The 41,361-nt window shown below is 69.1% G+C and carries 38 protein-coding genes and 2 pseudogenes; 16 read left to right on the forward strand and 24 right to left on the reverse strand.

The genetic code is table 11. From position 1 onward, the window contains the following. Together AC6LJ5_RS18035 and AC6LJ5_RS18040 are read left to right on the forward strand one after the other, a co-directional pair. Positions 1–338 (forward strand): annotated as a pseudogene (locus AC6LJ5_RS18035) (hypothetical protein); the annotation flags it as partial. A 14-nt stretch (positions 339–352) separates the two neighbouring features. Continuing rightward, entirely contained in the window at positions 353–1,045 is a 693-nt protein-coding gene (locus tag AC6LJ5_RS18040; RefSeq protein WP_392409821.1) for a winged helix-turn-helix domain-containing protein, read from the forward strand. Positions 1,046–1,055: 10 nt separating this feature from the next. Here AC6LJ5_RS18040 and AC6LJ5_RS18045 read toward each other — a convergent pair whose 3' ends face one another. Beyond that, the gene (locus AC6LJ5_RS18045; RefSeq protein WP_103275641.1) at positions 1,056–3,254 is read right to left on the reverse strand and encodes a mechanosensitive ion channel family protein; all 2,199 of its coding nucleotides are present in this window, start codon (positions 3,252–3,254) and stop codon (positions 1,056–1,058) included. A 279-nt stretch (positions 3,255–3,533) separates the two neighbouring features. On the opposite strand from AC6LJ5_RS18045, the gene AC6LJ5_RS18050 reads away from it, so the two are divergent. Beyond that, a complete protein-coding gene (locus tag AC6LJ5_RS18050) occupies positions 3,534–3,839 on the forward strand; it encodes a hypothetical protein (RefSeq protein ID WP_498141196.1) in 306 nt (101 codons plus the stop codon). A gap of 6 nt (positions 3,840–3,845) precedes the next feature. Here the strand turns inward: AC6LJ5_RS18050 and yfaE are convergent, their stop codons facing one another. The 13 genes from yfaE to AC6LJ5_RS18115 form a co-directional block, all read right to left on the reverse strand. Beyond that, complete coding sequence (yfaE, locus tag AC6LJ5_RS18055; RefSeq protein WP_498141197.1) at positions 3,846–4,127, reverse strand: class I ribonucleotide reductase maintenance protein YfaE; 282 nt, start codon at positions 4,125–4,127, stop codon at positions 3,846–3,848. Beyond that, complete coding sequence (nrdB, locus tag AC6LJ5_RS18060; RefSeq protein ID WP_103275629.1) at positions 4,124–5,257, reverse strand: class Ia ribonucleoside-diphosphate reductase subunit beta; 1,134 nt, start codon at positions 5,255–5,257, stop codon at positions 4,124–4,126. Before nrdB ends, yfaE begins: the two co-directional genes overlap by 4 nt. Before the next feature lie 16 nt (positions 5,258–5,273). Then, positions 5,274–7,553, reverse strand: coding sequence for a class 1a ribonucleoside-diphosphate reductase subunit alpha (gene nrdA / locus AC6LJ5_RS18065; protein ID WP_498141198.1), 2,280 nt, complete (start codon positions 7,551–7,553; stop codon positions 5,274–5,276). A gap of 290 nt (positions 7,554–7,843) precedes the next feature. Beyond that, a complete protein-coding gene (locus AC6LJ5_RS18070; protein WP_498141199.1) occupies positions 7,844–8,554 on the reverse strand; it encodes an ABC transporter ATP-binding protein in 711 nt (236 codons plus the stop codon). After that, positions 8,551–9,330: an ABC transporter ATP-binding protein gene (locus AC6LJ5_RS18075; RefSeq protein ID WP_498141200.1), complete on the reverse strand. Its 780-nt coding sequence runs from the start codon at positions 9,328–9,330 to the stop codon at positions 8,551–8,553. Before AC6LJ5_RS18075 ends, AC6LJ5_RS18070 begins: the two co-directional genes overlap by 4 nt. After that, entirely contained in the window at positions 9,327–10,313 is a 987-nt protein-coding gene (locus AC6LJ5_RS18080; RefSeq protein ID WP_392409806.1) for a branched-chain amino acid ABC transporter permease, read from the reverse strand. The genes AC6LJ5_RS18075 and AC6LJ5_RS18080 overlap by 4 nt, the downstream gene beginning before the upstream one ends. A gap of 11 nt (positions 10,314–10,324) precedes the next feature. Beyond that, a complete protein-coding gene (locus AC6LJ5_RS18085; RefSeq protein WP_392409805.1) occupies positions 10,325–11,245 on the reverse strand; it encodes a branched-chain amino acid ABC transporter permease in 921 nt (306 codons plus the stop codon). 34 nt (positions 11,246–11,279) lie between these two features. Further along, the gene (locus AC6LJ5_RS18090; RefSeq protein ID WP_498141201.1) at positions 11,280–12,455 is read right to left on the reverse strand and encodes an ABC transporter substrate-binding protein; all 1,176 of its coding nucleotides are present in this window, start codon (positions 12,453–12,455) and stop codon (positions 11,280–11,282) included. 51 nt (positions 12,456–12,506) lie between these two features. Beyond that, positions 12,507–13,508: an amidohydrolase family protein gene (locus AC6LJ5_RS18095; protein WP_498141202.1), complete on the reverse strand. Its 1,002-nt coding sequence runs from the start codon at positions 13,506–13,508 to the stop codon at positions 12,507–12,509. A gap of 24 nt (positions 13,509–13,532) precedes the next feature. Continuing rightward, entirely contained in the window at positions 13,533–14,084 is a 552-nt protein-coding gene (locus AC6LJ5_RS18100; protein WP_212312851.1) for a 3-hydroxyanthranilate 3,4-dioxygenase, read from the reverse strand. A 150-nt stretch (positions 14,085–14,234) separates the two neighbouring features. Continuing rightward, positions 14,235–15,209 (reverse strand): LysR substrate-binding domain-containing protein, encoded by a 975-nt coding sequence (locus tag AC6LJ5_RS18105; RefSeq protein ID WP_498141203.1) that lies wholly within the window; start codon positions 15,207–15,209, stop codon positions 14,235–14,237. Between the two features lie 93 nt (positions 15,210–15,302). Continuing rightward, positions 15,303–15,734 (reverse strand): RidA family protein, encoded by a 432-nt coding sequence (locus AC6LJ5_RS18110; RefSeq protein ID WP_498141204.1) that lies wholly within the window; start codon positions 15,732–15,734, stop codon positions 15,303–15,305. Positions 15,735–15,759: 25 nt separating this feature from the next. Beyond that, entirely contained in the window at positions 15,760–17,217 is a 1,458-nt protein-coding gene (locus AC6LJ5_RS18115) for a 2-hydroxymuconic semialdehyde dehydrogenase (protein WP_498141205.1), read from the reverse strand. A 251-nt stretch (positions 17,218–17,468) separates the two neighbouring features. On the opposite strand from AC6LJ5_RS18115, the gene AC6LJ5_RS18120 reads away from it, so the two are divergent. Further along, on the forward strand, positions 17,469–17,957 hold the full coding sequence (locus AC6LJ5_RS18120; protein WP_103275616.1) for a MarR family winged helix-turn-helix transcriptional regulator: 489 nt from the start codon (positions 17,469–17,471) through the stop codon (positions 17,955–17,957). A 124-nt stretch (positions 17,958–18,081) separates the two neighbouring features. Continuing rightward, complete coding sequence (locus AC6LJ5_RS18125) at positions 18,082–18,738, forward strand: hypothetical protein (RefSeq protein WP_498141206.1); 657 nt, start codon at positions 18,082–18,084, stop codon at positions 18,736–18,738. Positions 18,739–18,771: 33 nt separating this feature from the next. On the opposite strand, the pseudogene AC6LJ5_RS18130 reads toward AC6LJ5_RS18125, so the two are convergent. The 3 genes and pseudogenes from AC6LJ5_RS18130 to AC6LJ5_RS18140 form a co-directional block, all read right to left on the reverse strand. Continuing rightward, a pseudogene (locus AC6LJ5_RS18130) lies at positions 18,772–21,867 on the reverse strand (efflux RND transporter permease subunit). Further along, on the reverse strand, positions 21,864–23,072 hold the full coding sequence (locus AC6LJ5_RS18135) for an efflux RND transporter periplasmic adaptor subunit (RefSeq protein WP_498141207.1): 1,209 nt from the start codon (positions 23,070–23,072) through the stop codon (positions 21,864–21,866). Before AC6LJ5_RS18135 ends, AC6LJ5_RS18130 begins: the two are co-directional and overlap by 4 nt. Continuing rightward, entirely contained in the window at positions 23,069–24,316 is a 1,248-nt protein-coding gene (locus AC6LJ5_RS18140; RefSeq protein ID WP_498141208.1) for an MFS transporter, read from the reverse strand. Before AC6LJ5_RS18140 ends, AC6LJ5_RS18135 begins: the two co-directional genes overlap by 4 nt. Positions 24,317–24,439: 123 nt before the next feature. On the opposite strand from AC6LJ5_RS18140, the gene AC6LJ5_RS18145 reads away from it, so the two are divergent. Both AC6LJ5_RS18145 and AC6LJ5_RS18150 read left to right on the forward strand, forming a co-directional pair. After that, positions 24,440–25,885, forward strand: a complete 1,446-nt coding sequence (locus AC6LJ5_RS18145) for an efflux transporter outer membrane subunit (RefSeq protein WP_498141209.1) — start codon at positions 24,440–24,442, stop codon at positions 25,883–25,885. A gap of 295 nt (positions 25,886–26,180) precedes the next feature. Then, entirely contained in the window at positions 26,181–27,839 is a 1,659-nt protein-coding gene (locus tag AC6LJ5_RS18150) for a GMC family oxidoreductase (protein WP_498141210.1), read from the forward strand. 18 nt (positions 27,840–27,857) lie between these two features. Here AC6LJ5_RS18150 and AC6LJ5_RS18155 read toward each other — a convergent pair whose 3' ends face one another. From AC6LJ5_RS18155 to AC6LJ5_RS18180, 6 genes are all read right to left on the reverse strand, one after another. Next, positions 27,858–28,592: a hypothetical protein gene (locus AC6LJ5_RS18155; protein ID WP_498141211.1), complete on the reverse strand. Its 735-nt coding sequence runs from the start codon at positions 28,590–28,592 to the stop codon at positions 27,858–27,860. Between the two features lie 5 nt (positions 28,593–28,597). Further along, the gene (locus AC6LJ5_RS18160) at positions 28,598–30,121 is read right to left on the reverse strand and encodes an alkaline phosphatase (RefSeq protein ID WP_498141212.1); all 1,524 of its coding nucleotides are present in this window, start codon (positions 30,119–30,121) and stop codon (positions 28,598–28,600) included. 47 nt (positions 30,122–30,168) lie between these two features. Then, entirely contained in the window at positions 30,169–31,611 is a 1,443-nt protein-coding gene (locus AC6LJ5_RS18165; protein WP_199770905.1) for an alkaline phosphatase, read from the reverse strand. A gap of 222 nt (positions 31,612–31,833) precedes the next feature. Continuing rightward, on the reverse strand, positions 31,834–32,412 hold the full coding sequence (locus AC6LJ5_RS18170) for a TetR/AcrR family transcriptional regulator (protein WP_158658478.1): 579 nt from the start codon (positions 32,410–32,412) through the stop codon (positions 31,834–31,836). A gap of 400 nt (positions 32,413–32,812) precedes the next feature. Next, entirely contained in the window at positions 32,813–33,415 is a 603-nt protein-coding gene (locus AC6LJ5_RS18175) for a GNAT family N-acetyltransferase (RefSeq protein WP_498141213.1), read from the reverse strand. A gap of 69 nt (positions 33,416–33,484) precedes the next feature. After that, entirely contained in the window at positions 33,485–34,261 is a 777-nt protein-coding gene (locus AC6LJ5_RS18180) for an AraC family transcriptional regulator (protein ID WP_498141214.1), read from the reverse strand. 223 nt (positions 34,262–34,484) lie between these two features. On the opposite strand from AC6LJ5_RS18180, the gene AC6LJ5_RS18185 reads away from it, so the two are divergent. The 5 genes from AC6LJ5_RS18185 to AC6LJ5_RS18205 all read left to right on the forward strand — a co-directional run bounded on the left by AC6LJ5_RS18185 (position 34,485) and on the right by AC6LJ5_RS18205 (position 38,208). Continuing rightward, positions 34,485–35,447, forward strand: coding sequence for a Bug family tripartite tricarboxylate transporter substrate binding protein (locus AC6LJ5_RS18185; RefSeq protein ID WP_498141215.1), 963 nt, complete (start codon positions 34,485–34,487; stop codon positions 35,445–35,447). A 176-nt stretch (positions 35,448–35,623) separates the two neighbouring features. Next, positions 35,624–36,259 carry a glutathione S-transferase family protein gene (locus tag AC6LJ5_RS18190; RefSeq protein WP_498141220.1) on the forward strand — a complete coding sequence of 212 codons (636 nt, stop codon included), beginning with the start codon at positions 35,624–35,626 and terminating at the stop codon, positions 36,257–36,259. Positions 36,260–36,271: 12 nt separating this feature from the next. Further along, the gene (locus AC6LJ5_RS18195) at positions 36,272–37,054 is read left to right on the forward strand and encodes an aldolase (protein WP_392409787.1); all 783 of its coding nucleotides are present in this window, start codon (positions 36,272–36,274) and stop codon (positions 37,052–37,054) included. Between the two features lie 154 nt (positions 37,055–37,208). Beyond that, positions 37,209–37,763 (forward strand): helix-turn-helix domain-containing protein, encoded by a 555-nt coding sequence (locus tag AC6LJ5_RS18200; RefSeq protein WP_392409786.1) that lies wholly within the window; start codon positions 37,209–37,211, stop codon positions 37,761–37,763. A gap of 79 nt (positions 37,764–37,842) precedes the next feature. Beyond that, on the forward strand, positions 37,843–38,208 hold the full coding sequence (locus tag AC6LJ5_RS18205; RefSeq protein WP_103275602.1) for a cupin domain-containing protein: 366 nt from the start codon (positions 37,843–37,845) through the stop codon (positions 38,206–38,208). An 18-nt stretch (positions 38,209–38,226) separates the two neighbouring features. Here the strand turns inward: AC6LJ5_RS18205 and AC6LJ5_RS18210 are convergent, their stop codons facing one another. Further along, entirely contained in the window at positions 38,227–38,589 is a 363-nt protein-coding gene (locus AC6LJ5_RS18210; RefSeq protein ID WP_498141216.1) for a hypothetical protein, read from the reverse strand. A gap of 191 nt (positions 38,590–38,780) precedes the next feature. On the opposite strand from AC6LJ5_RS18210, the gene AC6LJ5_RS18215 reads away from it, so the two are divergent. The 4 genes from AC6LJ5_RS18215 to AC6LJ5_RS18230 all read left to right on the forward strand — a co-directional run. After that, positions 38,781–39,425: an STN domain-containing protein gene (locus AC6LJ5_RS18215; protein WP_498141217.1), complete on the forward strand. Its 645-nt coding sequence runs from the start codon at positions 38,781–38,783 to the stop codon at positions 39,423–39,425. Then, the gene (locus tag AC6LJ5_RS18220) at positions 39,395–39,931 is read left to right on the forward strand and encodes an RNA polymerase sigma factor (RefSeq protein WP_349291598.1); all 537 of its coding nucleotides are present in this window, start codon (positions 39,395–39,397) and stop codon (positions 39,929–39,931) included. Before AC6LJ5_RS18215 ends, AC6LJ5_RS18220 begins: the two co-directional genes overlap by 31 nt. Further along, entirely contained in the window at positions 39,922–40,890 is a 969-nt protein-coding gene (locus tag AC6LJ5_RS18225) for a FecR family protein (RefSeq protein ID WP_498141218.1), read from the forward strand. Before AC6LJ5_RS18220 ends, AC6LJ5_RS18225 begins: the two co-directional genes overlap by 10 nt. 192 nt (positions 40,891–41,082) lie before the next feature. Continuing rightward, positions 41,083–41,361: hypothetical protein (locus AC6LJ5_RS18230; RefSeq protein ID WP_498141219.1), on the forward strand; the 279-nt coding region annotated here is incomplete at its 3' end.

Below are 41,361 nucleotides of genomic sequence, written 5' to 3' on the forward strand. Positions count from 1 at the left end.
GTGCCCGCCGCGCCGCGCCGGGCACGGGGCGCTTGTGGCTGGGGGCGATCGCCGGCGTCTATGTCTGCCTGGCCGTCGTGGACCATGCGACCTTCTTCCGCGACCCGAGCGCCACGCGCAAGGTCGCGCCCGCCCTGGCCGGCGAGCAGCGGGCCTGCGTGGGCGATGTGCTGCTGGTGCGCCTGGATGACGACGTCGCCGAGTATCGCTGCCCCACGTCGGTGCTGCTGGGACGGCACTATCGCGAGGTTTTCGCGCCGTGGCCCGGTTATGACGCCGGATCCAGCGTCGCGCTCAAGCGGCAGCTCGACCCGCCGGCGGCCGACGCCCTGCACTGACGACGGACTTTCCCATGGCCAAGATCCTGCTCATCGCCGGCGACCTGACGCAGTCCGACCGGATGGCGGCGTTTCTCGCGCAGCACGATTTCGACCCGGCGCAGGTCAGGCGCGGCGATCTGGCCGTCCAGGCGTTTCGTCGGCATTGCGCCGAGATCGTGGTGCTGGACGCGTCGCCGCCCGGCCGGGATGGGCTGAAAGTCTGCCGCGATCTGCGCGCCCTCTCGGCCGTGCCGATCCTGATGCTCTCCGATATCCGCAACGGCCAGGCGCAAGTCCAGGCCCTGGACGCGGGCGCCGACGACTATGTGGTGAGGCCCGTGTCGCCACATGTGCTGCTGGCGCGGATACGCGCGCTGTTGCGCCGGCGCAATCGGTCGCCGCTGGCGCCGCATCGGCTGGCATTCGGCGAACTGGTCATCGACTGCGAGCAACGCCTGGCCTGGCAGCGCGGCGCCGAGGTGGCCCTGACCACGATGGAATTCGAGGTGCTCTGGGCGCTGGCGAGCGAAGCGGGCAGGGTGCTGTCCCGGCAAGCGCTGATGCTGCGGCTGCGCGGCATCAGCAATTCCGACCAGCGCAGCAACATCGACGCCTGGGTGAGCCGGCTGCGCCGCAAGCTGGAAGCGGACTGGCATGCCTCGTCCCGCATCAAGACGATCCGGGGCGAGGGCTATCTGTTCGTGCCGGAGATCGAAGGCGGCTGAGCCCGGGGCGTCAGGCCGGCTTGTCCGACGCCTCGTCCCGCTCGGGATTGCGGGACTGGCGCATCCGCGACAGCTGCACGTTCAGGCGCGGCATCGACGGTTCCAGCCCGGCCTGGTCCAGCCGGCGGCGCAGCCGCAGATTGAAGGCGCGCTGCACTTCCCATTGCCGCAGCGGCGCGGTCTTGAAGCGGAAGCGCAGCACGGCCTGGCCGTTGTCGAAGCTCTCCACGCCCTGCAGTTCCATGGGCGACCAGATGAAGGGATAGATCGTGGGGTCGCCGCGCAGCTCCGCCGCCACTTCGCGGACCAGGGCCACGGCGTCGTCGATCAGCATGGTGGCCGGCACCGGCCAGCGGAACATGGCGTAGCCGAACTCGCGCGAGTAGTTCTTGATGGTCTTGATCTGGCTGAACGGAATCGTGTGCACCACGCCGTCCAGGTCGCGCAGTCGCACGGTGCGGATGGTCAGCCCCTCGACCGTGCCCAGGTGGTTGCCCACATCCACGTAGTCGTCGATGGACAGGGAGTTCTCGATGATGATGAACAGGCCCGTGATCAGGTCCGTGACCAGCGACTGCGCGCCGAAGCCGATGGCCAGGCCGATGACGCCGGCGCCGGCCAGCAGCGGCGTGACGTTCATGCCCATGTTGGCCAGCGCCACGATGATGGCGATCACGGCGATGGTCGCCATGATGGTGTTGCGGATCAGCGGCAGCATGGTCAGCGCGCGGACATTGGCGCGGTTCTTGCCGCTGGTGCCCAGGGCGTGCTGCAAGGCAGTGTCCGTCAGGATCCAGATCAGCCAGGCCACCAGCATGGTGCCGACGAAGCTGGCCGCGCGCGGGCCGAATTGCGAACCACCGCCCTCCATCAGGCCGGCCAGCGACATGCCCAGCACGCGCAGGCCGATTTCCACGAACAGCAGCAGGTTGGCGATATAGAGCAGGGTGTAGCCGAAATACCTGAGCTGCCCCCGGTAGGCCATGCGCCGGTTGCCGTCGCGGCCGCCGCGCGCATAGGCGCGGCGGATGACGCCGCCGACGGCCATGCCCACGATCGCCACCAGCGCGCACAGCAGGGCCCGGCGCATGACCTGGCCGCTGTCGTCGGCGGCCGCCACCGTGCTGATCAGCGAGATGCCCACCAGCAGCAGGAACGGCACGAACCACAGCGGTCCGATCAGCCGCAGCAGCTCCTGCAGGCCGTGGCGCGTGGCGCGGCGCTCGCGCGGCTGGTTGCGGATCAGGTGGGTGATGGGGCGTCGAAAGCGCAGCACGAACAGCGCGCTCAGGAGCGCCGCCGTCACGTTGGCCAGCAGGCCCGCGAATTGCGAGACGCCGGGCCCGAACACGCTCATGATTTCCGGATCGTGCAGCGAATCGCCCAGCGCGGCCAGGCTGCCGATCAGCCATAGTGGCGGCAGCGCGCGCCGGTGCAGGATGTCCAGCGCCCGGGTACGGTGCGGGCCGTCCAGCAGCGTCAGGCAGATCAGCGACAGCGACGAGAACAGCGCGCCGGCCAGCAGCACATAGGCCAGCACCAGCGCGCCGAGCTGTCCCACGGAATCGGGCATGGCGACGGACAGGTACAGCGTGATCACGAAGGCGATGGCCCAGGGCGCCAGCTGCACCGCCGCCATCCACAGCAGCTGCCTGGGCTGCGACCGGCTGGGCGGAGTACTGGCTGCCTCGCGGCGGCGTGCCAGGCGTCGGGTGATCCAGCGCAGGCCCAGCGCCAGGCCCGCCCAGATCGCCGTGACGATCAGGAAGTCCCGGATCAGCGACGGCCATTCGCGCCAGGCGGGCAGGCCGGTTGTGATCTCGGTCCGCGCCTGCCGGTACAGCGTGCTCCAGCGCGCCACCGGGCTGTTGGGGCCGTCGAGCTGTTTCTCCAGGCTTTCGGCGGCTTCTCGAATGAAGGCGAGGATGCCGCCCTGGGCTGTCTGCGTATCCTGCTTGGTCGCGTCGCGCAATTGCTTCAGGCGGTTCAGCAGTTCCGTGCGCGTCTTGTCGTTTTCCAGCGTCTGGATGACCTGGTCGAGCGATTGCTTCAGCTGCGCGTTGTCGACCGGTTTTTCGGCGCTGGCTCCGGTCAGCGCGCCCAGCGGGCCGGGCAGGGCGGCGGAGGCGGTCGTGGCGAGGTTCAGGCCCAGGACGAACAGGAACAGCGACAGGCAGTGTAAGAGGGCGGAACGGGTCCAGGCGCGCACGATTGCTTCCGTATTGATGATAGGGACAGGTTTTATCGGAGTATTGGATGGGCCGCAAGGGCGGCTCCGGCCCGCGCGCCGGACAATGCCAAGCCCAGGCTTGGAAAAAGGCGGCGGCGGGCCGACGCCGCCGCGCCCCACAGATCTTCACAGATGAACACAAGTCTCCCGCACAAATGCGCCGGGGCCGGGCGCACAATGCGCTCAGTCATGGCCGAGGCGCGCGCGGGAGCGCGGGCGGCCGCGACCGACTTCTCCCGCTTACAGAGGATGCCCATCATGCCGACCTTACATCGTATGCAGACCCTTGCCGCCGCCGCCTTGCTCTGCGCGACGGCGGCCGTGTCGGCCCCGCCCGTCGCGCCCGAGGTTCCCCCGGACACGCCCAAGCCCGTCGTGGTGCGGACCGACGACGCGCCGCAAGGCACGGCCGCGCCGGCCGCTTCGCGGGAAGGCTTGCGCATCGGGCTGTCGGATAGCGGCACCAAGCTGGTGCTGCCCTGGTTCGTCACGGAACTGACCGACGCGGTCAATCAGGGCAAGTCGGCCGGCGATACCGCCAAGGCGCTGGCGCAAGGCTTCTGAGGGCCGTCAGGGTTCCGAAAGCGCCTCGTCCGCCTGCCGCAGCCAGCACGCGACGGCGACGGGGCCGTCGGGCCGGCAGCAGCAGGGCAGCACCTCGCCCGGCGCGACGAAGGCCAGCGGTGCCGTCGTGTACGACACTTTGCCGGCCTCCAGCTTCAGCCGGCACGTGCCGCAGTAGCCGCTGCGGCACTGGTACTCGACATCGTGCCCGGTGCGCTCCAGGCCCTCCAGCAGCGTCTCGCCCTCTTGCAGGCGGAACGTGGCGTCGGACGTGGAGACGGTCGTCACAGCTCGATGTCGCTCAGGTCGTCGGGCGATACCTGGGCGTCGATCTGGCCGACCAGGTAGGAGCTCAGTTCCACTTCCTGCGGCGCGACCTGCACGGTGTCCGAGGACAGCCAGGTGTTGATCCACGGGATCGGGTTGTGCTTGACCTGGGCGAAGGCCGGCGCCAGGCCCACGGCCGTCATGCGCAGGTTGGTGATGTACTCGACGTACTGGCTCAGGATGTCCTTGTTCAGGCCGATCATGGAGCCGTCGCGGAACAGGTACTCGGCCCAGAGCTTTTCCTGGGTGGCGGCGCGCTTGAACATCTCGAAGCATTCCTGCTCGGTCTCGCGCGCGATCTTGGCGAAGTCCGGGTCGTCCTGGCCCGAGCGCATGATGTTCAGCAGGTGCTGCGTGCCGGTCAGGTGCAGCGCCTCGTCGCGGGCGATCAGGCGGATGATCTTGGCGTTGCCTTCCATCAGCTTGCGTTCCGCGAAGGCGAACGAGCAGGCGAAGCTGACGTAGAAGCGGATGGCTTCCAGGATGTTCACGCTCATCAGGCACAGATACGTCTTCTTCTTCAGCTCGTATTCCGAGATGCGATGCGTCTTGCCGTTGATGACGTGCTCGCCCACGCCCAGCTGCGCGTACAGCATGGACGGGCCGATCAGGTCGTCGTAGTACGAGGCGATGTCGGCCGCGCGCAGCCGGATGTTCTCGTTGCTGACGATGTCGTCGAAGATCACCGAGGGATCGGGGACGATGTTGCGGATGATGTGCGTGTACGAGCGCGAGTGGATCGTCTCCGAGAACGCCCAGGTCTCGATCCAGGTCTCCAGCTCGGGCAGCGACACCAGCGGCAGGAAGGCGACGTTGGGGCTGCGGCCCTGGATCGAATCCAGCAGCGTCTGGTACTTCAGGTTGCTGATGAAGATGTGCTTCTCATGCTCGGGCAGGCCCTGGTAGTCCAGGCGGTCCTGCGAGATGTCGACCTCTTCGGGCCGCCAGAAGAACGACAGCTGCTTCTCGATCAGCTTCTCGAAGATCGCGTATTTCTGCTGGTCGTAGCGCGCGACGTTGACCGGCTGGCCGAAGAACATCGGTTCGGTCAACGGGTTGTTGCTGGTCTGGGAAAAAATGCTGTAAGCCATGATGCGGATGTTTTCGTCAGATCTTGCAGGCGCCGCCGGCGCAGCCGTCGTCCTGCACTTCGCCGTGCGCATCGTCGGCGCCGTCGCGGGTGTTGTGGTAGTACAGGGTCTTCAGGCCGTACTTGTAGGCCAGCAGCAGGTCCTTGAGCAGCTGCTTCATCGGCACGCGGCCGCCTTCGTAGCGCTGCGGGTCGTAGTTGGTGTTGGCCGAGATCGACTGGTCGACGAACTTCTGCATGATGCCGACCAGCTTCAGGTAGGACTCATTGCCGGACATCTGCCACAGCAGTTCGTACTTGTCCTTTAGGCGCTCGAATTCCGGCACCACCTGGCGCAGGATGCCGTCCTTGGACTGCTTGACCGACACCAGGCCGCGCGGCGGTTCGATGCCGTTGGTGGCGTTGGCGATCTGGCTGGACGTTTCCGAGGGCATCAGCGCCGTCAGCGTGGAGTTGCGCAGGCCGTGCTCGCGGATGTCGGCGCGCAGCGCTTCCCAGTCCAGGCGCAGCGGTTCGGCGCAGATGCCGTCCACGTCCTTCTTGTAGCTGTCGATCGGCAGCACGCCGGCGCTGTAGGTGGTTTCGTTGAAACCCGAGCAGGGGCCGAACTCGCGCGCCAGCTGCGACGAGGCCTTCAGCAGGTAGTACTGGATGGCTTCGAAGGTGCGGTGCGTCAGGCCCAGCGCGGCCGGTTCGGAATAACGCGTGCCGTGCTTGGCCAGGTAGTAGGCGTAGTTGATCACGCCCACGCCCAGCGGGCGGCGCTTCATGGTGGCGGCGCGCGCCGCCGGGATCGGGTAGCCCGGGTAGTCGAGCAGCGCGTCGAGCGCGCGCACGGCCAGGTCGGCCAGGCCTTCCAGTTCGTCCAGCGTTTCCAGCGCGCCCAGGTTGAAGGCCGACAGCGTGCACAGCGCGATTTCGCCGTCCGGGCCGTTGACATCGCTCAGCGCCTTGGTCGGCAGCGCGATTTCCATGCACAGGTTCGACTGGCGCACCGGCGCGACCTGGGGATCGAACGGGCTGTGCGTGTTGCAGTGGTCGACGTTCTGGATGTAGATGCGGCCGGTGCTGGCGCGCTCCTGCATCATCAGCGAGAACAGTTCCACGGCCGGCAGGCTGCGCTTGCGGATGGCGGGATCCTGCTCGTATTGCAGGTACAGGCGCTCGAACTCGTCCTGGTCGGCGAAGAAGGCTTCGTACAGGCCCGGGGTGTCGTGCGGCGAGAACAGCGTGATGTCCTGCGACTTGATCAGGCGCTGGTACAGCAGGCGGTTGACCTGCACGCCGTAGTCCAGGTGACGGATGCGGTTTTCCTCGACGCCGCGGTTGTTCTTGAGCACCAGCAGCGATTCGACTTCCAGGTGCCACAGCGGGTAGAACAGGGTGGCCGCGCCGCCGCGCACGCCGCCTTGCGAGCACGACTTGACCGCCGCCTGGAACATCTTGAAGAAGGGCAGGCAGCCGGTGTGCAGCGCTTCGCCGCCACGGATCTCGCTGCCCAGGGCGCGGATGCGGCCGCCGTTGATGCCGATGCCGGCGCGCTGCGACACGTACTTGACGATGGCGCTGGTGGTGGCGTTGACGCTGTCCAGATCGTCGTCGCATTCGATCAGCACGCAGGAGCTGAACTGGCGCATCGGCGTGCGCACGCCCGCCATGATGGGCGTGGGCAGCGAGATCTTGAAGCGCGACACCGCGTCGTAGAAACGCTTGACGTAGCCCAGGCGCGTCTGCGCGGGGTACTTCGCGAACAGGCACATCGCCACCAGCAGGTACAGGAACTGCGGGCTTTCGTAGATGCGCTTGGTGACGCGGTTCTGGATCAGGTACTTGCCCTCCATCTGCTTGACCGCGGCGTAGGCGAAGTTCATGTCGCGCCAGTGGTTGATGTAGCCGTTCAGCTCGTCGAATTCCTCGCGGCTGTAGTCGGCCAGCAGGTGCGCGTCGTACTTGCCCTGTTCGGTCAGGTTGCGCACGTGGTCGTACAGGTGCGGCGGCTCGAACTGGCCGTAGGCGATCTTGCGCAGGTGGAAGATCGCCAGGCGCGCGGCCAGGTACTGGTAGTTGGGCGTTTCCTCGGAAATCAGGTCCGCGGCGGACTTGATGATGGTCTCGTGGATGGCGTCGGTGCGGATGCCGTCGTAGAACTGGATATGCGAACGCATTTCCACCTGCGACACCGAGACGTTCTCCAGGCCGTTGGCGGCCCAGTCGATGACGCGGTGGATCTTGTCCAGATCGATGGGCTCCATACGCCCATCACGCTTGGTGACCATCATTGCTGCTTGTTTTTCCATGGCGGACTGCATAGCTCCTGCGGCTGGGAAAGGACGAGCGACGTCCTTCCGAGTGATCGGAATGTTCGGGTTCGAGATTGGGGCCGACCGCCAGGGCTGGCGGGGCATGTGCCGTCGCTCGGAAGCCCGTGCCGGATGGCGGCGGGGCTATCGAGGCGGCTGGAGTGACAACACTATAGGTAGTGTATCACTGGTTTGGGTTGACTAGATATTGTGCTTTATCAAGACCTACGGTTTCGTAGGGATATATGGGCGGATCGGGCCGGAAACGCGTACCCTCGGGCCGCGAACTATACCGAAAGATAGCGCAGCAGGCGCGCCTCGTCGTCGATGAAGGCCTGGGAATCGCCGCTCCAGGCCACCCGGCCCGTCTCGATGATGGCGTGGCGGTCGGCCGCCGCCAGCAGCGGTTCGAGGTTCTTGTCGATGCACAGCACCGCCAGCCCCGTGCGCTTCAGGCCGTCCAGCGCCCGCCAGATTTCCTCGCGCACCACCGGCGCCAGGCCCTCGGTGGCCTCGTCCAGGATCAGCAGGCGCGGATTGGTCAGCAGCGCGCGGCCGATGGCCAGCATCTGCTGCTCGCCGCCGGACAGGTGGCTGCCCAGGTGGCGGGCGCGTTCAGCCAGCCGGGGGAACAGCGCGTAGACGCGCTCCAGCGTCCAGGGCTGCGCCAGCCGCTGGCGGTTGTGCGCGGTGGCGACCAGGTTCTCGCGCACCGACAGATTGGGGAAAATGTGCCGGCCCTCGGGCACCAGGCCGATGCCGCACTGCGCCACCTGGTAGGCCGGCAGCGCGCCGATGTCGCGCCCGTCGAAGCGGATCTCGCCCCGGCTGGCGCGGTTCAGGCCCATGATGGCCTTGACCGTGGTGGACTTGCCCATGCCGTTGCGGCCCAGCAGCGAGACGAATTCGCCGGCCCCGATCTCCAGGTCGATCCCGAACAGCGCCTGGCTGGCGCCATAGTGCGCGGTGACGCCGCGCAGCGACAGCAGCGCGCTCATGCCGCGACTCCCTGCGGGCGGCGGTCCGCGCGCCGGCGTTCGCTGCCCAGATAGCATTCGCGCACCTGGGGATCGTTGCGGATCTCGTCCGCGCTGCCGCAGGCCAGGACGCGGCCGTACACCAGCACGGTGACGCGGTCGGACAGGGCGAACACCGCCTGCATGTCGTGCTCCACCAGCAGGATGCTGTATTGCCGGCGCAGCCCGTGCAGCAGCGCGGTCATGGCCTCGGATTCGTGCTGGCTCATGCCCGCCATGGGTTCATCCAGCAGCAGCAGGGTCGGGCGGCAGGCCAGCACCATGGCCAGCTCCAGCTGGCGCAGCTCGCCATGCGCCAGCGCGCCGGCCGGCACATCGGCGCGGCGGCCCAGGCCGGCCAGTTCCAGCGCCGCGCGGGCCGGTTCCCGCAGCGCCGGCGTCGCGCGCGCCGGCCGCCAGAAGCGGAAGCTGTGGCCGCGCCGCGCCTGCACCGCCATGGCCACGTTCTCCAGCGCGGTGAAGGGCTTGAACACCGAGGTGATCTGGTACGAGCGCGCCAGCCCGCGCCGCACGCGCCGTTCGATGGGCATGCGGGTCACGTCCACGCCGTCCAGCAGCACCCGGCCGCCGTCCGGCCGCAGCTCGCCGCTGAGCTGGCCGATCAGCGTGGTCTTGCCCGCGCCGTTGGGGCCGATCACGGCGTGCAGCTCGCCCGGCCGCACCTCCAGCGACAGATCGTCCGTGACGGTCAGGCCGCCGTAGCGCTTGAGCAGGTGTTCGACGCGCAGCGCGCTCATCGCGGTTCTCCGGTGGGGCAGGGCAGGGCGCGCGCGGCGGCCGGACGCCAGGGCGTTTCCGGCAAGGCGCCGTACAGGCCGCGCCGCGACAGCAGCACCACGCCCACGATCAGCAGGCCCATCGGCAGCATCCAGTGGTCGGTCAGCAGCTTGAGCCCTTCCTCCAGCAGCAGGAAGGCCAGGGCGCCGGCGACCGGGCCGAACAGCGTGCCCATGCCGCCCAGCGCCACCATCACGATCAGTTCGCCGGAGGTGGTCCAGGCCAGGTACGAGGGCGAGACATACAGCGTCAGATTGGCCAGCAGCACGCCCGCCACGCCGCACAGCATCGCCGACAGCACATAGGCCGCCAGCCGGTAGCGCAGCGTGGCGTAGCCCAGCGCGCGCATGCGCCGCTCATTGGCCTGGCAGCCGCGCAGCGCCATGCCGAAGGGGGCATGGATCAGCCGGTGCAGCGCGGCCAGCGCCAGCAGCAGCACGCCGAACGCCGCGTAGTACAGCGCCAGCGGCGTGTCGAGCCGGAACAGGCTGAAGTCGCTGCCGGCGAACAGCGACATGCCGTCGTCGCCGCCGTAGCCTTCCAGCCCGGTGGCCAGGAAATAGAACATCTGCGCGAAAGCCAGCGTGATCATGATGAAGGCGATGCCGGAGGTGCGCAGCGCCACGTAGCCGCTGACCAGGCCGACCAGGGCGCAGGCGCCGAGCGCGGCCGCCAGGTGCAGCCAGCCGTTCTCGATGCCGTGGTGGCTCAGCACGCCCACGGCGTAGGCGCCCAGGCCCAGGTACAGCGCATGGCCGAAGCTGACCATGCCGCCGTAACCGAGCAGCAGGTTCAGGGCCAGCGCGGCGATGCCGTACACCAGCACCCGGCCGAACAGCGCCAGCAGGAAGGGTTCGCCCTGCCACTGCGCATACAGCGGCACCAGCGCCAGCACCAGCAGCAGCGAACCGGCAGCCAGCGCGCGGGGAGAGAATCGAAGCATGTCGAGGTCTCCTATCCGTGCCGCACGGGGAACAGGCCCTGCGGCCGCAGCGCCAGCACCAGCGCCATGACGACATAGATCAGCATCGAGGCGATCGCCGGGCCGGCCGCGTTGGCCGCCGCCGGCGGCAGCGCCGCGCGCAGCAGGGCCGGCAGCAGCGCGCGGCCCAGCGTGTCGACCAGGCCCACCATCAGCGCCGCCAGGAAGGCGCCGCGCACCGAGCCGATGCCGCCGATGACGATCACCACCAGCGTCAGGATCAGGATCGGCTCGCCCATGCCGGTCTGCGCCGACAGGATCGGGCCCGCCATCAGCCCCGCCACGCCGGCCAGCACCGCGCCCAGCACGAACAGCAGCGTGTTCAGCCGCGCGATGTTCACGCCCAGCGCGCCCACCATCATGCGGTCGGTGGAGCCGGCGCGGATCAGCATGCCGAGCCGCGTGCGGTGGATCAGCGCGTAGCAGCCGGCCGCCACCGCCAGTCCCGCCACGATGATGAGGAAGCGGTATAGCGGATAGGTCACGCCGAGCAGGTCGATGGTGCCGGACAGCCAGGACGGCAGCCCCATGCTGATGGGCGCCGGACCCCAGATGATGCGCGTCAGCTCGTTGAAGAACAGGATGAAGCCGAAGGTGGCCAGCACCTGGTCCAGGTGCTCGCGCGGATAGAGCCGCGCCAGCGCGACTCGGTCCAGCAGCAGCCCGAGCAGCGCCATGCCGGCCACCACCGCCGCCGCGGCCAGCAGGAAGGAGCCGCTGTGGCGGAACACGGTGGCCGCGATGAAGGCGCCCATCATGTACAGCGAGCCGTGCGCCAGGTTGATGAAGTTCATGATGCCGAACACCAGCGTAAGGCCGGCGGCCAGCAGGAAAAGCAGGATACCCAGCTGCAGGCCGTTCAGGGCCTGCACCAGCAGCAGCGTCGCGGACATGGCGCCTTACCTCGTTCTTGCCTGTGGGGCGGCGTCACTTCATCGCGCATTGCGCGGCGTACTGGTCGGAGACCTTGGACAGGTCGGCGAAGATCGGCCCCTTGTTGACGAAGCCGACCTTGCCGTCCGCGCCCGCCGCCACGTCGGCGCGGAAGAAGCCGGCCGCCGGGAAGTGATTGGGCTGGTAGCGGAATTCGCCGCGCACCGAGGCGAAGTCGGCCGCCTCCAGCGCCTTGCGCAGCGCGTCCTTGTCGTCGACCTTGCCGCCGGTGCGCTTGAGCGCCGAGCCGATCAGCTGCGCCGCGTCCCAGGACTGGGCCGCGTAGCTGGACGGCTCGCGGCCGTACTTCTGGCGGAAGGCGGCGGCGAAGGCCTTGTTCGCGGCGTTGTCCAGATCGGGCGAATACGGCACGTTGGTGACCGCGCCCAGCGCGTCCTTCTGCAGGGCCGGCAGGGTGGCGCCGTCGATGGTGTCCACCGACAGCAGCGGGATCTTGTCGAACAGGCCGGCCTGGCGGTACTGCTTGACGAAGTTCACGCCCATGCCGCCGGGGAAGAACACATAGGCGGCGTCGGGCCTGGCGTCGGCCAGCGCGGCCAGCTCGACCGAGTAGTCGGGCTGGTTGACCTGGGTGAACACCTCGTTGACCACCTCGCCCTTGAAGAAGCGCTTGAAGCCGGCCATGGCGTCCTTGCCGGCCTGGTAGTTGGGCGCCAGCAGGTAGACCTTCTTGAAGCCCATCTGGTTGGCCATCTCGCCGCTGCCTTCGTGGCGCTGGGTGTTGTTCCACGAAGTCGAGAAGAAGAACGGCGTACAGTCCTTGCCGGCCAGGTTGGTGGGCCCGGCGTTCGAGCCCACCAGGAACACGCCCGCGCTGGTCACCGGCCGCGCCACGGCCAGCATGACGTTGGAATACACCACGCCCGTGATGATGGCGACCTTGTCGCTCTGCACCAGCTTGCGCGCGGCCTGCACGCCTACCTCGGGCTTGAACTGGTCGTCTTCCTTGATGACCTGCACCGGCACGCCGCCCAGCTTGCCGCCGCCCTGCTCGACGGCCAGCATGAAGCCGTCCAGCTGGTCCTGCCCCAGCACCGAGCCGGGGCCGGTCAGCGTGGTCAACAGGCCGATCTTGACCTCGGCCCAGGCGGCGGCGCCGGGGGCCAGTCCCAGGGCCGCGGCGGCGGCCAGCAGATAGATGCGTTTCATGTGTATCCCCTTGCGTTGCCGTGTCTCACGGTCATGGTTGGCGGCGGGACGTCAGCGGTCCAGTCCGAAGAACGTTTGCGTATTGCCCGACAGGATCTTCTGCTGCACGGCGGGCAGCAGGTCGGCGTTGGACACCAGCCGGCCGACTTCCTGCTCGCCCAGCGGATAGGGGTAATCGGAGCCGAGCAGCACGCGGTCCTCGCCCATCACGTCGATCAGGAGGCGCAGCGAACGCGGATCGAACACGGCGCTGTCGACATAGAAGCGGTCGGTGTAGGACGAAGGCAGCTGGGGGCAGTCCTGGCGCACGATGTCGCGGTGGCGCCAGGCGTTGTCGACCCGGCCCAGCAGGAAGGCGAAGCTGCCGCCGCCATGGGCGAAGCAGAGCTTGAGGCTGCGCGGAATGCGCTCGAAGGCGCCGGACAGGATCAGCGACAGGATGCCGAGCTGGGTCTCGGCGGGCATGGCCACCAGCCAGGGCAGCATCCAGCGCTTCATGCGGCCGTCGGTCATCATGTCCCAGGGATGCACCAGCACCGGGATGCCCTCGTCGGCGCAATGCACCAGGAAGTTCACCAGTGTGTCGTCGTCCAGGTCGCGCGGGCCGACATGGTTGCCGATCTGCACGCCCAGGTGGCCGGCGGCGCGGGCGCGCGAAGCCTCCCGGCAGGCCAGGTCCAGGTCCTGCAGCGGCACCTGGGCCAGCGCTTTCAGGCGGTCGGGCGCATGGGCGCAGTGCTCCAGCGCCAGGTCGTTCATGCGCGCGGCCCAGTCCGCCGCGGCCCGGGCCGGATAGGCATAGCCGAACATCACCGGCGTGGCGCACAGGATCTGCAGGTCGACCCCGTGGCGGTCCATCTGCGCCACGCGCAGCGCGGGGTCCCACAGCGTGGCGTCGACCGGGCGGAACGGGCGGTCGCCGGCCATGATCTGGCCGGTCGAGCCGTCGCCGTCGCGCCGCAGCCAGGGCGCGTCGACCGGGTCCAGCGCCGCCGCTTCCTGCCGCGTGATGGGCGGGAAGAAGTGCGCGTGCATATCGATTTTCAGGGGCATGGGTAAGACAGGTAGAGTGGGGCGTCAGGCGGGCGCCGCCTGGGCGGCGGGGGCTTGCGTCTTGCCGGGATGCAGCGCGCCGCAGCCGGGGCAGGTGCGCCGCGCTTCGTTGGAATAGAAGGCTTCGAACAGCGGCGGCAGGTCGGTGACGATGCTCTTGAGCTGCACCTCGACCCGGTGCACCAGGTGGCCGCACTGCGGGCAATACCATTCGAAGCCGTCCAGCAGCCCGGGCGGGCGCTGGCGCTCGATGACCAGGCAGGCGCTGCCGGTCTCGGGCCGCTGCGGCGAATGGCGCACGTGCGGCGGCAGCAGGAAGATGTCGCCTTCCTTCAGATCCACGCGTTCGGGCTTGCCGTCGATCCACAGCGACAGCCAGGCATTGCCGCGCACCTGGTAGAAGAACTCCTCCAGCGGATCGTCGTGGTAGTCGGTGCGCAGGTTGGGGCCGCCGACCACCGTGACGATGAAATCGGCGTCCTGCCAGATCTGCTGGTTGCCGACGGGCGGCTGCAACAGATGCGCGTGATCCTGGATCCAGCGCTGGAAATTCAAGGGCGGGCCGTAGGCGGGCATGGGGGACTCCGGTGGCGCTTGCGGACTTCGATGACTGGAAGTCTAGGGGGGGAAGGCGGCTGCCGTGCAATAGAAATTGCGCGGTTGGATATGCGGCTTATCTATCGCGGGGTTTCCCTGAACGGGCTTACCCGGATGCGGCCGGGCGGATCAGGCGGGGTGCGGACTGGCGTCGCGCTGCGCCGCGACCCGCTTCAGGTAGTCGACCAGCCGCAGGCAGGCCGGCGTCAAGGGCCGGTCGGCGCGGATCGAATAGCCGACGTCGCCGAACGCGCCGAAGGCGTCGGTGGGCAGGCGCGTCAGAACGCCCATGGCCAGGAACTGGGCCGCGGCGTCGTAGGGCATCAGCGCCAGCGCGTCGCTGTGCATCAGGATGCCGATATTGGTCAGCAGCGACAGCGATTCGACGTGACGCGTGGGCAGGCGCACGCCGGCGTCGAAGAAGCTGCGCTCGATCGAGGCGCGCAGCGGCGAGGTGGGGGCGGGCAGGATCCAGATGTGGTCCGCCAGCTCGGCCAGCGACACCCGCGCGGCCCCGGCCAGCGGATGGCTGGCGCCGGCCACCAGGCAAAGGTCCTCGCGGTACAGCTTGTGATGGTCGACGGCCACGCCCGAGATCGAGGCCATGTCGGCGCCCGGCAGCCGCCCGACCACGATGTCGACGTCGCCCGTGGCCAGCGCCGGCAGCAGCTGCGCCGACGGGCCCTCGCGCACCGTGACCTGGATGCCGGGATGCTCGGTCATCAGCCGCGCGATGGCCTCGGGCAGCAGCTTGGCCGAGGCCGCGATCAGCGTGCCCACGACCACGTGGCCGCTGGCGCCGCCGAGCACCGCGTCGATGTCGTCGGCCATGTAGCGGATCTCGGCCATCATGGCGTGCACGCGCCGGCCCAGCACCAGCGCCAGCTCTGTCGGCGTGACGCCGCGGTTGGAGCGCTCGAACAGCGTCGCGCCGAAGAAGGCCTCCAGATCGTGGATGGCCTTGGTGACGGTGGGCTGGGTCAGGTGCATCTCGCTGGCGGCGCGCGACAGCGAGCGGCGCGCCAGCACGCGTTCGAAGATCTGCAGCTGGTGCAGCTTCAGCTTGTGGCTGAGCGCGTTGGGCGTGATGCGGAAGTTCGACATGCGCGCGGCCGTCCCGGCTTGCGGGCCGGGGCGGCGATCCTGTTCCGAAGGAAGGGCCGGAAGACGGTCTGGCGCCATCGCCGCGCCTGTCCGCTAGCGCGCCAGCGGCTTGTAGGCGACCGCCTTGATTTCAATCAGCAATTGCGGGTGCGGCAGCTGATGGACCGCCACGGTGGTGCGCGCCGGCCCATCGGCGTCGAAGAACTCGCCGTAGACCTGATTGTAGCCACCGAAGTCGTTCATGTTGACCAGGAAAGTACTGATCTCGACCACGTCGGCCAGGCCGGCGCCGGCGCTGGCCAGGATGTCGCGGATGTTCTCGATCACGGCGCGGGTCTGCGCGCGGATGTCGAGCGTGGCGGTGCCCATGGCGTCGACCTCGGCGCCGGCGATGCGGTTGTCGGGCAGGCGCGAGCTGGTGCCGGAGACGAACAGGAAATCGCCGGCGCGCTTGATGTGGGGATACTTGCCGCGCGGCGTGGCCTTGCCGGCGACGACGGTGGCATTGACGGGGGACTGGATCATGAGGGGTCCTTGGAGGAGTGAGGCATCACAGCTTGATGCAGACGTTGGTGGGTTCGGTGTAGAAGTGCAGCGAGTGACGGCCGCCTTCGCGGCCGATGCCGGACAGGCCGCTGCCGCCGAAGGGCGTGCGCAGGTCGCGCAGGAACCAGCAGTTGACCCAGGCCAGCCCCACTTTCATCGCCTGCGCCACGCGGTGGCCGCGCGTCAGATTCTGGGTCCAGACGGCGGCGGCCAGGCCGTAGCGGCTGTCGTTGGCCATTCGGATGGCTTCTTCCTCGGTGTCGAACGGCGCCACGTGGCAGACCGGGCCGAACACTTCCTCCTTGATGCAGCGCGCGCTTTCGGGCAGGCCGGTCCAGATGGTCGGTTCCACGTAGGCGCCGGCGTCGCGGGCGTCGCCGAACGTGGGCACGCCGCCGCCGGTGACGACGGTGGCGCCTTCCTCGCGCGCCAGCGCGAAATACGCCAGTACCTTGTCGCGATGCTCGCGCGACACCAGCGGGCCCATGCCAGTCTGCGGATCGTCAGGCCAGCCGACGCGCAGCGCCCGCGCGCGCTCGGCCAGCGCGGCGACGAAGCGCTCGTAGATTGGGCGCTCGACATAGACGCGCTCGGTGCACAGGCAGACCTGGCCGCAGTTGGCGAAGACCGAGCGCGCGGTGCCGTCGACGGCGGCCTCGAAGTCGGCGTCGGCGAACACCAGCGCGGCGTTCTTGCCGCCCAGCTCGAAGGACACGGGCTTCACGCCCGGCGCCACGGCGCGCATGATGGCCGCTCCGGTGGCCGATTCGCCGGTGAAGGTGATGCCGTCGATATCGGGATGCGTGGTGATGAATTCACCCGCCGAACCCGGGCCGAAGCCATGCGTCAGGTTGAGCACGCCGGGGGGCAGGCCGACCTCGTGCGCGACCTCGGCCAGCAGGGTTGCGGTGGACGGCGTCACTTCCGACGGTTTCATGATGACGGTGTTGCCGAAGGCCAACGCCGGCGCCACCTTCCAGGTCAGCAGCAGCAGCGGCAGGTTCCACGGCGAGATCACGCCGACCGCGCCCAGCGGCTTGCGGTACGCGTAGTTCAGCGCCTGCCGGCCGTCGGGCGTGTCGGTCATGTAGCTTTCCATGTCCAGCGTGCGCGCCAGCTCGGCGAAGGCGCGGAAATTCGCGGCCCCGCGCGGGATGTCGATCTGGCAGGCCCAGGACACCGGCTTGCCGGTGTCGCCGATCTCGGCCTGCAGGAAGTCGTCGAAGCGGCGGGTGATGCCGTCGGCCAGCGCCAGCAGCTGATCGGTGCGCGCGGCCACCGGCAGGGCGGCCCAGGCCGGCAAGGCGCGCCTTGCGGCGGCGACGGCGCGGTCGACCTGCTCGCGGCTGGCCTCGTGGACCTGGGCGATCAGCGCGTGATCGACTGGGCTGTGCTTGTCGAAGGTCGAGGCGCCGTCTTCGAAACGGCCGTCGATGTAATTGCGTAGCTGGCGGATCGTCATGATCGGGATTCCTGGGAACAGGTCGCGCGGCGTGGCGGGTACCGGCAATAAAATACGTATACGTACTATATTGACGATCTTAGGCGGCGCGTCCGGCGAAGTCAACGCCGGGTTTTGCCCAAGGCGAGCGCTGCCGCGTTGGCGTCGCCTGGCCGCGCGGAGACGGGCCGGGGGCCGGGCCCGGGAGCCAGCGTCTTTCGGCGTCGGCCGCCTGTGCCTACAATCGCCTGGCCTATTTCATGGAAAGCCCGATGACCGCCTCCCGTCCGACCGCCCGCCGTCCGGCCTCGTCCCGCGCCTTGCGGGACTTCGATCTGACCCAGGTGGCGTCGCACCTGTTGCGGCGGGCCCACTTCCGGGCCGAGGCGCTGTTCGCGCAGGCCTTTCCCGACGAGGACCTGACACCCCGGCAGAAGGCCCTGCTGATCACCGTCCACCAGCATCCCGGCGCCACCCAGAGCCGCATCGCCGAACTGATCGCGCTGGACCGCAATTCCTTCGCCGAGATGATCGCCCGCATGACGGCCAAGGGCTATGTGCGGCGCACGCGCTCGGCCGAGGATGCGCGCGCCTACGCGCTTGAAATCACCGAGGCCGGCCTGGACCTGCTGATGCGCGTGCTGCCGCGCGACGCGCAGGTCGAGGCGCAAGTGCTGGCGCCGCTGCCGGAGGAACTGCGGCCGGTGTTCCTGCGATGTTTGCGGATGATGGTGGGGGTGGAGGCGGATGAGGGGAAGTGAAGGGGCGTGCCGTGGTACGCTTTTTCCGATCCACAACCGGAGCCGAGCCTGGCGGACGCCGGGACGCGCGCTTTACGCCTACCTTCGCTGACGCCTCGCCAGCGCGCCAGCTCAAACAGACGGTGTGACCACCCCCATGACTGTTCGACGCATGCTGCTGGCGCTTGTCGCGCTGACCCTGTCGCCCGCGCTCAATGCCCAGGCCTATGCCGGAACGGCGGCCTGGACGCCGCCGGGACCGACCGTCTGCCGATTCTCCGGCTGGACGGTCAATGACAAGCCCGCGATCGCGGTGCGCGCGGAGGCGTCCGCGACCGCCAAGGTGGTCGGCAGCCTGCCGACGACGCGCGGCGAGAGTCTCGATCCGGCCCTGGACTACTACAGCGTCACGTTCGACCTGGTCGAGGCGCGCGATGGCTGGCTCAAGATCAAGGGCGCCAGCGACGAGATGAGCGAAAAGCCCCGGCCGGTGTACCAAGGCGAGGGATGGATCGAGGCCGGGGACATGCAGGTCGGCGTGCAGTCGGCGCGCGGTTACGCGCGTCCCGACGCCGGCAGCGAGCGGCTGCTCGACCTGAAGGGCGACTGGCTGCGCGACCGGGTCGCGCTGCGCGGCATCGTCGCCTGCGACGGTGAGTGGCTGCTGCTGGACTACGAGATGCGCAACGACGAGAAGCTGGAGCCGCTGGCGCCGAAGGACCGCAAGCGGGGGCGGGCGTGGTTCCGTGGCATCTGCGGGTCCGAGGAGACCAGTTGCGACATGCGCTCGGTCGACCCGTAGCGGGCCGGCCGCGCGCCGGTTCGCGGCGCTTGTTCATGCCTCCTCTTCGTCGCGGTCCCGCTGCGTGACGGATGTCAGCCGCGCCAGCCTGGGCGCCAGCCAGTTGCGCAGGTCGTCCATGTAGCTGAAGACCACGGGGACGAAGATCAGGCTCAGCAGGGTGGAGGTGATCAGCCCGCCGATGACCGCCACGGCCATCGGCGCGCGGAAGCCGGCGTCGGCGCCGGTGCTGAGTAGCGCGGGCACCATGCCGGCCACCATGGCGATGGTGGTCATGATGATGGGTCGGGCGCGTTCCGCGCCCGATTGCATCAGCGCCTCGTGGCGCGCCATGCCATGGCGGCGCTTCTCGATCACGAATTCCACCATGAGGATGGAGTTCTTCGTCACGATCCCCATGAGCATGAGCAGGCCGATCACCACCGGCAGGTCGATGGCCGCGCCATAGAGCAGCAGCCCGCCGACGGCGCCGCCGATCGCCAGCGGCAGCGATGTCAGGATGGTCAGGGGCTGCAGGAAATCCCGGAACAGCAGGATCAGCACCGCATACACCATCAGCACGCCGAAGGTCATGGCGACGCTGAACTTCTCGAACATTTCCCGCATGTACTCCGCGTCGCCGTACTCGATCCGGCGCACGCCGGCCGGCAGCTCGCGCAGGGCGGGCAAGGCGTCGATGGCTTCCAGCGCGGTGCCCAGCGTCGTTCCGGACAGGTCCGCGTCCACCGAGATCCTGCGCAGTCGCGCGGACCGCTCGATGCGGGCCGGGCCGCTGCCGTATCCGATGTCCGCGACGCTGCGCAGCGCCACCGTCGCGCCGCTGTCGGTCGAGACGCGCAGATTGCCCAGCGCCTGCAGGTCGCCCTGTTCGAGCGCGGGCAGCAGCACGCGCACGGGCACCTGCCGGTCCGCGAAGTTGAAGCGCGCCGAATTGGCATTGGTGTCGCCCACGGTGGCGATGCGCGCCACCGTGCCGATCGACGCGGCGGTGACGCCCGCCCGCGCCGCTTCGTCCGCGCGCGGGCGGATCAGCAGTTCGGGGCGCGGCAGCGGTTCCTTGACCTGCACGTTGGCAAGGCCCGGCAGCGCGCGCATGTCGCGTTCCAGCGCATGCGCGGCCCGCGACAGGGCGTCGGCATCCGCGCCGGCCAGGATGATCGACACGTCGCGCGCCGCGCTGTCGCCGCGGAAGGCATAGCGCGTGTCGGGGAACGCGTCCAGTAGCGGCCGCACGGCATGCTCGAACGCCTTCTGGCTGAGTTCGCGCTGGTCGGCCGGCACCAGCCGGATCAGCAATTGCCCGTTGGCGACGTCGGTCGCGCCGGACGCGTCCTCGCCGCCCGCCGTGGTGAAGACGGCGCGCACTTCGGGCCGCTGGCGCAGCCGCGCCGCCATCTCGTCGAGCTTGCCGTCCGTCTGGGACAGTGGCGTGCCCGGCGGAAAGAACACGTCGACCCGGCTCAGGCTGGGATCGCTGACGGGCATGAAGCCCGACGGCAGCAGCGGCGCCAGCGCCAGCGACGCGGCCAGGAAGGCGGCGGCCAGCGCCAGGCTCTTGCGGCGATGCCGCAGCGCCCAGTCCAGCATGCGCAGGTAGCGCCCGAGCAGGCCGGTGGCATGGCCGGCTTCCTGGCGCTGGCCGGCCGGCGGCTTGGGCGCGAGCAGGTACGCCGCCATGAGCGGGGTCACCAGCCGGGCCACCAGCAGCGAGGCCAGCACGGCCGCCGACACGGTGACGCCGAAGGGCGCGAAATACTGGCCGACGAAACCGCCGATGAAGCTGACCGGCAGGAACACCGCGACGATGGTGGCCGTGATGGCCACGACCGCGAAGCCGATGGCGTCGGACGCATCCAGCGCGGCGCGGTAGGGCCGCTTGCCCATGTCGAGATGGCGCTCGATGTTCTCGATCTCGACGATGGCGTCGTCCACCAGGATGCCGATCACCAGGGTCAGCGCCAGCAGCGTGATGCTGTTCAGCGTGTAGCCGAACCAGGCCATGACCGCGAAGGCGGGCAGGATGGACAGCGGCAGCGCGATCGCCGCCACCAGCGTGGCCCGCCAGCTGCGCAGGAACAGGAAGACGACCAGCACGGTCAGCGCGGCGCCTTCGACCAGCGTCATGATGGCCGCGTCGTAGCTGGCCAGCGTATAGGCCACGGACGAGGACACCAGCTGGATGTCGACGTCGGCGTGCTGGCGGCGCAGTTGTTCCAGGGCGTGCTCCACGCCCTGCGCGACGCGTGTATCGCTGGACCCCTTGGCGCGGAACACGGCGAAGCCCACCACCTCCTAGCCGTCCAGCCTGGCCCGCGTGCGCGCCTCGCCGGCGCCATCGCGCAGGACCGCGATATCGTCGAGCCGCGTCCAGCGGCCGTCGGGCAATGCGATGGGCGTCGCGCCCAGCGCCTGCACGCTGGCGGCGCTGCCGAGCGCGCGTATCGATTGCTCGGCGCCGGCAAGCGTGGCGCGGCCGCCGGGGACGTTGGCGTTGGCGCGCAGCAGCTGCGCGTTGACCTGGTCCGCGCCCAGCCCCAGCGCCTCCAGCCGGTCGGCGCGCAGGGCGACCCGGACTTCGCGCTCCACCCCGCCCAGGCGCTGCACCTTCTGCACGCCGGGCACGGACAGCAGTTCCCGGCTGACCACATCGTCGACGAACCACGAGACGTCGACCAGGCCCAGGGCCTGGGCGCTGACCGCGTAGTTCAGGATGGCGCCGCCCTCGACATCGACGCGGGTGATGATGGGTTCCTCGATCGTCTGGGGCAGGTCGGCGCGGATCTGCGCGATGGCATCGCGGATGTCATTGGCGGCCCGGCCCGGGTCTATGCCCAACTGGAATTCCACCGTCGTGATGGAAATGCCGTCGGCCACCGTGGACGTGATGTGGCGGATGCCGGCCAGGCCGGAGACGGCGCGCTCCACCCGCAGCGTGACGGCGTGTTCCAGTTCGGTGGGCGCAGCGCCGACCTGGGGCACCGCAACCGTCACCACGGGAAAATCCACGCGCGGATTGGCGTTGATCGGCAGGCCGAGAAAGGATGTCCAGCCGGCGATCGCCAGCACCAGGAACAGCACGATGGTGGGGATGGGCCGACGGATCGCCCAGGAAGACAGTTGCATGCTCATCGCGCCAGCGCCTCCGGCTGCGCGGACGTCACGATGTCGCCTTCCTTGATGAAGGCGGTCGCGGTGGCCACGAGGCGTTCGCCCGCGTCCAGTCCCGACCGGACTTCGGCCACCGAACCATTGAGCCTGCCCAGCGTGACCGCGCGCCGGGCCACGCGGCCGGCGGCGTCCAGCACCATGACCGAGGCCGCGCCTTGCGCGCCGAACGTCACCGCGCGCTGCGGCACCACGACCGGCAGCGCGTCCTGGCCGGTCTCCAGCGTCGTGGCGGCGAAGCTGCCCGCCCGGATCGCCGGCGCCGCCTCCAGCGCGATCCGGACACGGCCCATGCGCGTCGCCTCGTCCACCTTGGGCGATACGCGGCGAACGCTGCCGGCCACCGCATCCGTCGCGCCGGGCACCCGCAACCGCGCGGGCATGCCGGGCAGGATGCCGGCCAGCGCGCTTTCGGGCACCTCGCCGTCCAGTTCGAGCAGGCCGTCGCGGATCAGCTTGAACAGCGGCGCGTCGCCGCCCAATGCGCCGGCCCGCGCGTGGCGCTCGGACACGATGCCGTCGGCCGGCGCCAGCAGCGCGGCCTTGTCGCGTTGCGCCTGTGCCTGCGCCACCCCGGCGCGGGCCTGTTCCTGTTCGGCGCGGGCGGCGGCGAGCGCGGCGGCGCTGGAACGCGCCTGCGCCTGCTGCTGGTCGATCTGCTGCGCGCTGACCGAGCCGGAGCGGGCCAGGGGCGCGATGCGCCGCAACTGGGTCTGGGCCTCGGCGTTCAGCGCTTCCTGCTGCTGCACCTGCGCCCGCGCCCGGCCCAGCGTCGCCTGCGCCTGGCGCAGCTGCGCGTCCAGGGTATCCGTTTCCAGCGTGGCCAGCGGCTGGCCGGCGCGCACCCAATCGCCTTCCTCGACCAGCACCGCCGCGATGCGCTGGTCCTGCAACGGCGTGCGGATGGCGATCTCGTCCCTGCCAACCAGGGATCCGCTCACCGCGATGCGGATCGGGACCGTGCCCGGGCCGGCCACGACGGTGGTGACGCGCAAGGCCGGCGCGGCCTGCGGCGTCTCTGCCACGGCGGCGGGCGCGGCGCGCAACGCCAGCGCGGCAAGCGCGGCCAGCGCCAGGGCGCAGGCGGCGGCGAGACTGTATCGGTGGCGGGCAAGCAGGGTCTTGCGCCGGGAAGCGGCGTTCATGCTCATGGGGGACGTCGAGGTCATCGGGAGGATTCCCGGTTGGTGGGCGAGGCGGGGCGCGCGGCGCGAACCGCCTCGTGGGCGGGGGCAAGCAGGTAGGGCAGGGCCAGCAGCGCGAACATGGCGGCCAGGCAAATCATGACGGCGCGCGTGCCCGCCAGTTCGATGGCGGCGCCGGCCAACAGCACGGCCAGCGGCGTGGCGACCAGCGCCAGCGCGTTGAAGGCGCTCAGGACTCTGCCGCGTATCGCGGCGGGCGTGCCGCGCAGCAGCGCCGTGCTGATCAGCGGATTGAGCGGGCCCACGCCCAGCCCGGCCAGCGCGCCGGACAGCAGCATCAGCGCGTCGCCGTCCTGCAGCGCCAGCAGCGCGAAGGCCAGGGTTTCCAGCGCCAGGCTGGCCAGCAGGATCCGCCGAGGCCCCAGGCGCTGCCCATGACGGGCGTAGGCCAGCGCGGACACGATGGCGCCGCCGCCGGCCAGGGCCAGGAAGCTGCCCAGGTCGGCGGCGTCCCGGCCGCTGTCGCGCAGGAAGACCGGCATGACCACGGCGTCCAGGGCGCTGAACAGGCTGACCACGGCCATGCCCGTCAGCACCAGCGCGCGCAGCGGCGGCTCGGACCACAGGAAACGCACGCCGATCAGCGCGCCTTGCCGCGCCACCTTCCCGCGCGCGGCCCGCCGCCTGCCGGGCAGATAGATCGCGTTCAGCGCCGCCGCCGTGATCGAGCACAGCGCCGTGAGCCACAAGGTCAGTTCAGGTCCGAACAGGGCGATGCTCAGGCCGGCGGCGATGGGGCCCGCGATGGTGGCGGCGCCGTCGGCCAGCTCGTCCATCGCCGTGACGCGTTCCAACGGCATTCGCGCCAGGCGGGCCAGTTCGGGGTAGCGCGATTCCGACGCCGCCATGCCCGGCCCGTCGAACAGCGCGCCCAGCGCGATCAGGGCCATGAGCGCCGTCATGCCGAGCTGGCCGTTTTCATGGAGCAGCGCGATGGCGATCAGGCTGCCGGCGCTGACCAGGTCGGCAGCCACCGCGACGCGCCTGGCGCCATGGCGCTCCAGCATCTGGCCGCCGAAGAAGGCGCCGATGATCAGCGGCACCATGCCGGCCGCGGCGGCCGCGCCGGTCCAGGCCGCGCTGCCGGTAATGCCGAGCACCAGCCACGGCAGCGCGACCGCCGCCACGGCATTGCCGAACAGCGTGATGCCGCCCGCGATGATGGCGCCGTACACCGGCGCGCGGCGGACGCGCGAATGACGATTCATGTTCGAAGCCGGGCCTGGAGTGGGATATTATTAATAGACTGATTGGTCGATCTATTATGTTTTCATCTCAACGAATCGTCAAATGGCGACGGGTGGTGGCAAGCGATGCAGGTGCGCGGGAACATGGAACTTGAGGGCAGGCGGCGGTGGCTGGGGCTGCTGGCGGCGACGTTGGCGCTTCCCGGCTGCGTGTCGATGGGACCGAGGCCGGAGCCCAGGCAGGCCTTGCCGGCGGACTGGTACAACCGGGGCGAGGTGGCCGCGCGGACGGAGGCGCCGCCGCGCTGGTGGACGGCCTTCGAGGACGCGGAGCTGGATGCGCTGGCCGAACGCGCGCTGGCGGGCAACCTGACGCTGGCCCAGGCGGCGCAACGGCTCAAGGCGGCGCGCGCCCTGTCGCGTTCCAGCGCGGCCCAGGCCTTGCCGCAGATCGGCCTGCACGGCGCCGCCCAGCGCCAGCACAGGTTGTCTGGTCCGCACGGCGCGAACGAGCTGTCCGGCGCCGAAGCCGGGCAGGGCGAATTGCCGCTGGCGCAGGAAGAACGGTCCATCGGCTATTACCAGGCCGGTTTCGACGCCCGCTGGGAACTCGACCTGTTCGGCCGCATCGCCGCCGCCACGGACGCGGCGCGCGCGAGCGCCGGCGCCGCCGAAGCCGACTTGCGCGCGGCCAGGGTGTCGGTGGCCGCCGAGGCCGTGCGCGCCTATATCGAACTGCGCGGCGCGCAGCGGCGCCATCAGGTGCTGTCCGGCCTGCTGGACGACCAGCGCCATCTGCTCGCCCTGGTGCAGGAGCGCAGGCGCGCCGGCATCGCCAGCGATTTCGATGTGGACCGCGCCAGCGTGCTGGAAGCCGAAACGGCCGCCCAGCTGCCGCTGTCGGCGCAACTGGCGCGGCAGCACGCGCAGCGTCTGGCGGTGCTTACCGGAGAGAGCCAGATCGCGCCCGGGCTGCTGGCGTCCGCCGGCCAGCCCCTGCCGCGCGGCGAGCCGACCGCGCCGCTGCCGGCCGATATCGTGCGCGTCCGGCCGGACATCCGTCGCGCGGAACAGCAGGTGCTGCAGGCCGCGGCCGAACTACGGGTGTCGATCGCCGAGCTATACCCGCGCCTGACCCTGTCCGGTGATATCCAGATCACCGGCAACCTGACCGGCAAGCCCTTGCCGGGCCGCAGCACCCATGCGTCGGGCGGGCTGTCCTTGACCCTGCCGCTGCTGGACTGGGGTTTGCGACGGGCCGTGGCCGGCGCGCGCGAGGCCGAACTGGCCGCGGCCATCCTGGGCTATCGGCAGGTCGTGTTGGAGGCCGTCGAGGAAACCGAAAACGCCCTGGGCGCCTGGGCGGCGCAAGAACGGCGCGCGCAGCGGATCGACGCGCAATTGCAGGCGTCGCGGCGGGCGGACGCGCACGCGGGGCTGTTGTACGGGCGCGGCATGATCAATCTGCTGGAACGCCTGACCGCGTCGGTCGGGCATCGCCAGGCGGAGCTGGCCGCGGTCGAGGCGTCGGAGGGACGGGCCTTGGCGTTCGTGGCGGTGAACAAGGCGACGGGGGGCGGTGGCGTGTAGCGTGCTCGCGCGCGAGCGTATGGGTTGCGCGCACTCTTGGGCAAGCGCGGCTGGGCGCGTATCATCGTCCGGCGCCTGAGCGACGGATGACCCGCCATCTTGGCGGCATGGAAGCGCGTCGAGCCCGGGCGCCAGGGGGAAGTCTGCACGGCATGACAAATCTTCATGCACGCGCCGACAAGCAGGCGTCGACACCCGGCGCTAAGCTGGCCTCGATCTGCCCACAGGAACGACGAGCATCCATTGCAGTCAATGAGCGGGCCACGCGCGCGAGGCCTGCCTTCCAGGAGACACCGTGAGCAACGATGAGCAGTTTCCCCGAACGGCGTTCTCCCGTCGCCGCTTCATGCAGGCCATGGGCGTCGCCAGCGGCACGCTGATGGCCGGCGGCCTGATGGGCGCGAGGGTCAACGCGGCGGAGGACCGGTCGGACAGTTTCGACTACGTCATCGTCGGCGCCGGATCGGCCGGCTGCGTGCTGGCCAACAGGCTGACCGAGGATCCCGGCGTGAAGGTGTTGCTGATCGAGGCCGGCGGCCCCGACAACTCCGAGAAGATCTCCACGCCGCTGCGCCTGATCGAGCTGTGGAAGAGCCCCTATGACTGGGCCTACGACACCGTGCCGCAGGTGCATGCTCATGACCGCAAGCTGTTCTGGCCGCGCGGCAAGACCCTGGGCGGCAGCAGTTCGCTCAACGGCATGATCTATGTGCGCGGCCATGCCTCGGTCTACGACGCCTGGGAAAGGCAGGGCAATCCCGGCTGGGGCTATCAGTCCGTGCTGCCCTATTTCAAGAAGTCGGAAGACTATGACCGGGGCGCCGATGACTACCATGGGACCGGCGGCCTCATGCATGTGACAACGCGGTACAAGCCCCATGTCGTGACCCAGGCCATGGTGGATGCCGCCGTGCAGGCCGGCCACCCGCTCAACCGCGACCACAATGGCGCGGACATCCTGGGCGTGGGCTTCAATCACCTCACCATCAAGGACGGCAAGCGCGTCAGCACCGCCGTGGCCTTCCTGCGTCCGGCGTTGGAGCGGCCCAACCTGTCGCTGATCACCAATGCGCGCGTGCAGCAGCTGTCGTTCGAGGGCAAGCGCTGCGTCGGCGTGGTCTATGAGCAGGGCAATGGGTTCTATCGCGCTGGCGTGCGGCGCGAAGCCATTCTGTCGGGCGGCGCCATCGAGTCGCCGCGCGTGCTGATGCTGTCCGGGGTGGGGGAAGCGGCGCAATTGCGCCAGCACAATATCAGGGTGGTGCATGACTTGTCCGGCGTGGGCAAGAACCTGCACGATCACATGCTGGTGCCGGTCATCTACGAAGGCAGGCAGGCCATTCCCGCGCCGGACGACCCCGGCCTCACCGTCCTGCACGCGCAGCTGTTCGCCAAGACGGATCCGGCGCTGGACGGACCGGACATGCAGCCCCTGTTCTTCAACGTGCCGTACTACACGCCTGAACAGACCGGTCCCGCCAATGCCTTCACCCTGTGCGCGGCCTGCGTGATGCCGACCAGCCGGGGCCAGCTACGCTTGACCGGCGCCGGCGTGGACGATCGCCTGCTGCTGGATCCCAACGTGTTGGCCACCCAGCATGACGTCGATGTGCTGGTCGCGTCGATCAGGCAGATGCGCCAGATCGCCGCCCAGCCCGCCTTGCAGCCCTGGCGTGGACGCGAAATCTATCCGGGCGAGGACAAGCAGACCGACAGGCAGCTGGCCGATTATGTGCGCAGCGCCGTGGTCTCCTATCATCATCAGGTCGGCACCTGCGCCATGGGCAGGGATCCCGCCGCCGTGGTGGATCATGAACTCAAGGTGCATGGCTTGAAGGGCGTGCGGGTGGTCGACGCTTCGATCATGCCCATGGCCACCTCGGGCAATACCAATGCGCCCGTCATCATGATCGCGGAGAAGGCGGCCGACATGATCAAGGCCGCCGCGGGTTGAGGCCCGCGCGCGGGCACGCTAGTCCAGCAGGTCGGAGTAGTCGCCCGTTTCGTAGTCTTTCAGCAGGGTCCAGGGCGCGGGGGACGGCGCGGCCGCGTCGGTCACCGTGACCTTGCTGACCGAGAGGCCGTGCGGACCCTGGATCTCGATCCGGCGCGCGTACTGCCCCTGGATATCCCAGTCGATGAGGACCTGCGATTCGCCGCGCGCCTGGCGGTAGCGCTGCACGCCTTGGGCCGGCGCGCCGTCGGGCTGCATGCGCTGCAACTGTCTCGGGTCCGCGATGCCATAGGTGGCCGCCCAGGAGCCGTTGTAGCCGACGTTGCCGTAGTTGGCCTCGTCGATGTCCAGCACCTTGTGCTGCTTGCGCAGGACCATGCGCACCTGATCCTTGCCGGCGGCATCGCGCCGCACCCAAAGGGGCGAGCCCGTCGTGTTTGCATGGGAATGGCCGGCATGCGGATCCTGGCCCGCGTGTCCGTCGTCGTGTCCATGTTCCACGCTGGCGCGCAGCGCGGCCGGATAGTCGCGCTCGATCCACACCATGTCCGCGCGCCGGTACATCAGGTCGGCGTAGCGGGTTTCACGCTGCACGCCGTCGCTGCCGATCGACGAGGCATAGCGTTCGATGCGCAGGTTCAGATCGGGCGGGGCGGCCGGGGCCGGTTCGGGCGCATTGTCCGCCGCGCCCGCCGCCGCCGGCAGGCAGGCCAGCAGCAGGCAGGCGAGGCCGCGCCTGACGGTTGCGTTCAAGGGTTTCACAGGCCGGCCGCCTCGCGGACCTTGCCGAACACCTTGGTGTTGTCCATGGTGCCCTTGAAGATCTTCGCGCCAGCGCCGCCCGCGAACAGCATGACGTCGCCGCCGCCGTGGGTTTCCGCGCCGGGCTTGCCCAGCACGACGCCGACTTCCTGAAGGAAGTTGTCGTCAAAGGTATTGACGTTGCTCAGATCGTCGCGCGCGGCGCCGCGCGCCGGCGCGATCCAGGCCTTGTTGCCGTCTTCCGGGTTGGTCTTGCTGTCGGCGTCGGCGTTCGGGCGACCGCCGTTGCCGAACACCAGCGTGGTGTAGGGCTTGCCGTCGGCGGCCAGCGCGGGCTTGCCATCCGCATAGGACTTGACCGTGCCCAGGATGGGGTTGCCGATCTTGGGATAGCCGTTGAACGCGATGGCGTGGTCATGGTCGGCGGTGACCACGATCAGCGTGTTCTTCAGGCCGGGGTCCTTCTTTTCCATGAAATCCAGCGCGGTCTGGATCGCGCTGTCGAAGGCCAGCGTGTCTTCCAGCGCGCGCTTGGCGTTGGTGCCGTGCAGCGCATGGTCGATGCGGCCGCCTTCCACCATCAGGAAGAACCCATTGCTGTTCTTGCTCAGCACGCCCAGCGCCTTGTCCGTCATCTCGGCCAGGCTGGGCTGGTCATAGCCCAGGGCCGGCTTGACGCGGTCCAGTTCATAGGCCATCTCGCTTTGCGAGAACAGGCCCAGCAGCTTGCCGGTGGCCGCGGGATTCAGCGCGCGCAGCGCGGTGCCCGTATCGACGTAGGTATAGCCCCTGGCCTGGAAGGCCGTCACCAGATTGACGCCATCGGTGCGCTTGCTGGCCGGGTTGAGCGGCTTGGGCAGGTAGTTGCGCTGTCCGCCGCCCAGCAGCACGTCGATGCCGTCGCCAAGCCGGGTGTTGTAGTTCGCATGGCCCGGCGTCGATTGTTCGGCGATGGTGTTGTAGCCGTTGCGGTTGCACACGTGGGCATAGGTGGTGGCCGGCGTGGCGTGGCCGACGCGCGTGGTCGACACGGCGCCGACCGCGCGGCCCTTGGCCTTGGCCAGTTCCAGCAGCGTCTGGGCGGGCGTGCCGTTGGTCGGGGGGCAGGTGCTGTCTTCGCCCGAGACGTATTGCTTGCCCGCGCCGTCCACGGCCATCGTGTCGGCCGACATGGAAATGACCTCGTTGCGCATCTTCACGCCGGTCATGTAGGCGGCCATGGACGGGGCGCTGTCGGTGGTCTGGCCATCCAGCGAAAAGGTCTTGATGCGGGCGGCGTAAGGCAGCAGCTGCATGGAAAGGTTGGCGCGCTCCGGGCTGACCAGCGAGCCGGGCTGGGCGGCAAGCTGCTTCTCGCCCTTGTAGATACGGGCGGCGGTCACGGTGACCGGACCCATGCCGTCTCCCAGGAAGAAGATGACGTTCTTGGCTTCGCCCGCGGCGTGGGCGAGCGGGGCGCCCGCCGCCAGGGGCAGGGCGAGCAGGACGGCGCGGCTGAGACGGGAAATGCAATGGTTCATGATCGTGTCCTTGGGCGTTTTCGGTTCGAGGCGTGAGGTCGTCTTCATCACAGATTGACTGCCTTGCGGATCAGGCCGAATACGTCGGTATTGGTGATCACGCCCGAGAACTTGTCGGCGTTCAGGCCGATGGCGCCCAGGAACACATCGGCGCCGCCGTGGGTTTCCGAGTCGCTGGCCGGATCCATCGGGATCACGGCTTCCTGCAGGTAGTTCTTGTCTTCCAGCGCGGTGTCGTCGATCGGGCCGCGCGTCGCCAGGCGCTTGGGGCCGTTGCCGAAACCGATGATGGTGTAGGGGTTGCCGTCCACGTCCTTGGTCGGCACGGCCGGACCGACGTAGTTCTTGACCAGGCCCAGCACACCAGGCTTGCCCGGCTCGGTCTTGCCGGTGCGGGCCGCGTATCCGTTCAGCTGCAGCGTATGGTCGTGGTCGGCGGTGACGACGATGAGCGTGTTCTTCAGATCCGGATCCACCTTGCGCATCTTGTCCAGCGCGAGCTTGATCGAATCGTCGAAGGCCACGGTGTCCTGCAGCGCGCGGCGCGCGTTGGTGGCGTGCAGCGCGTGGTCGATGCGGCCGCCTTCCACCATCAGGAAGAAGCCCTTGTTCCTGGCGGCCAGCGCGTCGATCGCCTTGCCGGTCATGTCCGCCAGGCTGGGCTCCTTGGCCGGGTCGCGGTCCAGGTCGTAGGCCATGTGGCTCTTGGTGAAGAGGCCGGCGATCTTGCGGCCGTCGGTGGGCAGCGCGTCGAAATCGGCGCGATTCGCGGCGTAGCCGTACCTGGTCTTGATCTCGTCGATGAGATTGCGCTTGTCGTTGCGCTTGCCGCCGTTTTCCTTGGGCAGGAAGTAATCCGTGCCGCCACCGAAGAATACGTCGATGCCGTCGTTCAGCCTGGCGTTGAAGCCGGCGCCGCCGGGCACCAGCGCGGCGGCAATGGTGTTCTCGGCATCGCGGTGGCAGACGTGCGAGTAGGTGGCGGCGGGCGTCGCGTGCGTGATGCGGGTGGTCGTGACCACGCCGGTGCCGTAGCCCTTGGCCTTCATGATTTCCAGCAGCGTTTCCACCGGCGTGCCGTTGCCGGCCGGGCAGGTGGCGTCATAGCTGGCGTGGTAGGGCTTGCCGTTGGCGTCGGTGGCCTTGGTGTCCGCGCTCATGGAGATGACTTCATTGTTCATCTTCACGCCGGTCATGTAGGCGGCCATGGAGGGCGCGCTGTCCGTCACCTGGGCATCGTTCGAGTACGTATGGACAAACGCCGTTTCCGGCAGCGTGTCGATGGTCAGGTCGCCATCTTCGCCGACCTTGTAGATGCGGGCGGCGGTGAGCGTCGTGATGCCCATGCCGTCTCCCAGGAAGAACAGGATGTTCTTGGGCGCCTGCGCGACAGGCGGCGTTGGCGTGGATGCCTTGTCGTCATCGCTGGAGCATGCCGCGACCAGGGCGGTCGCGGCCAAGGCGGACATCAGTGTCTTGGCGCGGATCATGAAAGGTTCTCCCCTGTAGGCAGCCGCGACTTTGAGGGAAAACTGTTTCAGGTGGATGAAAGACGGGCGCCCGGCGTGAAATATTGGCCGGCGGCCCGGTCCGGCGTTATGAAGCCTGACGCTTCATCGCGTCTTCCCATGCGATATCGGGTTTCCGGCGCGTGGCGGGCGCGCAGGCTGTCTGGACCGTCATCATGTCCGTCGGGAAGGCGGCCGATATGATCAAGGCCGCTGGGCGCGCGGGTTGAGTCCCGGGGGCTCCGCGCCCCGCGTCACCGCGGCCCACAGCATGTCGAATCCCGCCATCTTGTAGGCCTCGGCGTGTTGTGGCCGGGTCATGGCCAGGCGCACTGTCGTATCGGCGATGGCTTTCTCCGTCGCGTCGGAAAGCGCCAATGCTTCCCGGTCCGTCAGGCCGGCAAAGCGTCGCCGGCAGGCCTGGAGGTCCGGGAAGGCATACAGCGTTTCCACTCTGCGCAACTGCCCGGCCGACAGGCGGTCCGACGCCAGCAATTGATTCATCGTGGAATACGCATCGGGATTGGCCGCGCCCCAATCGATATAGCGGTTCCAGAGGAATTGCGCGGTCTGCCGCGACGACACGCCGGCGGCGGGCGCGCCAAGGCCCGCCTCCAGGTCCTGGAGCAGATGCTCGAAGACCGCGGACAGCAGGACGTCCTTGGTCGGAAAATAAAGGAACAGCGTTCCTTCCGCGACGCCGGCGAGTCGGGCGATCATCATGGTGGACGCGCGCAGTCCTTGCGTCGCGATGATCTTGACGGCCGAGCGTAGCAAGGCCATTTCCTTGTCTTTGCTTCTGGGACGGGCCATGGTCAATGAAAGGCGTTGGGCGCGATGAAAGCCACCCCGCATCCAGGCCCGTCTGCGGCCAGAAGAGCCGTGGCGATGCGGCCGGGTTCGTGCAATGAGGCGGATGCGCGGTGGAAGCTGGTTAGATTCTATTTGGATTCTTGTAATTTACACAAGATTTATTTGATTCTAAATAGATTCATTTTCCCGGCGCTGGAGCTTGGCGTTCCCACCCTGGCTTTTCCCGATCGCTTCGGCGGGCCTTGAGCGTCGCAGCCCGTTTGACGACCATGCGGGCGATCCATTGCGCGTATTCATGCGCAAGCGCGTCGCTCGGGCGGGCCCGCATCGTCGCCAGGGCGTGGCCGCGATGGCGAGGCGGCCGAGCGGGTCACGCGATGATGGGCACCTGCGGGGCCGCGCTCCTGGGCAGGTGACCGGTCAGGCGCGGATCGACCTGAACCTCCACCCGCATCGCGCAGGGCCTGAAGCCCGCCCGCATGTACAAACCCAGGGCCGAGGGATGGTCATAGGTGCAGGTATGCAGCCACATGCGCGTGATGGGACGCGCCCAGGCCAGCGTCACGGCCCGGCTCATCAGCGCGCGGCCCAGGCCCTTGCCCGTGCATTCCGCCGCCAGCCCGAGGAAGGTCAGTTCGCACTGGCCCGCCACGCGAAAGTCCAGCTCCAGCATGCCCACGTCCTTCCCGGCGTTGCGGACGATGCGGACGTCGACATTGGGATCGCCAAGCGTGGCGGCCAGCTCCTCGTCGCTCATGAACAGCCGCGAGAACCACAGCCAGTCCGCGCCGATTTGCCGGAACAGGGCCCGGTAGGCATCCAGACCGAGGCAGGACGCCGGGGTCAGCGTGACGCCGTCGGGCAGGGGGACGTCCGCCGTGGCCGGCCTGGACAGCATTTCCAGATCGGTCACGACACTGGCGATATGGCCACGGGGCACGTCGCTGTAGCCGATGGCAACGGAGGGAGGCATGGGAATGTTCCGTGATGGGATGACGCCGGAATCTTGCCGCAGGCGTCGCGCGTTGTCTTGAACCCCATTTCACCCTTTGCGCCACAGGCTGGGCGGGACGCCGAAGCATGCGCGGAATCTGCGCGTCAGGTGGGATTGGTCCGCAAAGCCCAGATCGGCGGCCACGGCGGCGATGCGTTCTCCCCGGGCGATGCGCTCGCGCGCCAGGACCACGCGCCGGTTCCAGGCCCATGCCAGCGGCGGCATCCGATAGACCCTTGCAAACGCCCGCACCAGTTGCACCGGCGTCATTTCCGCTTCTTCGGACAGCTCCGCCAGCGACGGCAAGGCGAGATCGTCGCGCAGGCGCTCGGCCACTCGGAAGATGGCTGGGGGGATGAGCCCGGTGTCCTCGGGCGGGGGCGAACCCGCGATTTTCAGCAGCGCGTCCAGGATCGCCGTCAAGCCTTCCTGGGCCACGCTGTCAGGCGTGTCGCGATCCAGCGCGGACGCGATGGCCCGGAGCATCCCGGATGCGACCGCGGGCGCGCGCAACAGGGGCTTGTCGAAGACGGTTTCCCGGCTGACGCCGCACTGCCCGGACAGGATGGCCGGATCGACATGCATGCTCGCGAACTGCCAGGGCTGGCTGACGACGCTGGAGCTTTGAACCTGGGCCGGGTTGTAGAGCGTCACGTCGCCCGAGGCGGCATCGAAATTCCGTCCGTCCAGCCGGATCCGCTCCAGTCCCTGCACATTCACGCTGAGCACGAACTCATCGTGAAAGTGCGGCGCGAAGCCGCGCGCGTCATCGATGATGCGCACAACCTCGATGCCTTTGAATTGGCGGCGGGCGAAGAATCCCATGGGCGCAATGGTAGCTCAGGCGGCAGGCCGCCACGGCGTGGCGAACCGCTGGCGCAGGCGCACTGCTGCGCCGGAAAGCGGTGATGTCGCTTGCACTCAGGGTTTATCCCCACAAGATCCCACTTGCGGAAAATCAATGCTCTATAGGACACTTTGTGTCATTGGGCGGCGCGATGGCGCGCACGCCGCAGAGCGGATGCACCGCGCAAGCAAGGGGAAAAGCATGAAACGTTGGACCATGAGCGCCATGTTGGCGCTGACGGCCGCCTGGGGCGTCGCGGCGCAGGCCGCCTATCCGGACCGCCCCGTGCGGCTGGTGGTGCCGTTCGGCGCCGGGGGCATCACGGACATCGTTGCGCGCCAGGTCGGCAAGGGTCTGGGCGACGCGCTGGGCCAGCCGGTCGTGGTCGAGAACCGGCCCGGCGCGGGCGGGGTGATCGCGGCGCAACTGGCGGCCAGCGCGCCGGCGGACGGCTACACGATCTTCATGGGTACGGTGGGCACGCAGGTGGTCAACCCGCTGATCTACCGCAAGCTGGCCTATGACGCGGACAGCTATGTGCCGCTCGGCCTGGTGTCGGGATCGCCGTACCTGCTGGCGGTGCGGGCGAGCCTGCCGACCCAGGATTTCGCGCAGTTCGCGGCCTATGCCAAGGCCAACCCGGCCAAGCTCAATTTCGGTTCGGCCGGGCAGGCAAGCTCGCCGCATCTGGGGTTGGAGCTGCTGAAGATGACGGCGGGCCTGGACATCGTGCATGTCCCGTTCAAGAGCGGCAGCGAGGCGGTGAACGCGGCGATCGGCGGACAGGTGGACGTGGTGATGGATGCCAGCCCGGTCATCATGCCGCACGTCGCGGCGGGCAAGCTGCGCGCGCTGGCGGTGGCCAGCGACCGGCCGCTGCCCTCGGCGCCGGGCGTGCCGCCCAGCGCGCAGGCGGGCGACGCGGGCCTGCAGATCAGTTCCTGGAACGCGTTCTTCGCGCCGGCGGGCACGCCGCCGGAGGTGGCGCAGAAGCTGAACGCCGCGCTGCGTCAGACGCTGGCCTCGCCCGAGCTGCAGCAGAAGCTGGCGGCGCAGGGCACGCAGCTCTATAGCGGCGCGCCCGAGGAATACCAGCGTTTCATCGCGGCCGAGAAGGCAAAGTGGGCCGAGATCGTCAAGCGCGCCGACATCAAGATGGAGTGAGGTCCCCCCCGAGCGCTGGCGCGCTTCCCCCAGGGGGCGCTGCTGCGGACCGGCGGAGCCGGATCCGCGCAGCCTCGCTTGAGGAGGACTGCTTCATGCCGATATCTACTTCTTGCCGATATCTGCTTTCTGCGTCGTTGGTGGCGCGCCATGTTTTCTGGACAACTGAAATGAACATGCCTGTACATCCGCTCGCGGGGCAGCCGCTGGAGCTGGCCGATACGCTGCGTTCGGGCAATGCCTGGAAGATCCGGCTGGCCTGCGGCTACATGGGCCTGGCGCTGCGTCGCCGGACCTTCGATATCGTGCAGGGCGATCTGGAGACGGAGGCCTTTGCCGCCATCAATCCGTGGCGCCAGGTGCCGGCGCTGCTGACGCCCGAGGGGCTGTGGCTGGCCGAGTCGCAGGCGATTCTGTGGTACCTGGGGCAGGGCACGTGCTGGCTGCCCGATGAGCGGCTGGCGCAGGCGCGGGTGAGCAGTTGGTTGAGTTTCGAGCAGACGCAGCACATGCATGCTTTTGCCCAGCCGCGCCTGCTGATCCATCTGCGCGGCACGGCCCGGGTGGATGATCCGGCCATGCGGGAATGGCGGCGCCAGGGCATGAAGGCGGCGGCGCTGATGGATGCGCACCTGGCGGGGCGCGAGTTCCTGGTTGGCGACGCGCCGACCATCGCGGACATCGCGCTGTATCCCTATACGAGCATGGCGCACGAGGGCGGCTACGACCTGTCGGCCCTGCGCCATGTCCATGCCTGGCTGGCCCGCATGCGGGCCTTGCCGGGTTTTACGCCGTTGCTGGAAACGGCTTGAAGGAGCATAGAAATGGCCGACACCATGCACTTGTCGAAAGAGGAATTGATCGCGCGCGCGCAGGCCGACATGGAGCGCAAGCTCGACGCGCCGGAATGGACGCTGCGCCAGAAGCTGGCGCTGACCTGCCGCATCCTGTTCGACGGCGGGCATGATTCCGGGCTGGCCGGGCAGATCACGGCGCGCGCGCCCGAGGCCGGGCGCTACTACACGCAGCGGCTGGGACTGGGTTTTGACGAGATCACGGCGGATAACCTGCTGGTGGTGGACGAGGATCTGCGGGTGCAGGAGGGCGGCGGCATGCCGAACCCCGCCAACCGCTTCCACTCCTGGATCTACCGCGCGCGGCCAGACGTGAACTGCATCATCCACACGCATCCGCTGCACGCCGCGTCCTTGTCGATGCTGGAGGTGCCGCTGGAAATCTCGCACATGGACAACTGTCCGCTGTACGGCGACGTGGCCTTCCTGAAGGACTGGCCCGGCGTGCCGGTCGGCAATGAGGAAGGCGAGATCATCTCGGCGGCGCTGGGCGACAAGCGCGCCATCCTGCTGTCGCACCACGGCATGCTGGTGGCGGCCGGCTCGGTCGAGGAAGCCTGCGTGCTGGCGCTGCAGTTCGAGCGCGCCGCGCGCATGCAGCTGCTGGCGATGGCGGCCGGCAAGATCCAGCCGATCCCGCCGGCGCTGGGGCGCGAGGCGCACGACTGGATCCTGACGCCGCGCCGCTCGCAGGCGGGTTTCGCCTACTACGCGCGGCGGGCGCTCAGGACGCATCGCGACGTGTTGGGCTGAGGCTGGCCGCGCTCCAGGGCGGCGGCGCGTGCGTCAGTCCGCCCGGCAGCGCTTCGGGCCGGCGTCGGCCGCTGGTCCGCTCGGGGCGGGGGCGCTCGACGGACAGGCGCGTTTCGGGCATGCTTGCCTGTTGTTTTCCGCTCCACGCCTGCCCATGATCGACCTGCCTCACCGATTGCGGACCCTGCGCCGCCAGCAAGCCCTGTCCCTGGAGCAGCTGGCGCAACGCACGGGCCTGACCAAGAGCTATCTTTCCAAGCTGGAAAGAGGGCTGAGCGAGCCGTCGATTTCCACCGTGCTGCGCCTGGCCGAAGCCTACGGCGTGGGCGTGTCGCAGCTGGTCGGCTCCGACCAGAACGCGCAGGACGAACTCGTCAGCCTGGTGCGCGTGGCCGATCGCGAGGCCTTGCAGCGCGGCGGGCTGGGCGCGGAATACCGTTATGAATCGCTGGCCGGTCGCCGCAAGGTCAAGGCCATGGAACCCTTCGTGGTGCACCCGCCGCGCGAATTCCCCGACGCGACGGCGGTGTTCCCGCATCCGGGCGAGGAATTCCTGCTGGTGCTCAAGGGCGCCATCGAGGTCCAGGTGGGCGAGCGCCAGTTCCGGCTCGACGCCGGCGATTCGCTGTACTTCGATTCCGAACTGCCACACCGCATGCGCACCGTGGGACGGACGCAGGCCGAGGTGCTGGTGGTGGCTGCCCACTGAGGTCGCGCGATTCCACTGTCTATTCCTGGTGCCCTTGGCGGCATTGCGCCCCGCCGGCCACCCCATCTGGAGATCCGCTTTGAAACATGACCAATCGCGGCTGGTCCGCATCGATCCCGGCCCCCTGAAGCATCCCGTGCCGGGCAAGCCCCGGCGTCCCATTTCCGGCGACGCCGCGTTCCGCACCGAAACGGCCTTCGAAGGGCTGGCCGGCAAGGCCGAGGCCGGCGTCTGGGAGAGCACGGCCGGCAGCTTCCAGGCCAACACCACCGGCTATGTCGAGTTCGGCCATATCGTCGAGGGCGCGGCGCGCCTGGTGGATCCGGACGGCACCGTCCACGAACTGGTGCCGGGCAGCAGCTTCGTCATGCCCGAAGGCTATACCGGCCGCTGGGAAGTCGATCAGTTCGTCAAGAAGATCTATTTCATCTCGCGCCAGGGCTGAGAGCCACCGGCGCGCGCCTCAGGGCGAGGGCCGCTGCGGATAGGCCGAGGTGCCGAAGGTATTGCCCATGCGGTTGCCGATGGTGGCCGGCGTGGGCAGGCCCATCTGGTTGGGCGGGCGGTGGGTGATGGCCTCGGACTCCAGCGTGGGCGGCGGCTTGGGCGCGGCGTCCGGCGCCATCCTCTGGTTCAGGCATTCATAGGACAGGGCGCGGTAGCCGTTGACCTCGGTGTCGATGCAGGCCGTGGCCGCCTTGCCGGTCTTGGTGTCGGGCGTCGTCGCGCCGGACGTTGCCGCGCCGGATGGCTGGCCCTGCGTTTCGGCGGCCATCGAGGAGGCGGCGGCCAGGGCCGTCGCCAGGAACAGGGTGTGCAGGCGCATATGCGCTCCTAAGGTTCTTCCATGCCGGCCATGTGCCGGACCGGCCCGCGCCCGTCGCCAGGACTCATGCCCGCCACGAGCGCGTGAATCCAGTATAGGGACAGGTTCGCCGCTTTGGGTGACGGGTATAAGACGGCGGTCCGCGCCGTTCATGCCGGCTTGTCACGATTGCGTCACTCACCGCCCCTAGCATGGCGGCTTTCCTGTGCCTGCGCGCGGGCGGCGCCTGCCTGACGCTGGCCCTGTGCTGGCCGCCCATCCTGGCGCGGGCGGAAGCGCCGTCCGTCCTGATCCCGTTTGCCATACCGGCCCAGCCGCTGAGCCAGGCGCTGGTCGCCTATAGCCGGGCCAGCGGCATGACCGTGCTGGTCGACAGCGGTCTGACCGAGGGTCGGCAGGCGCCCGCCCTGGACGGCCGATATACGGCGGGAGATGCGCTGCGCAGGCTGCTGGCCGGGTCGCCCCTGTCGATCCGCTATGCCAGCGAGTACTCGTTCACCCTGGTGGCGGACCCGCGGCCGGCGCGTCCTCGGCAGCCACGCCTGCGCGACACCGCCCATGCCGCCCGCTTGCAGGCCGCGTTGCGCCGCGTCCTGTGCGCGGCGGCCGGCACCGCGCCCGGCGGCTACCGCGCGCTGGTACAACTGTGGTTCGACGGCGATGCGCGCGTCAGCAAGATGAACTGGATCACCCGCAGCGGCCTGGTCGCGCGCGGGCCCCTTGCCGGCGGACCTGCCGCAGCCCGTGACCGTGCTGCTGGAGCCGCGCGCGGCAAGGCAATGCGACATGCTCGAGGGCGCATCCGGTGGCTGAGGGCAAGACGCCGGGGTTTCTGAAAGCGCTGTTTCTCGAGCGCTACAACGACTTTCGCAATCAGCTCAAGCGCCGGCTGGGATCGGAAGACCTGGCGCACGACGCGATGCAGGAGGCGTTCCTCAAAGTCAACGAGCTGCCGCCGGGCATGCCGGTGCAGCAGCCGGCGGCCTATCTGTTCCGGATGGCGCTGAACGCCGCCGAGGATCACAGGCGTCGGGATTCACGGCTGCTGACGGGCGTGGAGATCGGCGAACTGATCAATGTGGCGGACGAAGCCTCGGACCCCGCGCGCATCGCGCAGGGCCGCAGCGAGATCGAAGTCTTTCGCCGGGCGTTGCGCGGATTGCCTGAGCGCACCCAGCAGATGCTGCTGGCCGCGCGCGTGCATGAATTGCCGCATGCCGAGATCGCCAGGCGCTACGGCGTGTCGGAGCGCATCGTCTCCAAGGAAATCAAGCGCGCGCTGGACCACTGCGGCCGCGCGCTGCGCGCGGGCGATGAACAGGGCGGGGAGCCATGGCCGTGATGATGATGCCGCGCGCGAGGAAAAAAGCGGGCGCCGGGCCGAGGGCCGAGGCGCAGGCCTGGCTGCTGTTGCTGACGTCAGGGCGCGCCACCGAGGCCGACGCGGAGGACTTCCAGCGCTGGCGGCGGGCGGATCCCGGGAATGAGGCCGCTTTTGCCGAACAGCAGGGACTCTGGCGCGCGCTGGGCCCTGCGCTGATGGAGGAAAGCGCGGCGCGCGCCAGGGCGCCCGAGCGACGGCCGGCCATGGGACGGCGCGCATTCCTGGGCAGCGCCGTGGCGGCCTCGGCCGCCTATCTGGCGCTGCGCCCGCCGCTGGGGCTGTGGCCGGGCATCGGCGAGCTGGCCGCCGACTACCGTACCGCGCGCGGCGAGCAGCGTCGCCTGACGCTGGGCGATGCGCTGGACGTGCAGATGAACACCCTGACCCGCATCAATGTGACGGTCGGCGCGGACGGCGCCAAGCTTATCGAGCTGGCCGACGGCGAGGCCGAGGTGCGCGCCGGCGCCGAGCCTGCTCTGGTGGTCGCGGGCGCCGGCCGGATCCTGGCCCGCGACGCCAGTTTCAACCTGCGCTACGTCGACGGCGAGGCGCGGCTGTGCTGCCTGTCGGGAACGGTGCGCCTGACGCATGCGCAGGGCGTGTTCGACCTGGGCGCGCAGCGGGAGCTGCGCTACGACGGCCGGGGCGTACAGCCGCCGGCGCCGGTGGATACGGATCGCGTCGTTGCCTGGCGGCAGGGCTGGCTGGTGTTCGACCAGCAGCCCTTGTCCCAGGTGGTGGATGAGCTGAACCGCTATCGCCGTGGCCATCTGGTGCTGATGAACGAACAACTGGGCAAGCGCCTGGTACAGGCGCGCATCTCGCTGGCGCAGATCGCCGACGCGGAGAAATTGATACGCGACGCCTATGGCGCGCGCCTGACCCACTTGCCAGCCGGGGTCGTGCTGCTGTCGTGAATTATTTGTGACAGGGTTCCGGTCGGCGCTTTTCCATCCGTCTGTCTTGCTCTAGGTGGCGAACACGCGCGATTGGAACAAGGAAAGGCGATGATGCGGGCACGGGACACGGGCAGGGCAACGACGAATCCGACGGCGGGCGCAGGGGCGCCGGCGGCGCGCATGCGCGGGGCCGCGCCAGCGGGTTGGCGCTTGACTCCGGCCTCGCAGGCGATCGCGGCGCTGCTGATCGCCGGCGGCGCGGCGGGCGCGGCGCAGGCGCAATCGCGGGCCTTCAGTCCCGGCTGGTTCGCCGACAAGGGCGCGGCGCAATCGGCCGTGCAACGCTCGGGCCGCCTGCCGGACGGCAGCCTGGCAGGCGTCGGCAACGCCAGCCAGCAGCAGGCGCAGTCGCGCCAGCAGTTGCAGCGCTCGCTCGACAACCTGAACCGCACGGCGGCGGCCGTGGCCGCGCAGCAGGCGGCGCAGGCC

Source organism: Achromobacter sp. 1011791174, from assembly GCF_059760925.1.

What these genes read in the sequence shown, in the direction of transcription:
- AC6LJ5_RS18040 (WP_392409821.1), top strand. Translation starts at nt 353, where the DNA reads ATGGCCAAGATCCTGCTCATCGCCGGCGACCTGACGCAGTCCGACCGG.
- AC6LJ5_RS18050 (WP_498141196.1), top strand. Translation starts at nt 3,534, where the DNA reads ATGCCGACCTTACATCGTATGCAGACCCTTGCCGCCGCCGCCTTGCTC.
- nrdB (WP_103275629.1), bottom strand. Translation starts at nt 5,257, where the DNA reads ATGGCTTACAGCATTTTTTCCCAGACCAGCAACAACCCGTTGACCGAA.
- nrdA (WP_498141198.1), bottom strand. Translation starts at nt 7,553, where the DNA reads ATGGAAAAACAAGCAGCAATGATGGTCACCAAGCGTGATGGGCGTATG.
- AC6LJ5_RS18070 (WP_498141199.1), bottom strand. Translation starts at nt 8,554, where the DNA reads ATGAGCGCGCTGCTGTCGCTGCGCGGCGTCACCGCGCACTATGGCGCC.
- AC6LJ5_RS18075 (WP_498141200.1), bottom strand. Translation starts at nt 9,330, where the DNA reads ATGAGCGCGCTGCGCGTCGAACACCTGCTCAAGCGCTACGGCGGCCTG.
- AC6LJ5_RS18080 (WP_392409806.1), bottom strand. Translation starts at nt 10,313, where the DNA reads ATGCTTCGATTCTCTCCCCGCGCGCTGGCTGCCGGTTCGCTGCTGCTG.
- AC6LJ5_RS18085 (WP_392409805.1), bottom strand. Translation starts at nt 11,245, where the DNA reads ATGTCCGCGACGCTGCTGCTGGTGCAGGCCCTGAACGGCCTGCAGCTG.
- AC6LJ5_RS18090 (WP_498141201.1), bottom strand. Translation starts at nt 12,455, where the DNA reads ATGAAACGCATCTATCTGCTGGCCGCCGCCGCGGCCCTGGGACTGGCC.
- AC6LJ5_RS18095 (WP_498141202.1), bottom strand. Translation starts at nt 13,508, where the DNA reads ATGCCCCTGAAAATCGATATGCACGCGCACTTCTTCCCGCCCATCACG.
- AC6LJ5_RS18100 (WP_212312851.1), bottom strand. Translation starts at nt 14,084, where the DNA reads ATGCCCGCCTACGGCCCGCCCTTGAATTTCCAGCGCTGGATCCAGGAT.
- AC6LJ5_RS18105 (WP_498141203.1), bottom strand. Translation starts at nt 15,209, where the DNA reads ATGTCGAACTTCCGCATCACGCCCAACGCGCTCAGCCACAAGCTGAAG.
- AC6LJ5_RS18110 (WP_498141204.1), bottom strand. Translation starts at nt 15,734, where the DNA reads ATGATCCAGTCCCCCGTCAATGCCACCGTCGTCGCCGGCAAGGCCACG.
- AC6LJ5_RS18115 (WP_498141205.1), bottom strand. Translation starts at nt 17,217, where the DNA reads ATGACGATCCGCCAGCTACGCAATTACATCGACGGCCGTTTCGAAGAC.
- AC6LJ5_RS18120 (WP_103275616.1), top strand. Translation starts at nt 17,469, where the DNA reads ATGACCGCCTCCCGTCCGACCGCCCGCCGTCCGGCCTCGTCCCGCGCC.
- AC6LJ5_RS18135 (WP_498141207.1), bottom strand. Translation starts at nt 23,072, where the DNA reads ATGACCTCGACGTCCCCCATGAGCATGAACGCCGCTTCCCGGCGCAAG.
- AC6LJ5_RS18140 (WP_498141208.1), bottom strand. Translation starts at nt 24,316, where the DNA reads ATGAATCGTCATTCGCGCGTCCGCCGCGCGCCGGTGTACGGCGCCATC.
- AC6LJ5_RS18145 (WP_498141209.1), top strand. Translation starts at nt 24,440, where the DNA reads ATGGAACTTGAGGGCAGGCGGCGGTGGCTGGGGCTGCTGGCGGCGACG.
- AC6LJ5_RS18160 (WP_498141212.1), bottom strand. Translation starts at nt 30,121, where the DNA reads ATGAACCATTGCATTTCCCGTCTCAGCCGCGCCGTCCTGCTCGCCCTG.
- AC6LJ5_RS18165 (WP_199770905.1), bottom strand. Translation starts at nt 31,611, where the DNA reads ATGATCCGCGCCAAGACACTGATGTCCGCCTTGGCCGCGACCGCCCTG.
- AC6LJ5_RS18170 (WP_158658478.1), bottom strand. Translation starts at nt 32,412, where the DNA reads ATGGCCTTGCTACGCTCGGCCGTCAAGATCATCGCGACGCAAGGACTG.
- AC6LJ5_RS18175 (WP_498141213.1), bottom strand. Translation starts at nt 33,415, where the DNA reads ATGCCTCCCTCCGTTGCCATCGGCTACAGCGACGTGCCCCGTGGCCAT.
- AC6LJ5_RS18180 (WP_498141214.1), bottom strand. Translation starts at nt 34,261, where the DNA reads ATGGGATTCTTCGCCCGCCGCCAATTCAAAGGCATCGAGGTTGTGCGC.
- AC6LJ5_RS18185 (WP_498141215.1), top strand. Translation starts at nt 34,485, where the DNA reads ATGAAACGTTGGACCATGAGCGCCATGTTGGCGCTGACGGCCGCCTGG.
- AC6LJ5_RS18190 (WP_498141220.1), top strand. Translation starts at nt 35,624, where the DNA reads ATGCCTGTACATCCGCTCGCGGGGCAGCCGCTGGAGCTGGCCGATACG.
- AC6LJ5_RS18195 (WP_392409787.1), top strand. Translation starts at nt 36,272, where the DNA reads ATGGCCGACACCATGCACTTGTCGAAAGAGGAATTGATCGCGCGCGCG.
- AC6LJ5_RS18200 (WP_392409786.1), top strand. Translation starts at nt 37,209, where the DNA reads ATGATCGACCTGCCTCACCGATTGCGGACCCTGCGCCGCCAGCAAGCC.
- AC6LJ5_RS18210 (WP_498141216.1), bottom strand. Translation starts at nt 38,589, where the DNA reads ATGCGCCTGCACACCCTGTTCCTGGCGACGGCCCTGGCCGCCGCCTCC.
- AC6LJ5_RS18215 (WP_498141217.1), top strand. Translation starts at nt 38,781, where the DNA reads ATGGCGGCTTTCCTGTGCCTGCGCGCGGGCGGCGCCTGCCTGACGCTG.
- AC6LJ5_RS18225 (WP_498141218.1), top strand. Translation starts at nt 39,922, where the DNA reads ATGGCCGTGATGATGATGCCGCGCGCGAGGAAAAAAGCGGGCGCCGGG.